At 34.1% G+C, this 57,671-nt stretch carries 47 protein-coding genes and 4 pseudogenes (1 of these 51 running past the window's edge); 16 read left to right on the forward strand and 35 right to left on the reverse strand.

The features are described from left to right. Positions 1–949 precede the first annotated feature (949 nt). Together D5R40_RS01795 and D5R40_RS01800 are read left to right on the forward strand one after the other, a co-directional pair. A complete protein-coding gene (locus D5R40_RS01795; protein ID WP_124144010.1) occupies positions 950–1,171 on the forward strand; it encodes a choice-of-anchor W domain-containing protein in 222 nt (73 codons plus the stop codon). A gap of 72 nt (positions 1,172–1,243) precedes the next feature. Beyond that, positions 1,244–1,627: pseudogene (locus D5R40_RS01800) on the forward strand (IS1 family transposase); the annotation flags it as partial. 719 nt (positions 1,628–2,346) lie between these two features. Here the strand turns inward: D5R40_RS01800 and glcD are convergent. The 3 genes from glcD to D5R40_RS34385 form a co-directional block, all read right to left on the reverse strand. Beyond that, positions 2,347–3,825, reverse strand: a complete 1,479-nt coding sequence (gene glcD / locus D5R40_RS01805; protein ID WP_124144009.1) for a glycolate oxidase subunit GlcD — start codon at positions 3,823–3,825, stop codon at positions 2,347–2,349. Positions 3,826–4,366: 541 nt separating this feature from the next. Then, complete coding sequence (locus tag D5R40_RS01810) at positions 4,367–4,807, reverse strand: adenylate/guanylate cyclase domain-containing protein (RefSeq protein WP_124144008.1); 441 nt, start codon at positions 4,805–4,807, stop codon at positions 4,367–4,369. Between the two features lie 136 nt (positions 4,808–4,943). Continuing rightward, positions 4,944–5,159: a hypothetical protein gene (locus D5R40_RS34385; protein ID WP_124144007.1), complete on the reverse strand. Its 216-nt coding sequence runs from the start codon at positions 5,157–5,159 to the stop codon at positions 4,944–4,946. 861 nt (positions 5,160–6,020) lie between these two features. On the opposite strand from D5R40_RS34385, the gene D5R40_RS36910 reads away from it, so the two are divergent. Continuing rightward, positions 6,021–6,467: a hypothetical protein gene (locus D5R40_RS36910; protein ID WP_205127587.1), complete on the forward strand. Its 447-nt coding sequence runs from the start codon at positions 6,021–6,023 to the stop codon at positions 6,465–6,467. 305 nt (positions 6,468–6,772) lie between these two features. Here D5R40_RS36910 and D5R40_RS01825 read toward each other — a convergent pair whose 3' ends face one another. The 3 genes from D5R40_RS01825 to D5R40_RS01835 form a co-directional block, all read right to left on the reverse strand. Beyond that, positions 6,773–7,135: a hypothetical protein gene (locus D5R40_RS01825; RefSeq protein WP_240038846.1), complete on the reverse strand. Its 363-nt coding sequence runs from the start codon at positions 7,133–7,135 to the stop codon at positions 6,773–6,775. A gap of 1,465 nt (positions 7,136–8,600) precedes the next feature. Next, complete coding sequence (locus tag D5R40_RS01830) at positions 8,601–9,323, reverse strand: lysophospholipid acyltransferase family protein (RefSeq protein WP_124144005.1); 723 nt, start codon at positions 9,321–9,323, stop codon at positions 8,601–8,603. Between the two features lie 1,008 nt (positions 9,324–10,331). Then, a complete protein-coding gene (locus tag D5R40_RS01835; protein ID WP_124144004.1) occupies positions 10,332–10,802 on the reverse strand; it encodes a nucleoside deaminase in 471 nt (156 codons plus the stop codon). 408 nt (positions 10,803–11,210) lie between these two features. Between D5R40_RS01835 and menB the strand changes: the two genes are divergently transcribed. After that, positions 11,211–12,044 (forward strand): 1,4-dihydroxy-2-naphthoyl-CoA synthase, encoded by an 834-nt coding sequence (gene menB / locus D5R40_RS01840; protein WP_124154173.1) that lies wholly within the window; start codon positions 11,211–11,213, stop codon positions 12,042–12,044. 333 nt (positions 12,045–12,377) lie between these two features. On the opposite strand, the gene D5R40_RS01845 is transcribed toward menB, so the two are convergent. Then, positions 12,378–12,593: a hypothetical protein gene (locus D5R40_RS01845; RefSeq protein ID WP_192901077.1), complete on the reverse strand. Its 216-nt coding sequence runs from the start codon at positions 12,591–12,593 to the stop codon at positions 12,378–12,380. 426 nt (positions 12,594–13,019) lie between these two features. Continuing rightward, positions 13,020–13,580 (reverse strand): DciA family protein, encoded by a 561-nt coding sequence (locus D5R40_RS01850; RefSeq protein ID WP_124144003.1) that lies wholly within the window; start codon positions 13,578–13,580, stop codon positions 13,020–13,022. Between the two features lie 72 nt (positions 13,581–13,652). On the opposite strand from D5R40_RS01850, the gene D5R40_RS01855 reads away from it, so the two are divergent. The 3 genes from D5R40_RS01855 (at position 13,653) to D5R40_RS01865 (ending at position 17,644) form a co-directional block, all read left to right on the forward strand. After that, positions 13,653–14,912 (forward strand): hypothetical protein, encoded by a 1,260-nt coding sequence (locus D5R40_RS01855; protein WP_124154171.1) that lies wholly within the window; start codon positions 13,653–13,655, stop codon positions 14,910–14,912. Between the two features lie 786 nt (positions 14,913–15,698). After that, positions 15,699–16,418 (forward strand): PspA/IM30 family protein, encoded by a 720-nt coding sequence (locus D5R40_RS01860; RefSeq protein WP_124144001.1) that lies wholly within the window; start codon positions 15,699–15,701, stop codon positions 16,416–16,418. 458 nt (positions 16,419–16,876) lie between these two features. Further along, a complete protein-coding gene (locus D5R40_RS01865; RefSeq protein WP_124144000.1) occupies positions 16,877–17,644 on the forward strand; it encodes a PspA/IM30 family protein in 768 nt (255 codons plus the stop codon). A 490-nt stretch (positions 17,645–18,134) separates the two neighbouring features. Here D5R40_RS01865 and D5R40_RS01870 read toward each other — a convergent pair whose 3' ends face one another. The 5 genes and pseudogenes from D5R40_RS01870 to D5R40_RS01885 all read right to left on the reverse strand — a co-directional run. Further along, positions 18,135–18,353, reverse strand: a complete 219-nt coding sequence (locus D5R40_RS01870) for an IS1 family transposase (RefSeq protein ID WP_124143999.1) — start codon at positions 18,351–18,353, stop codon at positions 18,135–18,137. Between the two features lie 180 nt (positions 18,354–18,533). Beyond that, complete coding sequence (locus tag D5R40_RS01875) at positions 18,534–18,752, reverse strand: hypothetical protein (protein ID WP_338043223.1); 219 nt, start codon at positions 18,750–18,752, stop codon at positions 18,534–18,536. A gap of 459 nt (positions 18,753–19,211) precedes the next feature. Further along, positions 19,212–19,421, reverse strand: coding sequence for a helix-turn-helix domain-containing protein (locus D5R40_RS01880; RefSeq protein ID WP_161564638.1), 210 nt, complete (start codon positions 19,419–19,421; stop codon positions 19,212–19,214). 19 nt (positions 19,422–19,440) lie between these two features. Then, entirely contained in the window at positions 19,441–19,599 is a 159-nt protein-coding gene (locus tag D5R40_RS34390; RefSeq protein WP_161564637.1) for a hypothetical protein, read from the reverse strand. A 64-nt stretch (positions 19,600–19,663) separates the two neighbouring features. Beyond that, positions 19,664–20,021: pseudogene (locus D5R40_RS01885) on the reverse strand (transposase); the annotation flags it as partial. 937 nt (positions 20,022–20,958) lie between these two features. Here D5R40_RS01885 and grxC point away from each other — a divergent pair. After that, positions 20,959–21,276, forward strand: a complete 318-nt coding sequence (grxC, locus tag D5R40_RS01895; protein ID WP_124143998.1) for a glutaredoxin 3 — start codon at positions 20,959–20,961, stop codon at positions 21,274–21,276. 277 nt (positions 21,277–21,553) lie between these two features. Here the strand turns inward: grxC and menD are convergent, their stop codons facing one another. The 8 genes and pseudogenes from menD to D5R40_RS01930 all read right to left on the reverse strand — a co-directional run bounded on the left by menD (position 21,554) and on the right by D5R40_RS01930 (position 30,318). Next, a complete protein-coding gene (menD, locus tag D5R40_RS01900) occupies positions 21,554–23,311 on the reverse strand; it encodes a 2-succinyl-5-enolpyruvyl-6-hydroxy-3-cyclohexene-1-carboxylic-acid synthase (protein ID WP_124143997.1) in 1,758 nt (585 codons plus the stop codon). A 275-nt stretch (positions 23,312–23,586) separates the two neighbouring features. Further along, a complete protein-coding gene (locus D5R40_RS01905; RefSeq protein WP_192901076.1) occupies positions 23,587–24,132 on the reverse strand; it encodes a DNA-binding protein in 546 nt (181 codons plus the stop codon). Positions 24,133–24,388: 256 nt separating this feature from the next. Next, positions 24,389–25,118: pseudogene (locus D5R40_RS01910) on the reverse strand (formylglycine-generating enzyme family protein); the annotation flags it as partial. Positions 25,119–25,176: 58 nt separating this feature from the next. Further along, entirely contained in the window at positions 25,177–25,476 is a 300-nt protein-coding gene (locus D5R40_RS36915; RefSeq protein ID WP_192901075.1) for a hypothetical protein, read from the reverse strand. Between the two features lie 748 nt (positions 25,477–26,224). Next, positions 26,225–26,920: a hypothetical protein gene (locus D5R40_RS01920; protein WP_124143996.1), complete on the reverse strand. Its 696-nt coding sequence runs from the start codon at positions 26,918–26,920 to the stop codon at positions 26,225–26,227. A 328-nt stretch (positions 26,921–27,248) separates the two neighbouring features. Continuing rightward, positions 27,249–28,742, reverse strand: coding sequence for an isochorismate synthase (locus tag D5R40_RS01925; RefSeq protein ID WP_124143995.1), 1,494 nt, complete (start codon positions 28,740–28,742; stop codon positions 27,249–27,251). A gap of 424 nt (positions 28,743–29,166) precedes the next feature. Beyond that, positions 29,167–29,304, reverse strand: a pseudogene (locus D5R40_RS38975) (zinc ribbon domain-containing protein); the annotation flags it as partial. 12 nt (positions 29,305–29,316) lie between these two features. Further along, complete coding sequence (locus D5R40_RS01930) at positions 29,317–30,318, reverse strand: RNA-guided endonuclease InsQ/TnpB family protein (RefSeq protein ID WP_240038845.1); 1,002 nt, start codon at positions 30,316–30,318, stop codon at positions 29,317–29,319. Positions 30,319–30,770: 452 nt separating this feature from the next. Between D5R40_RS01930 and menA the strand changes: the two genes are divergently transcribed. After that, positions 30,771–31,667: a 2-carboxy-1,4-naphthoquinone phytyltransferase gene (gene menA, locus D5R40_RS01935; RefSeq protein WP_124144017.1), complete on the forward strand. Its 897-nt coding sequence runs from the start codon at positions 30,771–30,773 to the stop codon at positions 31,665–31,667. Positions 31,668–32,003: 336 nt separating this feature from the next. Further along, the gene (msrB, locus tag D5R40_RS01940; RefSeq protein ID WP_124143994.1) at positions 32,004–32,402 is read left to right on the forward strand and encodes a peptide-methionine (R)-S-oxide reductase MsrB; all 399 of its coding nucleotides are present in this window, start codon (positions 32,004–32,006) and stop codon (positions 32,400–32,402) included. A 200-nt stretch (positions 32,403–32,602) separates the two neighbouring features. Here msrB and D5R40_RS01945 read toward each other — a convergent pair whose 3' ends face one another. Further along, a complete protein-coding gene (locus D5R40_RS01945; protein ID WP_511035093.1) occupies positions 32,603–33,307 on the reverse strand; it encodes an RNA-guided endonuclease InsQ/TnpB family protein in 705 nt (234 codons plus the stop codon). A 126-nt stretch (positions 33,308–33,433) separates the two neighbouring features. On the opposite strand from D5R40_RS01945, the gene D5R40_RS01950 reads away from it, so the two are divergent. Together D5R40_RS01950 and menH are read left to right on the forward strand one after the other, a co-directional pair. Continuing rightward, positions 33,434–33,610, forward strand: coding sequence for an anacyclamide/piricyclamide family prenylated cyclic peptide (locus tag D5R40_RS01950; RefSeq protein ID WP_124143993.1), 177 nt, complete (start codon positions 33,434–33,436; stop codon positions 33,608–33,610). Positions 33,611–33,790: 180 nt separating this feature from the next. After that, positions 33,791–34,621 carry a 2-succinyl-6-hydroxy-2,4-cyclohexadiene-1-carboxylate synthase gene (menH, locus tag D5R40_RS01955; RefSeq protein ID WP_240038844.1) on the forward strand — a complete coding sequence of 277 codons (831 nt, stop codon included), beginning with the start codon at positions 33,791–33,793 and terminating at the stop codon, positions 34,619–34,621. Between the two features lie 11 nt (positions 34,622–34,632). Here the strand turns inward: menH and D5R40_RS01960 are convergent, their stop codons facing one another. Next, a complete protein-coding gene (locus D5R40_RS01960; protein ID WP_124143992.1) occupies positions 34,633–35,193 on the reverse strand; it encodes an EF-hand domain-containing protein in 561 nt (186 codons plus the stop codon). A 716-nt stretch (positions 35,194–35,909) separates the two neighbouring features. Between D5R40_RS01960 and D5R40_RS01965 the strand changes: the two genes are divergently transcribed. The 3 genes from D5R40_RS01965 (at position 35,910) to D5R40_RS01975 (ending at position 41,339) form a co-directional block, all read left to right on the forward strand. Next, a complete protein-coding gene (locus tag D5R40_RS01965) occupies positions 35,910–36,872 on the forward strand; it encodes an o-succinylbenzoate synthase (RefSeq protein WP_124143991.1) in 963 nt (320 codons plus the stop codon). Between the two features lie 973 nt (positions 36,873–37,845). Further along, positions 37,846–39,327, forward strand: coding sequence for a 2-succinylbenzoate--CoA ligase (locus tag D5R40_RS01970; protein WP_240038843.1), 1,482 nt, complete (start codon positions 37,846–37,848; stop codon positions 39,325–39,327). An 857-nt stretch (positions 39,328–40,184) separates the two neighbouring features. Beyond that, complete coding sequence (locus D5R40_RS01975; protein ID WP_124143990.1) at positions 40,185–41,339, forward strand: alkene reductase; 1,155 nt, start codon at positions 40,185–40,187, stop codon at positions 41,337–41,339. A 432-nt stretch (positions 41,340–41,771) separates the two neighbouring features. On the opposite strand, the gene D5R40_RS01980 is transcribed toward D5R40_RS01975, so the two are convergent. Beyond that, on the reverse strand, positions 41,772–42,773 hold the full coding sequence (locus D5R40_RS01980; RefSeq protein WP_124143989.1) for a glycosyltransferase family 2 protein: 1,002 nt from the start codon (positions 42,771–42,773) through the stop codon (positions 41,772–41,774). A 391-nt stretch (positions 42,774–43,164) separates the two neighbouring features. Between D5R40_RS01980 and D5R40_RS42340 the strand changes: the two genes are divergently transcribed. Then, positions 43,165–43,464 (forward strand): hypothetical protein, encoded by a 300-nt coding sequence (locus tag D5R40_RS42340; RefSeq protein WP_192901262.1) that lies wholly within the window; start codon positions 43,165–43,167, stop codon positions 43,462–43,464. A gap of 353 nt (positions 43,465–43,817) precedes the next feature. Here D5R40_RS42340 and D5R40_RS01990 read toward each other — a convergent pair whose 3' ends face one another. From D5R40_RS01990 to D5R40_RS02040, 11 genes are all read right to left on the reverse strand, one after another. Beyond that, entirely contained in the window at positions 43,818–44,483 is a 666-nt protein-coding gene (locus D5R40_RS01990; RefSeq protein WP_205127287.1) for a TVP38/TMEM64 family protein, read from the reverse strand. Positions 44,484–44,598: 115 nt separating this feature from the next. Then, positions 44,599–45,567, reverse strand: a complete 969-nt coding sequence (locus D5R40_RS01995) for a glycosyltransferase family 2 protein (protein WP_124143988.1) — start codon at positions 45,565–45,567, stop codon at positions 44,599–44,601. Positions 45,568–45,871: 304 nt separating this feature from the next. Then, entirely contained in the window at positions 45,872–47,122 is a 1,251-nt protein-coding gene (locus tag D5R40_RS02000; protein ID WP_205127286.1) for a hypothetical protein, read from the reverse strand. A gap of 26 nt (positions 47,123–47,148) precedes the next feature. Next, positions 47,149–47,901: a hypothetical protein gene (locus D5R40_RS02005; RefSeq protein WP_124143987.1), complete on the reverse strand. Its 753-nt coding sequence runs from the start codon at positions 47,899–47,901 to the stop codon at positions 47,149–47,151. Between the two features lie 39 nt (positions 47,902–47,940). Next, positions 47,941–48,372: a hypothetical protein gene (locus D5R40_RS02010; protein ID WP_124143986.1), complete on the reverse strand. Its 432-nt coding sequence runs from the start codon at positions 48,370–48,372 to the stop codon at positions 47,941–47,943. A 364-nt stretch (positions 48,373–48,736) separates the two neighbouring features. Beyond that, positions 48,737–50,218 carry an MBOAT family O-acyltransferase gene (locus D5R40_RS02015; RefSeq protein ID WP_124143985.1) on the reverse strand — a complete coding sequence of 494 codons (1,482 nt, stop codon included), beginning with the start codon at positions 50,216–50,218 and terminating at the stop codon, positions 48,737–48,739. Positions 50,219–50,701: 483 nt separating this feature from the next. Next, positions 50,702–52,588 (reverse strand): DCC1-like thiol-disulfide oxidoreductase family protein, encoded by a 1,887-nt coding sequence (locus D5R40_RS02020; protein WP_205127285.1) that lies wholly within the window; start codon positions 52,586–52,588, stop codon positions 50,702–50,704. A 194-nt stretch (positions 52,589–52,782) separates the two neighbouring features. Continuing rightward, positions 52,783–54,027, reverse strand: coding sequence for an NAD(P)/FAD-dependent oxidoreductase (locus D5R40_RS02025; protein ID WP_124143984.1), 1,245 nt, complete (start codon positions 54,025–54,027; stop codon positions 52,783–52,785). A gap of 1,105 nt (positions 54,028–55,132) precedes the next feature. Then, positions 55,133–56,590: an MBOAT family O-acyltransferase gene (locus tag D5R40_RS02030; protein ID WP_124143983.1), complete on the reverse strand. Its 1,458-nt coding sequence runs from the start codon at positions 56,588–56,590 to the stop codon at positions 55,133–55,135. Positions 56,591–57,125: 535 nt separating this feature from the next. Then, complete coding sequence (locus D5R40_RS02035; RefSeq protein WP_124143982.1) at positions 57,126–57,533, reverse strand: acyl carrier protein; 408 nt, start codon at positions 57,531–57,533, stop codon at positions 57,126–57,128. Continuing rightward, positions 57,505–57,671: the final stretch of an acyl-CoA dehydrogenase family protein gene (locus tag D5R40_RS02040; protein ID WP_124143981.1), read on the reverse strand. It continues 1,636 nt past the right edge of the window; 167 of the gene's 1,803 nt are visible here — the last part of the coding sequence; its start codon lies beyond the right edge, outside the window; its stop codon occupies positions 57,505–57,507. The genes D5R40_RS02035 and D5R40_RS02040 overlap by 29 nt, the downstream gene beginning before the upstream one ends.

The raw sequence follows: 57,671 nt of genomic DNA on the forward strand, positions 1-57,671 counted from the left end.
CACCCCTAACCCCTCCCAACCCACCCCTAACCCCTCCCAGGAGGGGAGGGGAAGGACCGAGTCAGGAGGGAAGAAAGAAGAAGAAAAGGAGAAAGTTTTTTTGATCGCGCTCTTATCCGGACATTATATTACGCAGAGACTCTACTTATGGCAAGGGGGAATACCATTTGCGCTCCGCAAAGCTCCGAATTGCGCCTCTACAGATGGTGGTTTAAAAGTCAATTTGCGGAAGTCCTTTTATTAATTTATAATTGATAATTGATAATTACCTCGGGTTTTAACCGTTACGGAATTGAATATCAGGAAATATTATTTATTTTTTCCCCGATCAAGGGGAGGTTTTAAACTAGAATTATTTAATTATTAATTATTAATTATTCGGTAAATATCAAAAATATTCCATCTCTCCTACTCTCCTACTTTGTAGTATAGCAATGAGCGCTGGTATATTTACAAATTGCAGGAGAGGCCAAATAGCTAAAATCTTATATGATAGGCAATTTATTCCCCCTGTTGCCTGTTGCCTGTTGCCTGTTGCCTGCGCACAGCGCTATAACAGTCTCAATTCTTTGCCTAGATTGATTTACATAGGTTGTCGAACTATAAGAAATGAAGTATAATTGTAATACGAAAGGCACTCGTCTGAATTAGCTGTTTCATAGAGCGCCTGGATCGAAAATCAAATCACAAGAGGATTATATCATGGTTAGTTACGTTGGTATTCAATCCACTCATTTTTCCAATGAAATAATTTCAGAAATTCAGCCACTTGTTTAAATTGATTTAGCAGTTAAGGTATTAACCGATTTTAACTTTAGTTTTTCATCAAAATGCTCTCTGAAGCTATAGTTTAAAAATCAAAATTTATCTATATAAAAATTTTTTTTCCTTTTCGTCAATTATATCTGTTTTAAGAAGAGGTAATTGTTAATTATTAATTGTTGAAACTTTGTCAGATTTTGGGGGCGATCAAAGTAGATCAAATGAAAATGGCGGCCAAAAAGTTCCTACTCAGTACCGTTACTTTGATTGGGTAAGCGGACAAGGAGAAGATTTCACTCTGACATTCGACGACGGTATCCTCACCTACGAGATTGGTGGAAAAACTTTGGAATACAGTATTACAGATACTTTCAACGATCTATTTATCCGCACAACAGCTCGTAAATAAAATAATAGTGTTGTGGTAGATAAACTAATGCTAAATGGTGAGGCAATCGGGGAAAATTCTAGTTTTGCCTGCGACGAAATGTGGTCATTTGTTGGGAGTAAAAATCACAAACAGTAGCTCTGGCTGGCGATGGATATAGAAACCAGAGAAATAGTGGGTTTCTGTTTAGGAGAAAACAGCGCATTAGGGTTGTGGAATTCACTGCCTGGTGTCTACAGGCAATGTGCAATTTGTTATACAGATTTCTGGTCAGCTGATGATTTAGTTTTTCCTGATTATAGGCATAAATCAGCAGGTAAAGAAACTGGTTTAACTGCCTATATAGAAAGATTAAATAATACTTGATGTCAAAGAATTTCTCGGTTAGTCAGGAAAACTTTATACTTTTCTAAAAAATTAGAAAATCACTTGGGTGCTATTTGGTATTTTATTCACCATGATCATGAAGCGTTGGCGGAGGGAGCAAGTGCGGCAGCTATATCGCTTCACTGTAATTTGATCACTACATCTACAGGACTACCAGCATTTCTAGCTTCTGCTAAGGTACAGTTGTCTTTTTCTTTCTTATTGTCTGTTGCTTTCTGGAACTATTGCCTAAAACCTAGAATTTTTTTGTACCTCAATAGAAAAAAGTTTAATTTTTTAATTAATATCAATATCTGAAATATTTGTATTTGCTTCTGTTTATGTGTAATCTGACTGAAAAATCAAGAGGGAGTAGGAAGTGGAAAATTTATCACTAGATACTACTCCTCATCTATAAAGTAACTCTAATTCATTGCCATTTTCAAAAATATTTTATCAAAATAATTGGGTCTAAAACCCCGCCTTTTAAGACGAAATATTTTTGGAGAGTTGCTCACGCATCCCCCTCCTGGGAGGGGTTAGGGGTGGGTTAACTTCTGACTTTTGACTTTTGACTTGGTTAAAGTCTCTATCTTCATCTGTCATTTTTTGATCTAGTAACTAGATAAGAAAGTGAATGTACAAGCAAAGATTAAGACAGTATATTGGCTTAATATTCGGTATGTTCGGTGGGTTACGGCAGACAGTTAAGATTTTGGTTCGCGACTCATAATTATTGTTAATTATTGTCGCCTAACCCACCCTACGCCTGGATTTAATATTCCTTTTACAAACAGCCTCTAATATTTGATAAATAAGGTAAATAAAATTTAAAAAACCTCTGCTCCTTCAAACTGTTTAACTTGCTGAACATTAGCAGACTCTCCACAAGTTCGAGGTGTAGGAAAGATTTTTTCAGGATTAGCTAAACCCTTGGGATTAAAAACACTTCTTACCCATTGCATCGTTTCTAAATCTGTCTCATTAAACATTAAAGGCATATAACATTTTTTATCTGAACCAATGCCATGTTCTCCAGATAAACTACCACCAACTTCCACGCAAATCTTGAGAATTTCTCCACCTATTTCTTCCACAGTTTCAAAAGCACCTTCAACAGCATCATCATATAAAACTAACGGGTGAAGATTCCCATCTCCAGCATGAAATACATTAGCAATACGATAACCATATTTTTGACTAATTCCTTCAATTTCACCTAAAACATAAGCCATTTTTGTCCGAGGAATTACTCCATCTTGTACATAATAATTTTTACTAATATTCCCAGCAGCAGCAAAAGCAGCTTTTCGTCCTTTCCATAATTTCATCCTTTTTTCTGGTTCATGAGCAGTAGTAATTTCTATAGCTCCGTTTTTTTCGCATATTTCTTTGATGCGCTGTTTGTTTCGATCCACTTCTACTTCTAAACCGTCTAATTCTACTAATAAAACAGCAGCAGCATTTCGGGGATATAGATTGGTTTTGACGACATCTTCCACAGCATTAATACTGAAATTATCCATAATCTCCATCCCCCCAGGAATAATGCCAGAACTGATAATATCTGACACAGTTTGTCCGGTAGCTTCAATATTAGGAAATCCTGCTAAAAGCACGCAAACTGATTCGGGAGATTTGAGAATTCTGAGAGTAATTTCTGTAGCTATTCCCAGGGTACCTTCGGAACCTACAAATAAACCTGTTAAGTCATAACCAGGCATCTCTGGAATTTGTCCGCCAAGATCAACTATTGAGCCTTCGGGAGTAACTATTTTTAGTCCTAAAACATGATTGGTTGTTACACCGTATTTGAGACAATGAACCCCTCCAGAATTTTCGGCAATATTCCCACCAATAGAACAAATAATTTGACTGGAAGGGTCAGGAGCATAATAAAAACCAGCTCCACTAACTGCTTGTGTTACCCAATTATTTATAATTCCTGGTTGTACAACAACTTGTTGATTTTCTAAGTCTATTTTCAGGATTTTTTGCATTAATGAAGTGACAATTAAAACGCAGTTTTCTATTGGTAATGCCCCTCCAGAAAGACCCGTTCCTGCACCTCTAGGAAGCCAAGGAATATTTAAGCGATCGCATATTTTTACTGCTGCTGCGACTTGTTCAGTAGTGCGTGGTAATATTACTAATGCGGGACGTTGACGATAGCTAGCTAGACCATCACATTCATATACTAATAATTCTTCTTTGCGTTGAACTACGCCTTTTTTACCCACAACAGTTTCAAATTGTTTGGCTATTTGTTTCCAATTTTGTTTTGTTTGTTGTTGATTTTTGGTAAGCATTTTAGTTTTATTTATAATATTTGAACTTTAATTAGGATTTATACCAGCTTAAAAAAAGAATTCTACAAAAAGGTGCATCTCAATCAGAGATACTTAAAAAGAGATTCTCCAATTCATTTTAGATAGTTATATCTATTTATTTTTACCTTTTTTTTCTTCAATATTTTTTTGCTTCTTTTCTCTTCCTTCTGACCTACGGACGTTGCATACAACGTTCCTACCATTTGTCACAAACACTTATCAAACTGGTATTACACAACGTATGAATTATAAACACTATATATCTATAACGTTATAGTTTTTATTCACTATATATAGCGTTTTTGTGTGAATCGTATTAAATTAAGATTTTTCAATTATACCATCTAATTAAGGGTTTTTTTAGGGAATGGTTTACTCCCATTTCTCACTAATTAATTTTAGAAACTGATTTATGGCCTAAAAATAGGCGTTTAAGAAAAAACAGAAAAATTTAGATATTATATTGAGAAATAAATATAAGGTAATATTTCATTCATAAATTGCCCTATAATATAATCTACTATTTATCTATAATTACTATCTCTTTTTTCCATTCTTCTGGAATGCCGTAAATTTGAGATTTTTGACAACGTTTGAGATAAAGTTTTACAGCTTTGTCTTCCAGGTTGATGTGGAAAATATTTAAGAAAATTTCTTTTGCTGCTGAATATTTTTGTTGATAATAAAGAATAATAGCTTGTTCAAATTCAGTTTTGGTTTGAATTTTTAATTGCTTTTGTGCTTCAGCATCTCCATCCAAAATTTCAAATACTGCAACTGCTTCTTTTTTCCTTTTTACTTTAACTCTATCTAAAAAATGATAATTATATTTATCGAATTCTTCTAAATCAAATAAAGTATTTCCACTGATTAAAATATTAGATCCATATAACTTAGTTAAATTTTCTAAACGAGAGGCTAAATTAACAGCATCACCGATCACTGTAGTATCAATAGACATAGGCGTGAAAAAGATATAGACTTTTTGCACATAGCAGGCAACAGGCAACAGCTCCGGAAAGTAACAGGGAATAGATTTTTAGGAAAAAGGTACGAAAAATGATTTAGGGAACTGACTTTTACAACTCTAGCTTATGTTAAATAAAGGGTAAGTTTATTTTCACCAGATGTCTAATTCTTTTCCCACCTCCCACAGTTCCTAACATTAAATCATCGGTATTGATTCCAATTCCAATTCTAATGGATTGCTGTTGAATTTCTTGACGTTCTTGATTATATATAGCCAGACGCTTTAACATATTAATTCCGGGATTAATTGCATCATGTACAAGTTGCCGATAAAAAGAGCGCAAGGAGCAGTTATCTAATTGGTTAATTAAAACTAAATGGCAATCTCTTAAAGACTTTATTTACGCTATATCCACAAAATAATTTCAAGATTTTATTCACAAGTGGGAGATTAAAGACGAATCATTTACAAGTTATCCAGTAATTAGTCAAAATGAAATATTAACTAGTGAATATGAACCAATAAACCAAAATAAATTTCCTCACAAACAAATAAGAATCTCAAATAATTTGTTCATGGTAATATTTTTTTGTCGCAGCTATTATTGTTGGAATTGTTCTTTATTTCAGATAAATAACTTTAAACAAGTTCGGAGTTATATCATGTCCGGTTAAACAGTGATAAATAAATAACTACGGAGGAGTCAGTCCTCAGGAGTCAGGAATCAGGAGGAAAGAGGTAATAAAGAAGAACAACAGGAGAAGAAGGAGAAAGTTTTTTTATAACTAATTATCCGGACATGATATTAAATAAAATACAAGAATTTTTACTTTTTATATTTGCAGCAGGGTCTATTTGAGACTTTGCTACCAGTCTTTTAGGTATAATTGGTGTATTTGGAGTAACTGATTAACTGATTGGAGACAAGAACATATTCCTATTTATATCACTGCTCTTGCTGGTAGTGCTTTAATTTTAGGGTTGAGCATAAATGCAGAAGATATTTGGTCAAAATCTGGAAATAATAAATACAAAATTTTAATCCTATAGTCATACATAAAACCCCCTTACCAAAACAAGTCCGTTTCGCTTTAAAGTTAATTTTCAAGCTGATAAAAATACAAAGTAAGCAAGACTTATTAGTAGAACCAAAAAAATCAATACAGAAATTAGCGATCGCGTGAATAATGCCATTATTAAAGGAATGGAAATTCAACCTGAATACCGCCCTCAAACTGTACAGGAATGGTTGACATTACTTCAAGTTCAACCTCAGAGTATTATTTCTCAAATATCTAAGGTTTCTCGAACAATTATGTCTCAAATGGCTACCTTAAATATTCCAGGTATCAAACCTCTTTATCAAAATTCTGTCAAAACTTTTGATCGAGGAGAAACAAATATATTACTAACTGGAACAGGTATATTCATATTTATTGTTGCGACTTATATCTATTCTCCCAAACTTAATTTTCCTATAATTTCTCACCCTTCACCCCCTCAACCTATTCCTATTCCACAACAAAAATTTCATCCTACTATACAACCTCAAAAATCACCCCAACCTTTACCCGAAACTAATATTCCAGATATTTCCCAAACAACTATTAACTATGATGAATTAAGGTTTGCTGAAAAAATCTTTTGGTAAGGGTAGAACCCAGAACTAAGAACTCAGGAGAAATGGGAATTAATTAGGAGATGGTTGTAAGAATTGTCCCTTAATTTTTTTGCCCTTGTCTGCCCAAAATACTAACTTTTTGAGCTTTTAGACCGAAAATCTGGGATTTTTTTCCACCTAAAAAGACACTTGCATTTATCTGTCAATGCTTTGAGAGTTAATCAGCAAGTCCTAATTATTGAAGCTTTCACTCCGGATTAGTCGCTAAATAGAAAATACAAGAAAAATAACATCGATTAATTGCTAGATTTATTACTTCTCAAGTATTCCAAATATTAATCATGAATCAAGGGAAAAGCATCAGGATAAGCCTGCCAAACTTTCCTCACAAAATGTTGTAATTTTTGGTGTGAAATTTGCAGATTTTTCTCTTGACTATCTAGCAATTCTAATTCAGTCAAAAGTGGAATAAACTCTGTATCAATAGCTTCCCTGAATAAACATATTGGCCAAACCAAATCAGCACCATCTCGCACATCCCATAAACTTGATTTTTCTAAATTTTTTTGATGATTTTCACACCTAACCTCTGAAGTAGATAATTTCAACAACAAAGGACGAACCCAACACATTTTGCGTGTTTCTAATACTTGAATTACTTCTGCATATAAACAAGTATTTTCATACTCCAAACACACAATTTGGCTAGATTTAAAATTAGGGATTAAATTTGTCAATACTGGCTTCATATACGAAATATCCTCATATAGTAGTCTTAATTTTACAGAAGTTTTCGACTAAATTAAGTACAAATTTTGAGAATTTTTGGGAATAAGAAATAGCGATCAATCTTAAACTGTTCCTAACTATCGGTGCAAACTTTTATAAGTTGTGCAGAAATACAGAAAAGGTAAAAAAGATAGGAACTTCAAATTTTGGTAGTTCTGCAAATGTAGTGATATTGATAAGTAAATCCCTTTCACTTTTAGAAACAAAACTATAAAAATCACTACTTGTACATCACTACTCAAATATTTAATCTTATAATGTTATAGAAGTCAAAGGAAAGAGCGCGGATATATCAAAAACTTAAAACTCAGGCAACACCAGATTTTTCCTTGTTCCTTCTTCCTTCTGCCACATATCCACATATGAAATATGAAAAATAATGCTACGTAATACCTCCCTTAAAACTCTTTGACAAGAAAAAGGATACATAGCAAAAATTTTAGTATTTCATATTAGTTTTGGATTTTTTCCAAATTATTGATAATTATCATACTATACCATTTTGAAAAAAAATTATTACAAATAGTGTAGTTAAGGAATAAGGCTTGAGTTATCTAGAAACATAGTCATTTAATTCTAGATTTTGGCAATAAATTTATTGATTTTCAGACAGCGAAAGATCAATTTACTAAAGTTTGAAATAACGTAGTTTCGTCAATACATACAATATCACAGTTTAGAATGAAACAGCCCAGAACTAGATGTGAAATCAAACAAAAGAGGGAAGAAGTTAGAAAAAAGCAATAACAATAACAATAATATATTTTCTCACTCAATTAGCTCGATAATTTTTCACAAAAATAAACCAACTCCATACCAAAATCATCTATTATTTGTAATCAACATTTATCAAGCTAGTATTATATATATTTTTTTGACAGTATTCAGGTGTGCTGAAAATTGAGGATAATCAAGAATCTTTCAAAATCACTATAAATAAATCAAAGCCTTTTCTATATTCTTGGCTATAGAATATTGATGTTGTCATCAAATTCAAAAACTTTAGACTCACAATGAAAATTAATTATTCACCCTGATTGGTGAGAAAAAGTATATTTATAATCCTCCTTCTTTCTTCTCTGATTTACCAAATAATCAAGATTTATAGCCTCTGATTTAAAGAATAGATAAATCACAAAAATCTTATTCGCCAATTCTATCCGTTTTCAGGAGAAGTAATTATTAATTATTAATTATTAACTAGACAGTGCAAAGTTCTGGGAATAACTATTGCTAGTCAAGGGTTTCACGGACTCAAGGTTAAAAATTCTCCATTCACAGAGCGTAGGTGCTGTAAACCTTTCCCAGTAACACTTTCAACCTTGAGAGCCAACTGTTTTTTAGCAGAACTTTGTACTCTCCAGTTATTAATTATTAATTATTAATTGTTGAATGCCCATCTATATTTTTAAGTGCTGCTTCTAAATCCATAGTTAAGTTTTGTGCCTGCTTTTTCCCCGATCCATAAATATAATCATTTACAGATAAAGGAACACCAATACGAACCATAACATTACAACCACGGCGTGGAATAACTGGGTTGTAATTCAAAGATATAGGCACTATTTTAACACCAAGATTTTGTTGATAAGACTCAGCTTGTAATCCTATTCTAGCTAATCCTGTTTTGAGAGAATGAACTTGATTATCGCGATAAATTTTACCTTCAGGAAATATCACTAACATTTCCCTCTTTAACATTAATTCTACTCCATAGCGAAAACAAGAAACTGCCGGATTTTTTGGATTAAGAGGAAACCCGCCCAAATGTCTAATCAACCATCCTTGTAAACATTTCATTTCATCCATACTAACCATAAATCTTAGGTCTCGACCAGTCACTAATCTACCTGTAGTATAAGGTATGATTAACCCATCCCAACGAGAACGATGAGTGGGAGCTAAAATCACAGGTCCATCTTTCGGAATATTCTCTTTTCCAATAATATTTATTTTACGAAAATACAATGGCATTACTATATGATGACCTAAAAAATAAGATAAAGATGCTAACCAAGGAGAAATGCTAGAAGGTTTTGAGTTTACTGGAGAATGTAATTTCCTTAAAGAAGCTTGGATAAAGTCAAGATTTATCATAGTTTTTTTAGCTCAATCATCTAATTTAATTTCTTGACTCTAAGGTAAACTTTATTCCTGTTCTAGTGGCATCCTTAAATGACACTTCTTATACTGTCAGCTATAGAAATTAACACTTCAGTTATCATCTTTTTTATTTTTATCTGCCTATTTTATGTAAACATTCAGCTATTAGCAGTCAGCACTTCCCTGTGGGATGCTACGCAAACAGCAATCAGTAATCAATAATTACTTCTCAGGTTTGGCAAGGGAACACATGGCAGTAACTTTTTATTCAAAATCAATTTCAAAGGTTGCTTTTACCTTCCACAAAATTAGCTGAACTCCGCAGTTCCGACCTGATGCGGCTAGCTAATAGCTGGCTGCTGAATGCTGACTATTTTATAGTAGAAGGAAGAAGGCTTTAATTATCTAGAAGAGAAGAAAAAATTTTGTTTTATCTGAGTTTTAAACTTTTGATATCAAATCCGGTAGCATCTGTATAAAAGGGTGTATCTCATATTTGCAAAAATACTTTTTTCCTATATATTCCCTGTTCCCTATTCCCTGTTCCCTGTTCCCTAAAAGCGATAAATTTTTGGCTTTATTCAAAATTGAGATGCACCCGTATAAAATCTTTTGAAGTAGGAGTCAGGAATCAACCCACCCCTAACCCCTCCCAGGAGGGGAACTCAGGAGTCAAGAGGGAAAAAAATTTATAAAGATTTGGTAATGGTGAAGATGGAGAATGTTTTTATACCAAATTCAACGGATTTGATATGATATATCTTAATACCAAATCTCAAAAAGTTTGCTATATATCTTTGTAATGTGGAGATAGGGAGATGGGGAGTTAGGCAGTAGTTATATAGCAATCAAACATAGGATTACTATTCAGAAATGGTATAACCTTTCCTGAGACTGCTATATTTTCAAAGTTAATTTACTTTACTTAGATAAACACAAAAATTGCTCATTATCTGTCATTGTGGATAGCAGGTTTCACCACAAAATAATTCCCTTTCTTGTTTACCGAAGGTGAGCAAACCAAAACTGTAATTCTTGACGACAAACAGATTCCATTATTCCTCCCAATACAGCCAGACGATGATGAGAAAAAACACTATCTGGAAAATTAGCAACAGTTCGTATTGTGCCAGTTTTCGGATCGTCTGCTCCATAAACCAATAAACCTATTCTTGCCTGCAATATTGCCCCCGTACACATCGGGCAAGGTTCGAGATTAACGTAGAGAGTACATTTATTTAAGTGCCAATTCCGCAAAATTTGTCCCGCTTGTCGCAAAGCCAATATTTCTGCATGAGCAGTAGGGTCAAAATCTCGCTGCCGTCGGTTTTGAGCTTCTGCAATCAACTTGCCATCTGAGTTTACTATGACAGCTGCAACTGGTACTTCTCCAGCATTACCAGCAATTTTGGCCAATTCTAATACTCGACTCATCCACTTTTGATGGACTAGATAACTTGGATGGTCAATCATCTAAAATCTCCGATAAAACCTGACAGGATTTTAGCAATAGACTTGGGCTTAGACAATCTAGCAACTTGTTTATCTAACAATAGTGCAGGATAGCGGAAATAACTGACCAGACAAAATCCTAAAACAATTACAAATCAATACTTTTGACTTTTAACTTCCATGTAGTGGTACTAGGTCGTTGTTCACCTGGGACGGGAGAAAACTTAAATCCATCAACCATAGTACAACAAGAAAATACTAGTTCAATATAAGCAGGATGTTAAAGGATTGACTAAAAAACAGGTGGTATTACAGTAAATCGAAATAATAAGGTTTGAGATTAGTTAAATAAAGCTGTTAGATATCTAGTAACCTGGTGTACTGAAAACAAAATATCTATCAACTTCTAAAAATATGAGTAATCAGCCTTTGCAAATAAAATGGCAAATTGTTAAAGAGTATAGCGATATTCTTTACCACAAAACTGATGGAATTGCCAAAATAACTATTAATCGTCCCCACAAACGCAATGCTTTTCGTCCTAAAACTGTGTTTGAACTTTATGATGCTTTTGTTGATGCTCGTGAAGATCCAAATATTGGAGTAGTTTTATTTACAGGTGCTGGACCTCACACAGATGGTAAGTATGCTTTCTGTGCTGGTGGAGACCAAAGTGTAAGAGGTACAGCAGGTTATGTTGATGAGACTGGAGTACCACGACTGAATGTATTGGACTTACAACGCTTAATTCGTTCCATGCCCAAAGTTGTCATTGCTTTAGTTGCTGGATATGCTATTGGGGGGGGTCATGTTTTGCATATTATTTGTGACTTAACTATTGCTGCTGACAATGCAATTTTTGGTCAAACTGGACCTAAGGTAGGTAGTTTTGATGGTGGGTTTGGGGCAAGTTATTTAGCTAGAATAGTTGGTCAGAAAAAGGCACGAGAAATTTGGTTCCTCTGTCGGCAGTATACAGCTCAAGAAGCTTTGGAAATGGGCTTGGTTAACTGTGTTGTACCTATAGAGGAACTAGAAATAGAGGGCATTAACTGGGCTTCAGAAATTCTGGAAAAAAGCCCGATCGCTATTCGTTGTCTCAAAGCTGCTTTTAATGCTGACTGTGATGGGCAAGCTGGTCTACAAGAATTGGCTGGTAATGCTACTCTTCTTTACTACATGACAGAGGAAGGAGCTGAAGGTAAAAAAGCATTCCTAGAAAAACGACCTCCAGACTTTCGCAGATACCCTTGGTTACCTTAGAGATTGTTTGTCAAGAATTATAAAGTGTTTTTACTCCTCACCAATTCAGTATTTCAAAGCACAAAGTTTGGGATAAATAACCAAGTAGTTACAATTTAAAGAGCGTTCTTTTCCCTTACAAAACTTTACAAAAAGTCTCTTAGAGTCAGGATAAAAATGTAGCTTTTTTTTGACATGGATAAGTTACTGAGACCTTAACTTATATTTCTCATAATAACTAACCCCAATTTTGTTAGTTAGTTGAGCTAAAAAAAATTGGAGACAAACCTTGTTCTTATAGATAGAAGGGTATCAAGTACCCTCTTGAAAGAAACAAGGCTTTTAACTTTCATTTTAGGTAAAACTAACTACTTCCAAATTTTGATCGATTTGCTGATTCCAGATAGCTATACTCTCAAGATTTTCCCAGGATTTATTGAAGGGAGATGAAGCTAACGAACAGGCTTTCCAATTACTTTCAACTGGTGTAGTTAACTTTTGACAAACACCACCACGTCTTCCTTCTGGTAAATAGTATCGGCAATTACGACAAACTAAAGTGGGTTTCATAAAAAATTTTCCTAAATTTAATTGAGTCTATCTTAATTATTTTGAATCCAAGAGACTCGTGGTTTTAATCTATTAAATCCATTGTGACACCTAGATTATGAATATCCCTATCAATTAAATAAAATTTATATTATTTTTATAATTACTTTATAAACAGAAACATTTATGCGAAATCTAGTACGTAAAAATGTATTAATTCATACATTATTTCGGTAAACTTGATAGGGATCAAGTTAAAAGATAAGTCAGATCGAAGTAAAATAGATAATATTTAAACCAAGTAATGGAAAATATTTTTGGCTTAAAGCCCATAAAGATAGACTCAAAAAACTATCAAAAATTTCTAGTCACCCACTTAATATAAAAATTAATGTTTTTGTCTTTTCAATTACATTTGAGGAGTTAAAATTATGAAATAATTAAAAATTAACTTGATGACCACTGTTTAGTGGCACAAATTGCACATACTGACCAACGTTGAATTTCTCCCGGGGGTGTAGGACATTGGCATTGAGGACATAGAGGTAAACCTTGAAAGCGGGTATTGATAGTTTTAGCCCAATTTTTAAATGTGGTTTGAGGACTTTGATTTTTATGAGTCGAGTCTTTCAAGGTTGCTTTTTGAGATTTAGGAATCATGCTAGGATGCTGTAGCCAATCATTTTTGTCAGTTTGTCTCGATTGATGAGATTGAATTGTATGCCAGTGAGCAGCAGAAAACCGGATATTGTTTAGAGGTGTGGGTAAAAAATGATTGAGCTTATCTAAAAGTTGGGACACCCGAAAACTAAGTTCTTGAGATAAAGCAGCACTAGATGTTGCTACATATAAAACTTTTCCCTCTATATATAGAGGCTTAGTTTGGGTAGCCATAACTCCTAAAACTTGTTCCCAACATTCCATCAGTTTCAGAAACTGTTGTTGTTGAGGCGATCGCTCCATAATTTGGAGATAGCCTAAAATCTGATTGAGAGATTGAAAATCCATAGTCGTTTTACAATAGTTGGGACATTCTATCTCAAATATAAAATTTATTGAGTCGGTAACAGGAGTTCTCAAATGAGTCAAAGTTCTTTGGTTAAGTCCACTAAAAGCTCTACAGACCAATTGAATCCCACTTTGCAAGCTGTAATGGACAGTTTAGATGTACAACTAGAAGCAGAATTAACAAGATATCGCAAGTACCGCAGGCGAACAGAACAATCACAAGTTTCTCAGCAAAATAGTAATAAACAAATTTATAAAACACCCGAATTAATTTCTGTATCACCGGTAGATGACCAAACAGCATCCCCATTACCTTTATCAGAACCAAAATTATCACTAGAAGACTCTGAAATATCTAACACTTCCGCCAACAAAAATTCACCAGTAGCGATCGAACCTCCAACTCCATCAGAACTTACTATGGCCAACAGAGCTGATGCAGAAAATCAGGATGGTGAGAAACAGAAATCTCAACTAGGTACAGATAATTCCACAGCGCCAGATGACAACCTTGAATCTTCAGAACAACTTCTACAGAGTCTAGACAAATTAAAATCCCGTCGTCAGGAGCAACCTACTTACTTAGCAAGTTTGTTTACTCCTCTAGGAATAGTTTCCATGTTTCTATTTTTGATTTCTTGTACAACTTTGGGTTATGTTGTGATGAATCCATCAGGTCTGAAAAATCTTGGTTTAGACCGTTTGTTAAAAGATACTTCAGCTCAAAAAGATACAGATGATACTACTGGTGGTAATGGTCAAAATAGAGAGGACCAACCTTTACCAAAATCTCCTGACTTGGCATCTCAAGAATTTGTAGATTTAGATTTGAATACCCTAAGTAATGTTAATCCTAAATCTAGCCAGTTTCCATCTCCCACTGCAACATTGAAACCTGTGGTACCACCTCCAATATCCGGAAGTACTAATACTGTGGCACAACCTACTTATAAACCAAGGGCAGAACTTGATAATCTCAGCAGCACCTTATTGCCTCAGTCTACTCAATCTCCTAATCAACAATCTGTTGTAACTACTCCATCTTCTCCAGTACCATCTCCAACAGTAAAAAATTCTGACAGTTCTGAAATAACTACTCCTATACAGTCAGATAATGGTTGGTATTATGTTGTTGTAGATTATGTGAATGAAGAGTCTTTGTACAATGCACAGCAAATAGTCTCAGATGCTTATATTCGTGAAACGACTAATGGTATGAAGATACAAATGGGGGCTTTTTGGGACCCAGAAAAAGCAAAGAAATTTCTCCAAGAATTACGGCAGGAAAGAGTTGATGCGAAATACTATAAGTTACCACCTGAGAATTATTAAAATGACTTGGGCAAATAATTTTAGCTACCAGTCAGAATTGAAAAGTTAACTCTGTTGAAGTAATAGGTAATATGATGTAGTTGATATGGATTGAAATATCACTACTAACTACTGAAAAAAGAATCAACTGGATACAGAGCTAAGAAACTTAACCCGTAGAAATGGAAAAATGCTTTGAGTCTGGCAAGCCTTCATCCATCAATAGACATCTCCTCCAAAAGAGGGAATAGGCAATAGATAATAGGTAATAGGGGAAATAATTGATAATTTATGGATAATAATTGATTTTATTTTTGATTCTTACCAGAGGTCTAATAGGCTTTTAATGCATCAGTTTTGACTTCTGCGAAGCAGTTAGCTTATTGACTACTAAATTATAGTGAGGTATTTCACCAGATTTATATGACTCCTAAAGCTTATTTTCGGCGTTGCATATTTGGGGGATAAATTGTAGGTTCACATGAAAGAGTAAGTAGGCTTTACCTATTCCTAAAAAATTCATCTCTGAATTCAGCAGCCCTATTTTATTACTCAATTAACTTAAGCTATAGACAGGTAGATTAGGACAGAGACTAATGATGCTCCAAATCAGGGGGGTAGTTGTGTATAGTAATGCTAAAGGAAGCACCGGGAGTGTGGGGAACACCGGGAGTGTGGGAGAAATTAAAAAATATATATCCTCACAATTACCATGCAGGACTACCATCAGAGTAAATGTTTTTCTCGCTGTTCCCTGCTATAGATAAATCAAAATATAATAAATAATAATGAAGAGGGATAGTCTTTATGGGACTTTTAGACCGTGTTTGGCGGGTAATTCGTGCTAATATTAATACTTTAATTTCTGGTGCGGAAGATCCAGAGAAGGTTCTGGAACAGACAGTGACAGATATGCAAAATGACCTGGTGAAACTACGCCAGGCAGTGGCACAGGCGATCGCTACTCAAAAACGTACAGAACGACAATGTTCTCAAGCTCAGTCTACTGCAGATGAATGGTATAGGAGAGCGCAGTTAGCTCTGCAAAAAGGCCAGGAAAATTTGGCACGGGAAGCTCTAACTAGACGCAAATCTTACCAAGAAACTGCTAAATCAATGAAAATTCAGGTGGAACAGCAAAAACAGGTAATGGAAAAGCTGAAGCAAAATATGAGACAGCTGGAACAAAAAATTAGTGAGGCTAAACTAAAAAAGAATATGTATATTGCCAGGGCACGTTCTGCTAAGGCCTCGGAAAAGCTAAATGAAATTTTGGGCACTGTGAATACTGGTAATGCTTTGAGTGCTTTTGAGAAGATGGAAGAGAAGGTAATGCAGCTTGAGGCTAAGTCTGAGGCGATCGCTGAGTTGGGAACTGATAGTTTAGAAAAACAATTTGCTTCTTTGGAAGAAGGTAATGATATTGAGACTGAGTTGGAGGCGATGAAGGCGGAAATGTTGCCTGGGGGAAGTAATTCTCAGTTACCAATTCAAGATAGTTCTAATCTCAGAAAAACAGAATCATAATTTGAAGATATATGGAATCAATTTACATGAATTATAGAGGTTTTCTTATTTGGGTTTAAACTATGAAGAAGAATCTGTCTTTTTACTTGAAGTATTCTAGCTACTCAAGATAACTAAGGTTCTGGGGATTCTTATTATACTGTTTTGCTTTAAACAAACTAATCTTGCTAAAGGACAAAGCAACAGACTTTTTCTCATCCAGCTAAACCCATCTTCAATATTTCAGTCTTAATATTTATGTCCGATGTTTTTCGTTGATACTTAATCTAAAAATCATTACCACTCAGCAAAGTCCTGATTTTTATGGGTAGTTCGCGGAGAAAGAAAGACTTAAAATGAATGTATAGCTATGGGGAGAGTATCCTTATCTATTACTAATGAAAAATTTGGCTTATAGTAGTTAGTATTGGCCAGTAAGAGCTAGAAGCTAAATTAAACATCAAAGGAAAAATAAAATTATGGGATTATTTGATAGAATTGGTCGCCTTGTCAGAGCTAATGTTAATGAAATGGTAAGTAAAGCTGAAGACCCTGAGAAGGTTCTAGAGCAGTCTATTATTGATATGCAAGAAGATTTGGTACAGTTGCGTCAGGCTGTTGCTAGTGCTATTGCTACTCAGAAACGTAGCCAACAACAATATAATCAAGCTCAATCTCAAGCTAATCAATGGTACTCCAGGGCACAGTTAGCTCTACAAAAAGGAGATGAAAATTTGGCCAAGGAAGCTCTACAGCGTAAGAAGACTTATTCTGAGACAGCAGACACTGTAAAAGTATCTTTGGACAGTCAAACAAGTCAGGTAGAAGTTTTAAAGCGGAATTTAACTGCTTTGGAAGGTAAGATTTCTGAAGCTAAGGCGAAGAAGGATATGCTGAAAGCGCGAATGACTGCTGCTAAAACTCAGGAGCAACTCAATAATACCATGGGTTCTCTGAATACTAGCGGGGCAATGGCAGCTTTTGACAGGATGGAAGAAAAAGTTTTACAAATGGAGGCCCGTTCCCAAGCTACAGCAGAGTTAGCTGGTGGCAGTGGTTTGGAAGAGGATTTCCGAAAGTTGGAAGCTAGTAGTGATGTTGATGATGAGTTAGCGGTGATGAAGGCACAACTCTCTGGAGGTTCTGTAAGTCAGAATCAACTACCTGCGTCAAATCAGGGTTCAGCAGAAAAATCGGAGGTTGATGCTGAACTGGAAGATTTGCGTAAACAACTTGACAAAATGTAATTTTTGTTTATTTTCTAAATGTGCTGATATTTCGGCAATACTTTGAGCCTTGATGGATATTATAGCGATTTTCAAATATATAGACTACAGTGGCCTCCTAATCGATACTCCCTAATCCAAGAGAATTTTGTAGTCTACTTAAATGAAAAGTGTTATAAGTATAATCTGTCAAGGCATTTTTCTGTTAAATTACACAATTTTGGGCAAAAATACTGAGGTTTTACTATTGGCATAGTTATCAGATTGGGCTATGTACTATATGGGGTAGTGCAGAGCGCAAAGTGTGGGAATGGTAATTAGATCATTCCAGTTCCAAGGGGCGATATAGCTGCCGCTAGGCTCCGCCAACGCCAGCCCCGATCTTTGGGCTGCAGTATTGTCCTTGCGACTATGAACCCAAATCCAATTAAAGTAGGCGATACGCCTGACGCCACGCTCCGCGAACGCTAACCTCACTGTTACTTCCGTTTGCTGCCAGACCTTACCAAACTTATTCTGGGGTGCGATGCCACCGACCTATCTGCTGTCGGACAATTCTATTAGTTCGTTCTAATTGCTGAGTCTGGTCTTTACCGATGATATGTTCTACTTCTGGTGGTAAAACTCGTTCATACCCACCCCAATCATCTGTATAATAATGTTTACAGCTAGTTTTTCCTTCTGTATTGGCGATTAATTCTGTATCGGAACTCGTGACTTTGTTTGCCAACTCTAGTAGCCAAAATTAATCCACGTTCTGGATCCTTGAGTCATGCCAATCCCACAATCCCCTTCTGTTAATTCATTTGCCTGAGAATGTTTTTGTGTCTTGAGTGCGTCTTACATTCTGGGGAGACCTCACCAATTAGCACTCGCTTTTTTTAGACGAATGACCAAAACTCATAAGTAGCTAGGCAGAATTAAATAGAAAACGTTCTGTGGTATGTTGGTCTTGTTGAGCGCGAGCTTCTACACCCTCTATAACAGCCATCGCCAAATCATATTCATCTTCAAAAATCCGACCAGCTAGTTCATGTGTTTTAAGTTGATGCCACTGTGCTTCAATCAGATTCATTTGTGAGGAATATTTGGGCAGTTGGAAGAAAAATAATCCTTGGGGCATGGCAATAACTCCAACGTTCTCTGATTTTTTTGCTCAGGTGTATAGAATGGTTATCTTGAACTATTACTGTGATTTGTCCCGTCTGCTCAAAACCTTGAGAGGCTTGTTGAGCTTGCCAGTCCATTAGCTTAAGGTAAGATTCTCCTTTAAAAGAACCTAACTTTAGTCCATCATCAAAACTAACTCCGATGGCATAAAGACCTAGAATATTTAACCTTTCCCCCCGTTTTTTTGTCTGTTTGAGGAGTTTTTGCTGTCCACAACGAGCATAACTGTAACTGACGGGACTCCAAATACAAAAACCGGATTCCTTTACGGAATTTTAGGCAAATCTCTCCTGCACTGTGAGACCACAATAACCATTCGTGCGTCAGCTTTTTTGGCTTGTTTTTGTTGAGCATCTGGGGGGGGAAGGTTGTTGATATCTTGTCCTTTTCCAACGCCACCCCTTTTTTTGAGGACTTTTCAGTAGCGATCGCTACTGAGAGTCACTCCTCGCTCTTGAGATAGTTTTCGGGATAATTGAGCCGCATTATAGGTTCGTTCATCTTTTTCCAAACAAATCTCTATATGTTTTATATCTTCTTCAACCCACTTGGCTTTTCTTCCTCTACCTATCTTTTCCCACAGTCCCTCAAAACCTTGGCTTGACCAACGGTGAAGACTGTTTCTCACGGTGTGAGGTGACTTATTTTTATATAGCAGCGATCGCTGCTACAGACCATCCATGATGATTGAGTCGAACTATTTCCGCTGTTTCTCTCACTCTTGAGGGGATTCCCTCAATTTTCTGGAATTCCAGCAGTTCTTTGTCTTCAGCTTCACTCAAATGTACTCTTAAAGGGGCTGGCACACTATAAATTTTCCTCCATCTACTCGACTAGGCTATTTTACAACTTTTTTTGCCTGCCTACTTAACTGCTGATTTGTGAGGTTTCAATATCTTGGACATAAGCATGATGAATCATCTGTCCTTTTTGAGAGGTAGCTCTCACCAAACTGACTACCGTATTATCGGCCAGATTCACGCTCTCGACTAATTCCTCTTAAACTACTACCCTCAACGTGATCCTGTAGAACCATGGGCATTTTCTCTGGTTCAACTTTTCGCCGATAGTAGAGAGTGTCAAAAGTATCGGTGTTTGCCCAGCATTCCGCAGGAAAAGTTTGTAGGCATTCAGGACAATAATATCGTTGACTTCCTTTGCTAGTCTTTCCATGTTTATGAGTTTTCTGATGGCCACACAGAGGACATTCCATGATGATTGAGAGTATTTAGGGACAATACTCATCTGATCATTCCCACACTTTCGCACAGGCACTACCCTATATGGCAATAGACAGATAGGTTAGGACATAGAGTAATAATGATCTTTAGACAGGGAAATATTTTTCCTACTGTTTCCTGTTCCCTGGTATAAATAACTTAGATTTGCCTCTCCTCAATAAATCAGCTAAAAGTGATTATAGGACTATTAAATTTAAGCTCATTTATGTATTATTCAATAATAAGTAAAATTTATGCCTTCTACTTTCATTAAATATTTATTAACTTAATTATGTCTAAATTACGCTGGCTAATTCTCAGTTCTTCTGCTTCTGGATTTGGTCTTTGTTCAGTTTTATTCGCCATCTTTACAGTGTTTAATGAATTAAGTATTTTAAACGTTTTGGTGCTGATTTTGGTCTTAGTTTTTTTGATGCTTAATTTAGTATTTACAGCTCATTATTTTTCTCAAATTTCCCGAGAACTATACATTAGAGATAAAATGCAAACACAAATGAAGATGAGGGCTAAACCTACAAGGTATCGATATTAAATTTTGAGTCAATCATTACTGTAATATAGTTGTCGGGAATATGGAACAGACTATTTATAGTAAATACTTACTAAATTAGTACAATATCATGTCTGTTTAATTAGCGATAAAAAAAATATATTCTCACTTCAACGGCAAATCTTCCTCATTCTTCCTGCTCCCCACTCCCTGCTCCCTTATTCTTATTTATCAGTATTCAAACAGATATGATCTAATACAACAATCTTGGGCAAAATATTGATAGGTATATTTATAAAAAAAAGACACTTTTTATCAAGTCATAAAATTGCTAAATAAGGCAGAAGGTTAGTTTAAGTTGTTGCAATTTTCAGGAAAAATACGTTAAAAAGTATCTACACTTGCTAATTTATTACTAGGGCTAATTACTAAAAATGTTTGACTTTATTAATCCTATTCTTGGTCGTCATCCAGAACAAATCAAGGCTAACGTTGAAATTTATACTTGGCAAACTTGTCCCTATTGTATAAGGGCAAAACTTTTGCTGTGGTGGAAAGGTGTCAACTATACAGAATACAAAATAGATGGCAATGCAGCTGCCAGAAATACTATGGCTGAACGTGCGAATGGATATCGTACTGTGCCACAGATTTTTATCAATGACCAACATATTGGTGGCTGTGATGATATTTATACTCTAGATGGAAAGGGTGAGTTAGATCCTTTATTGAGTAAGCCTGCTGCTGCATAAATTTGGGATTATTTGAGAGTAAGAAAAAATTAAATTATTATAGCGCTACGTGCTAGGGAATAGGGAACAGGGAACAGGGAATAGAGAACTGTAAAATGGTTTTTCCTGTGGAAACGCTCTGCGAATAAGATTGAAAAATGTCTTAACCAATTTTTGTAGTGGTATACACTTTAATTTATAGTAGTCGAAGCAAATGGCGCGGACAGATCAAAAGCTTAAAACTCAGACAACATAATATTTTTCCTTCTTCTTTCTTCCTTCTTCCTTCTTTCTTCTGCTATAGCAATAGATTTGCTGCAAATTTATCTAAATTATTTAACCGCCATTTAGCATCTAGTCGGCGGTTTGTTTGTAATTCTAAAACTCTTATTCCACTACTAGGTAGAGTATTTAAAAGTTGTTGTAATTGCTGCCAAGAAGATATTTTCTGATGTTCTACACCATAAGTATTACATAGCTGGGCAAAATTAATATCTTGGGGAGTAGCAAAAAATTCTGTAAAAGGTGGTTCAAATTTAGCTATTGGTAACATTTCAAAAATTCCACCTCCCTGATTATTAATCAAAATAATAGTTAAATGACCGACTAATTTATTTCTCAGTAAAAAACCATTAGTATCATGTAAAAGTGCTAAATCTCCTGTTAATAAAACACTGCTTTGTTGACGATGAGCAATACCTAAAGCAGTTGATAAAGTACCGTCTATTCCATTTGCACCTCGATTGAAAAATGGCTTGATTTGGGAATTATTAGGAACCCAGAAAAATTCTACATCTCTGACTGGCATACTATTAGCAATAAATATTGGTGTACCTTGGGGTAATATTTGAGAAATTAACCAAGGTATTTTAGGTTCAAATATTTGATTAATTACTGCCATTTTTTTGTTGATCGCCTCTCTAACTTTTACTTCAGCATTGCACCACAAATTTAAGTAATTGCCATCGGAATTACTATGGAAAAGTTTAGGAGTAAAAATTTTAGCTAGTTGTTCTACTGAAAGTTGTAAATGATTTGTCTTCCCATGCAGCGGGTCAAAATTATCCTCACTTTCATCGATGATTAATCTGTGAGGGTTAGTTGTTTCTAGCCAGGTTCTTAATTGTTTACTTGTTGGTAATTCGCCGATTTGTAAAACTATTTTAGGAATAAGTTTTTGTGCTATTTCCTGATTCCTTAAAATTAAATCATAAGTACTAATCAAATAGGGATTTAACCGAGAATAGTTTCTTAAAGGAGATAAACCTTCAGCTAAAACTGGGAACTTGATAATTTGAGAAATTTGAGCGATCGCTTGACAATATTTTTGAGGATTTTTGGGTTGTGCTAAACCTGCAATAATTATGCCTTCGCCAGATTGAAGTTGATTTTTTAAATCTAATGTTAAGTCAAAATTTGGCAAAAATTCTGTTGTGAAAATTGGTTGTACTGTAGCAAAAAAGTTTTGGGGGAATTGTGCTTCTAAGGAAATAACTTCTGGTTGGGGTATAGGAGGTAAAGGGTCTCGAAAAGGAATATTAAAATGCACAGGTCCCGGTGTCGGTAAAGTTGTTTTTCTCCAACCATGAATAATTGTTTGTCTTAAATATTCAAGTATTTTTAGTTCTATAGAAGGCAAACTTAGTTCAACTTGCCAGTTGGGATAACTGCCATATAATTTAACTTGATCTATTGTTTGACCTGCATGACAATTTCGTAATTCTGGAGGTCTGTCTGCCGTTAAAACTAATAGTGGGATACGACTTTCTTTTGCCTCTATTATGGCAGGATAAAAATTGGCAGCAGCAGTACCAGATGTACAAACTATTACCACAGGTTGATAATTTTTCCTTGCTATTCCTAGAGCAAAAAATGATGCGGAACGTTCATCAAGAATAGGAATTGTTTCGATTTTTGGGTGAGTGGCAAAGGCAAATGTTAGAGGCGTGGAACGGGAACCAGGGCTAATAATTGCTGTAGTTAATCCTAGATATTGTAATGTTTCTACTAAAATTGATGCCCAGACTGTGTTTATATTTCTAAAATCAATTGGCATTTTTGAGTTTTGAATAGTAATAGGGTACTCATCACAAAAACTAATACCAAATTGATAAGAAGTTGCATAGAAAAATATTTTAATCGGGGTTGACTGTAGATCGAGATAGACAAGTTAATAAATTTCATAATTCTGTGCCACCTCACATAAAATTGGTATAACACCTACTACCTACCACCTAATTCTTGCAGCCTCACATAAAATTGGTATCAGGGTTATAAAAGTACCTGAAACAATAGAATATCAATTAACTGAACCTTTGCCTCTCTCTATATCTAACTACTTCTGTTATTTACTTTAGTTTCCGACTTTTTCTTTTTAGCTTTAGACTTTTTTGGAGTCTCTTCTGGAGGCGGACCATAATCTCCATCTGGAAAATATTTTCGCTCAACTATATATTCTGGTTCCACTTCAATCCACAGCCGGGCACCCCCAGCTTGACTTTTATTAGGTTGATGAGGTTGATAAACGATTTGGCAAGGTCCGTTAATTTTCAGGGCGTGGCAATATTTTTTTTTATCCCCCACTTTCACAGCAATTGCTGGATGAGAAGTTCCATTGTCTCGGTTGTAATCAATATTCTTCCGTATAACATGAACAATAGTTTTGGCTTTGCGTTGAAGTTTGTTCCAAGTAGGTTGTGGACCACGACTACCTGGTGTAATCTCTGGCATTCCCCGATGGTTAAGGGGAATCATCCAAAGTCTTTTAAATTTATAAGCTCCTTGAACCCGGCCTTGATTAAGTAAAGTTCGCAATCTACCTGTTGAGATATTTAGCAGAAAAGCTGCTTGTGTTGTGGTTGTTGTTGAGATAGTCATAACTATAACGTCTTAGTTTTGAAATTTGAGCGTATGATTTTTGATTGAATAAATTAATTTTAAATTTTGAAATACAATTTCATAAGTAGGGAGATAGAGAGAATCATATGTGAAGTTCTCTCCCGTTAAATCGGAGATTATAACGGGAGCTTCTAAAACAAGGATAACTATACCCAAATTAATGTTGAAGTCACGCCTGGCACTCCGGCAATCCCAAGAATTGTAGTACCAGCTACCGCCACGGAGCAATCTTCTATTACCTAAATAACATGGGAGCATGAAAGCCATCGTCTTTTAAGCGATGGATGAAAGGTGACTCGTCGGATTTTAATCCGAAGTATTTTATTTTACTATTTCCTCCAGTTTCCCAAGCACTTCCGTTAGTAGGCGCTCCATTATAATTATCGTGCCAAACATCTAGACACCATTCCCAGACATTCCTGTGCATATCGTATAAACCAAAGGCATTGGGAGGAAAACTTCCTACATCTGTTGTTTGTCCTCTTTTCCCCTCATAGTTAACTAACTCAGACGTTATAGTTTTTCCAAAATAGAAAGGAGTAGTCGTCCCGGCGCGACAGACATATTCCCACTGACTCTCGCTGGGCAGGGTATAAATTTTCCCAGTTTTCTCAGATAGCTTTTAACAAAACTCTATGGCGTTGTGCCAATTCACATTTTCCTACTGGGCGACTTTCTCTTTTAAAGTGAGAAGGATTATTTCCCATAATGGCTTGGTACTGGTTTTGAGTAATAGGATATTTACTCATATAAAAAGCTTGCAGAGTAACTTGATGTTGCGGACTTTCATTACTATCTCTTCCCGCCTCATTTTCCGGCGAACCCATGAGAAAACTTTCTCTAGGAATATAAACCATTTCTAATTTAATCCCATTACCCAAGTATGCGATTTTTTGCCTGGCAGTTCCCTGGGTGCGGTTAATAATTTTGCCAGAGTTGTTGACAGTAACTACTTCAAAAGTAAAGACTTCCCCTTTCGTCTCCCACTGCCTTTTTTCCTCTGCATCTCTTTCTTGTTTTTACCTAGTCTTCGCTATTGGTTTTGTAACCTCTTTTAATTTCTATTCCCACTCCTTGAAGTTCTTCATTTTCCCTGTAATTACTCAAATTCGATAAATTATCCCCACCAAACTTTTGATTTATCTCTTGTTCGGTTTTCCCTTTTGCCAAGAGTTTCTGTTTAACATTCGTTTCCCAATGTAAGGCACGTTGAATAGCAAATTCATAGAGAATTGTCGGATAATGTAGATTGCGAATTATAGTTTTGTAGAAAGGATAAATTTCTTGTCCGCCACTCCAATAGGCAACTTGAATATTAATCAAATCTCCATCTACTTCTGATTCTATTAATAGTATAGGTTCAGATTTTAAGCGACTAAATATAGCTTTAACTGCACTACCTCTAGCAAAACGGTTACTATCCCAAGCGTGGTCTATTAATTCTGTGGGTCGTTGTTTGTTTTCTAGAGGATAGTATTTTTCGAGGAAATTTCGTAAGTTTTGGGAAAGACGTTTTTCTACTTTAGGAAATCCAGAAGTAGAAGTTTTATTTAGGTGTTCAAACGGTCATAGTCTATTTCTGGGGGTGCGAGTATTATTTGTATGGGCACAAGATTTCGTCCTTGATGATATTCAAGTATTTGCCAGGGGTAAATTTTGAGTAGCCAGTTATCTAATTCTTTAATTTCTAGGGCAGCTTCTCGTTGATATATTGCGTTGAGAAATTGAGTTTCTCGGTTATATTGAGCAAGTTCGATTTGTAGTTGTTTTTGTTGTTGAAATAGCCATGCTTGAAATTATTGATTGCTTTTAGCTATTTGCATATCCACTGCTTGAATAAATTCTTGGAGTGTCCGATTTTCTTGCCATTGGTACTAGACTATTTTGCCTTGAAATTCTTGACGATAAGTTTCTAGGTCAAATTGTGCAGAGATTTGTTTTTCTTGTAGTTCTTTTTGATGAGCAAAGCGTTGACTTTCCAAGTCTCTTTGAAATACTTGATTATTTTGTTGTAATTTTGCTTGAGCATCAAGATGTTGATATTCTATTTCTGCCTGAAATTCTTGGTTATTTAGTTACCATCTGTACCTGCATATCCTAAATAATGATAACTAGAATTATAAACTTTACGATCTTTTAAATAACCTACATAATGACCATAGCGATCGCTACTTGTATGTAGGTCAATATGACCTGCATTATCTATTGTTGTGTAAGGATATTTATCGTCATAATTATATGCAGCAGTGGTGGATGAATTAAATTCTAAATGATGACTATATAGACTCATATTTTGACTCTCAAAAGTATGAGAACTTAAACTTAAATTATTTTGCTCTTGCTGAAAGTGAGAAATTTCTGGTGGTAGAGCATGAGAGTTTACCCCAGAAATTTCTGTACCAAAATTTTGATGTTCAAATTGCTGCTGCTGATGGAAATTATCGGTAAAATTTTGATTTATATCATGCGACGTTGAGGAAAAATCATCATTGTTAAGTAAACCATAATTGTCACTAATACCACTATCTTGATTTGCAAAATTATCGAACGAAAAATTATTTTGCTCCAAGTCTATATTTGCCCCTAAACCCATACTTGAATGTTGATAGTCGAATTGCTGTTGCTGATGGAAACCATCGGTCAAATTCTGGTGTAAATCTTGATTTATGTCATCCAGTGTTGAGGATAAGTCATCGTTATTAAGTAAACCAGAATTATCACTAATACTGCTATCTTGATTTGACAAATTATCAAATAAATTGTTCATATTAATTCTACCCTTAAACTATATTTGCATTATATCTTTATGGCAGTTGAAAACTAGCAGATAGTTGTGATAGATAAATTCTATTATTATATGTAGAGCTTACTGAATAAATAGAATGGTTGGCAAGCATTCAGTGGTCAGCTATCAGCTATCAGCTATCAGCTATGAGTTATTAACTCATTATTGTGGCAGAAAGAATTAGTCTCGAAGAAGAATGAAAAGTTATTAATAAAATTGGTCATAAGCGAACCTTAGTCGTTGCTTGAATATGTTCAAAAGCTGAATGTTGAATGCTAATAGCTGAATGCTTACAAATGGTTGTATTTACTTAAACTAAAGCTTTTAATAAAGTCTGAAGTTTTAGTTGAACTTCTGCTAATTCTTTCTCTGGTTTTGAACCAGTAACTATGCCTGCACCTGCAAAAAGTCTGGTACGGTCTCCGTCTATTAATGCTGACCTAATACCTACAACAAATTCTCCATTTCCTTGATAGTCTATCCAACCTATAGGTGCTGCATAAAGTGAACGCTCGAAAGTTTCAAAATTATGTATTTGTTGTTGAGCAGTATCTCTAGGAACTCCTGCTACTGCTGGCGTGGGATGTAACTCTGCTAGGATTTCTAATAGATGAATATTTTGGGAAATTTCTGCTGTAATTGGTGTCCATAAATGCTGAATATTTGACAATTGTAATAAATGGGGTTGAGGTGGGTAATGAGGATTTAATCCTAAATCTTGGAGATGTTTAATAATAAAATCTATGACAAATTGATGTTCTCGTAAATCTTTTTCACTGCATAATAAACTCTTGGCTAATTTGACATCTTGGGTGGAAGTTTTACCTCTGGGCGCTGAACCTGCTAAAGCATCTGTAATTAATTGATTATTATTAATACTAATTAATCTTTCCGGACTTGCGCCTATGAAGTTTTGACCTTTGCCATTACTGGTAGAAAATACATAGCAGTCTGGATAAATGAATCGTAAGTTATTTAAAGACTGAATTAAGTTAACAGGGGTTTGAGAATATATGTCTATGGCGTGTGCTAAAACTATTTTTTTTAAGGAATTTGAGTTAATCAAATCTAGAGCGGAAGCTACTGATTTTTTAAAGTCCTGTAAATGATTGGGATTAATTTTCCGAAGATTTCCGCGAGGCTTGATTAAACTTGATAAAGAAGTATTATTTATTTGAGTAATTTGCTGGTATTTCTGCCAAATTATCTGGGAAATATTTTTAATATTTATAGATGTAGTAATAACTGTATTAATCACAAGTATACAGCGATTATTTTTCTGAGTTATTTGCCACTGTGGCAAAAATATAGTTGCAGAAGGAAAGTGAGAGTTTATAGATGGTTTCTCCTGATAATTACCATTTTGAGAAATATGTAGATTGATTTGGGAATCTTGTTCAAAGAAAGTAAAACTACAAAAAAAGTGAGGACCTGAAAATGGTAAATGTGTTGCACCTAAAACAATTGTATTATTAAGACATGACTGAATAAAAGATCGAGCTTGTGAGAAACGGTTCCCACCCATAACAGTCAAGTGGGTAGCAGCATCTGCAGCAGCGATCGCTAAGGTATTTTTTTCAGTATTTGTTTTTCCAATAATTTGTTTTTCGAGATAAAAATGTAGTTGATGAGGTTCACAAATTTCCTGCAATACTGCTAGGGGATCTACTGGTAATATTTCCACAGAAATACTAATGACTTTTTTCTGTACCTGTTCCGTTAATGTCTGTTGACAATTTAACAGAAACTGATGCAGGTCCTGGCAGCTTTGAAATAGATTAACAGAAGTGGGTATTGCAGGCATGAAAAAAAGAATCGGAAATTTTCACTGAATATTAAGAGAAAGTGATTGGTAGGGCTGTTCAATTACTAAATATGGCCCAATTTATCCCCTAGTTTTAATTAAAATTATCACCTTTATTTATATTAGACCCCATAGTTATGGTCAAAATTAAATCTTTTTCCCTCCTTTTTTTGCATTTCTCTTTTCTGTTTTCTTTTTGAGACTTTGACATATAGTTAGCGCCAGGCTATTGCCAAGAGCTTTAAGTTTGGTTTTTTGACACTCCCACCGTTAAATCAAAGATTATAACGGGGGATTCTTGATTTAATGACTCTTAACTAGGTAACAAATCAAATAAGCTGAATTGTACCCCCGTCAGACCGTCTCCACAAGCTCTCTTGCTCCGTCTTGACGCTGAGGGAACCTCAGCGCAGGCGGTGCGCTTTTATTTAACGGTGTGCCCCACCGCTCTTAATCCTCTATTTCTGATTACTTTTGCAGCAGCTACATCACGATTAACCTGACAACCACAGTTGCTACAATTATGTTTTCTCTCAGCAAGTTTTTTCTTGTTTAAATAACCACAATTTGGACATTATTGAGATGTATAATTCTTATCAACCTTGGCATAATATTTACCTCTTTTCCAACAAACATAAGGTAATATTTCATTAATAAACTTACCTATTCCAGAGTCTAGAGATTGCTTTCTAACAATACCTTTAGACCAGGAAGTAAAGTTAATATCTTCAACAAAAGTATTATCTGCTAAATCACAAAGTTGATGAGCTAATTTAAAATGCCAGTCACGTCTAGTATTAGCTATTATTTCATGTAAGCTAGCTATTTTATTCTGAAGCTTTAACCAATTATTTGACCCTTTAGTTTTATTTTTAAGTCTACGTTGCAGCAATTTAAGCTCGCGTAGTTGACCTAACAAAAACTTAGGTGATGTAAACAATTTACCTGTAGAAGTTGCTACAAAATTTTCTATTCCTGCATCTATCCCTAAAGACTTTTTTCCTACTGGATTATCTGGAACTAACTCTGATGATTGGAAACTAACCATCAAATAATAACCACTAGCTTTTTTAACTATCCTAGCTTGTTTAGCTACCATATTTTCTGGATATGGTCTGCTTTGCCTTAATTTAATCCAACCTAACTGAGGTAGTTTAAATCTGTTATTACCCAAGCAATTCTTTAACATTGCTGGAAAGACAAAACTCCTCATCCTCTTCTTGAATCTAGGAAAACCTCTTCCTAAACTTTTCATATCAACAAATGCTCTATCTAAAGTTTTTAAAGTTTGTTGTAATACTTGAGCATTAACTGACTTTAACCTAGGATTAGTTTTCTTAGCTACTGTTAAACTTTTAGCTTGACAATTATAATTAGGGTAGGGAGCATCAGCAGGAATAATATATTCAGAAATAATTGAACAACTATTAATCAGTGATTTTCTTGAACTTAGCCAGTCTTTCCGCTCTCTCAAAGCATAATTGTATACAGTTTTGCAAACATCAAGAATCTGATTAATTTCTGCTTCTTGTTGTTTTGTAGTTTTGAGTTTATACTGGTAAGTTAAAGTAATCACGTTGACGGTTTTTTTTGTTTCCTAACCTATTAATAATATCACACAATATTATTAATTACAAACCTTATTAAATATCTCAAAAACCTAGATCAAAGGATTCGCTACCGCTCAATTAATTTGCGTTTTTGTAATTCATCTCACCGCTATAATCTTTGATTTAGCGGGAGTCCTCTTTCAACATTCTCTGATAGAGGATTATTCAGAACAACTAGAAAGGCCAAATTGAATCAAATGTAAAGGAAAAATAAATTACATAATTTTTTGTTAAGTTTTCTGCATAACTCGGAAATTAAAGTCTTAAGAGATGAACAATTGTTGTGAGCGAAAAATATTTCTGAAGTATGTTTATCATTATCTATACTTAGGGTTGAGAAGTTTGTCACAACTGATTAAACTATGACAATCAACGAGCATAACTATTGCCACAATCAAAGATTAATTATCAAATTAAGATGACATTTCAAACAATAAATCAATCTCAAAAAAAATTATGGCTAGCTGCCATCAAACCACCTATGTATAGTGTAGCTATTATGCCTATATGGGTGGGAACTGCAATAGCTTTCTGGGAAAAAAATTCGATTAATTGGTCGATTTTTTCAACATTTCTTACATCAGCAATTTTAATTTTGGCCTGGGAAAATATTAGTAATGATGTATTTGATTCAGAAACAGGTATCGATAAAAATAAACACCATTCTTTAGTAAATTTGACAGGAAATAAATCTTTGATGTTCGTCCTGAGTAATTTATTTTTACTGTTGGGAATTTTAGGAATTTCAGGAATTAGTTGGTGGCAAAAAGATTTAACGGTGATTGGATTAATATTGTTGTGCTGTTTTTTGGGATATATTTATCAAGGTCCTCCTTTTAGATTAGGATATCAAGGCTTAGGAGAAATTCTCTGTTTTTTTGCTTTCGGTCCTTTGGCAATTTCTGCTGCTTATTATAGTCAAACTAAAAGTTGCTCAATGATAAGTTTGACCGCATCAATAATTATTGGAATTACTACTACTATTATTCTCTTTTGTTCTCACTTTCACCAAGTAAAAGATGACTTAGCAGCAGGGAAGCTATCGCCTATTGTGAGAATGGGAACTAAAGCAGGTTCTCAATTATTAAGTTGGTCTTGTGGTATTGTTTTTGTACTCATTTCTATCTGTGTAGGTTTAGGAATTTTCCCTGTTTGGACTCTGTTAAGTTTTGGTGGTTTACCATTTGCTATTCAGTTATGTCGCCATGTTGGTAATTATCACGACCAACCAGAAAAAGTTAGTAACTGTAAATTTATTGCTGTTTATCTACATTTTTTTAGTGGATTATTATTTGGTTTGGGATTTATTATTTAAACATGATATATGGGAAATATGAGGAGCAGGAAACAGGGAACAGAAAACAGTGGGAAAAATATTTCCCTGTCTAAGATTGATTGTCACTCTTAATAGACATCTCCAATAATAAAAAATAAAATCAATTATCGTAGATAAATCATCAATTATTTCCATCTACTCTGTAGGGACGTTGGATTCAACGTCCATATTTTCTATATAATTTTCTGCCCAAGGAAAAAAACAATCCTCAGAATGCTTAACAATATGTTACAATTAGTCAAGCATGACAATATATAGCACTTAAAAATTAGGTGTTGTGCTCAAAAATAATCTGTGAATAGGAATATTAAAAGTATGGTTAGTAAAGTTCAAAAAAGCGAAAAAGAGTGGAAAGAACAACTCACACCAGAACAGTTCAATGTAACTAGAAAAAAGGGAACTGAAAGACCATTTACAGGGGAATATCACAACAATAAAGAAAAAGGAATATACAAATGTGTTTGTTGTGGTGTTGACTTATTCAGTTCCGAAGAGAAATATGATTCTGGCACAGGTTGGCCGAGTTATTGGGCACCGATTAATCAGGATAATATCAAAGAAGAAGCTGACTGGAGTTTATTTATGCGAAGAACAGAAATTCTCTGTAGTAATTGTGATGCTCATCTCGGTCATGTTTTCCCTGATGGTCCTCCACCAACTGGATTGCGTTATTGTTTGAATTCTGCTGCGCTGAAGTTTGTTAAGTCTGATTGACGTTCTCCTCTGCCTAAAGGCAAGAGGATTCTAAATATCACTATGCTCGACTTTCTCTTTCGTCGAGTCGGCTTATCTGTTTGGGTTTCCCCATCCAGACAGAGGCCAGTCTCTCCAGAGATGTTACTTTCCCCGCGCCCCGGGGTAGTTGATAGTTGCTTGAGAGCAGATTGGAGAATGTTGATTGCAGCATTTGCCTCCTAGGTCGGAGCTACGCTAACGTCTCTATCTGCTTCATAACCACAGTGGGGACATTTATGGGTTCTAGTGCTTAAAGTTTTGCTTACTTTTTTACCGCAGTTCGAGCAGTTTTGAGATGTATTGAATGGCTCAACTGCGATAACTGGAACTCCATAAATGCTGCCAAAATACTCTAACCATTCCCTAAATTTGTACCAAGCAGCATCATTAATGGACTTGGCTAAATGATGATTTTTAACCATGTTACGCACTTTTAGGTTTTCTATCGCTACCAAGTCGTTAGACCGGATGACGTGCTGTGCTGCTTTGCCAGCCCAATCGTTACGTCTGCGTGATACCTTGAGATGCGTTCTACCCAACCGATTTCTTGCTTTTATCCTGTTTTTGCTACCTTTTTTAGTACCAGATAAACGCTTCTGTAGCTTTTTGATTTGGCGCTCATCCTTTCTGAAAAACCGAGGATTATCGACTTGATTACCTTCAGAATCGGTGTAGAAATGATTTAAACCTACATCTAATCCCGTTTGTTTTCCTGTTAATTCTTTTTTTTTCTCCCTGGTGTGGTCAATCAAAAACTGAGCATAATAACCGTCATACCTTCTAATTATTCTGACTCGTTTAATTTGTTTGAGTTGATAATAATGAAGGTTGCGACTTCCCCATAGTTTAAAAGTACCAACTTCAAATTTATCCGTTAAAGTCAAATAACGTCTATCTTCTGAAAGTTTTCAACCAGAGGTTTTATATTCAACCGAGGCTCTGACCTGGTATTTTTTAAACTTAGGATAGCCCTTCTTTGATGAGCTAACTTGATAATAGGAGAAAGCACAATGAAAAAAGAAAAGAAAAATCTTCTACCTCAAATATCTGCACCAGTCCAGCGACAAATCACAGGTCAAGAAGTAACAGCTCAAAGCTCAAATAATGCCATAGCTTCATCTATCTTTGGTATTGAGGAGCGTGGTAGCGGAGTTTACTTAACTTTTGCAGGAGATGATGCAGAGTAAAGCTCTCAAATAATTGCATATCTCAGAATACTTCAAAATTTTTTCTCTAAGTTCATCAGTTTTCATTGATTTTAAATGATGTCAAAGTAAATGAGGCTAGAGGCAAATAACAAAGGTAGTAAAAAATTAAATATCTGTGAATAATCTACCGCCTATTCTTACCCTATCTAGGGTTTTTTTTTGACAAAATTGACAGAAATATCTCGTTATTATCAACTCAACTATTATTTAACAGGTAACACTAATAACCCTGTTATTCTATTACTACATGGATTTATGGGAAGTAGTAATGATTTTGTCGATTTCATTCCCCAATTATGTGAATATTTTTGTTGTCTAACAGTTGATTTACCTGGACATGGAAAAACTATAGTTACTGGCAGTGATGAGTATTACGATATGGAAAATACTGCCATAGCATTGATTCATTTATTGGATGAGTTGAAAATTGATAATTGTTATTTATTTGGTTATTCAATGGGTGGCAGATTAGCTTTATATATGACCATTAGTTTTCCCACTAGATTTAATAAATTAATATTAGAATCAGCGTCGCCAGGATTAAAGACTGAAGTTGAGCGATCGCTCCGTCGTCAATCAGATTTAAAGTTAGCTGATAAATTAGAAAACAGTAATTTTCAAGAATTTTTATCTAATTGGTATAGTCAAGGATTATTTAAATCTTTGAGGCAAAATAATAGTTTTGAGAAAGTCATAGAAAGACGGTTAGAAAATAAACCATTAGAATTAGCAAAGTCTCTCCGAAATTTGGGAATAGGCAATCAACCTTCTCTCTGGGATAAATTATCAAATCATCAGATTCCTACTTTATTAATGGTGGGAGAATCTGATGATAAATTTAAAGCTATTAATTTAAAAATAGCAGAATTATGTCAAGTTGCTAATATGAAAATAATTCCTGAATCTGGTCATAATATTCACTGGGAAAATCCTAGAGAATGGATTGAAAATGTAATAAATTTTTTGGCAGAAGGAAGGAAGAAGAAGTAATTCAAGAAAAGCTAAATTTCATAGGAACCATAAAGCCAGTTGCCTAAAGCATCAGGATCGTTACTGACATGAAAATCTTGACTTCGTTGAAGATATTCTTCTCGTGAAATATACCCTTTTCCATCCCCATCTAATTTGATAAATGCAGATTTAGCAGTTGCTTCATCTAAACCAATAGCTCGGCAAAATTGTATGTATTCAGATTGAGAAATAGTTCCATCATTATCCGCATCAAGGATACTGAAAATAGTATTAGCTTTAGCAGTATGAGATTCCTGCATTTCTCGTGAATTAGGAAAATTATCAACAGATACCTCGACAACTTTTAAGTATTCCTGAAGACTCACTTTTCCATCATCATTAATATCAGCAGGTTGCCAAAAATTCGTCCAGATATCCTTAAACTTAGCAAGAATATTTTCAAATTCTAATGTTCCAGGTTGCCAATCTCGCAATTGAGCAAGATTTTTTGCCCACCTTTGTAAGTCTGCTTCTTCTACATAGCCACTACCATCAACGTCATATACATAAAAATTCTTAGTGTGTTTTTTCGTCAACAACTCAGTAAGCATTTTTTTCCCTTGAGAAAGAACAAGATAGGTATGTCACGACTATAATTGATTGCCGAGTAATTTTCAAGAGTCAGATTTAAAATTAGCTGATAAATTGAAAATATAAGGATGATTGGGGTGCATATCATATTTGCAAAAATACTTTTTTCCTATATATTCTCAGATGAGCTGTTGCCTTTCGGAGCTGTTGCCTAAAAGCAATAAATTTTTAGCTTTATTCAAAATTGAGATGCACCCGATGATTGTGATTTTCAGCTAAATAAATCAGACAGCAAAAATACAACTTTTATAGATGTGGTCTAATCTAATTAAAACTGCTATAAATTTTATCCTTACCTTGCAATAAAAAGGCAAAGAGGTTAAATTTTTCCAAAAAAATCTTCCCCCAAAAATTATGTACTATCAACTTTTATAGATGTAGACTAATTTAATAAACACTACTATAAATTTTATAGCAGTCACCAAGGAGCTTAGGACATAAAAGACAAACATAGCTATCGTCTCTATGAGATGGTCTAATAATTTGATATTTTTCTCTGCCCTAACCGCTGTAGCAGTTGCTATATAGTCATTCCAATTAAGATTGAGACACTTAACCTTGATATAATCCTTAAAAATAAGGGATTTATCCGTCTCATTTTTATTTGAAACTACTATACCTTGTAAAAAATAGACTAGGAGGTTGAATTTTTCAAAGAAAACCTTCCACAAAAATTATGCACTATCAACTAAAATTTTTCCTCTACAAAAGGAACTTCAAACAACCTCTCAAAACCAGCCATGGTATCTGGAATATTAGAGAAGGAATTATTTTACAACTAACCAGCAAAACTGGAAAAATAGGTTTAGGTGAAATTGCTCCTTTGAGTTGGTTTTGCTCTGAAACTTTGTCGGAAGCTTTAGATTTTTGTCACCACTTACCAACAGAAATTACAGTAGAAACAATTTTATCTATTCCTGAAAATTTACCTGCTTGTAAGTTTGGTTTTGAGTCGGCTTGGGAAAATCTTAGAGAAAGAGAAATAGATAAGAAAGAAGAATTGAAAAACTCTAATTTTTACAGTGCTTTATTACCAGAAGGAGAGCCAGCTATAGAAATTTGGAAGCCACTATGGCAAGAAGGATATCGTACTTTTAAATGGAAGATAGGAGTTAATAAAATTCAAACAGAAATCCAAATTTTTCAGCAGTTAGTTAAAGCACTTCCTACAGAAGCAAATCTCAGATTAGATGCTAATGCTGGATTAACTTTTGAGGAGGCAAAACAATGGTTAGAAATATGTGAAAATCTCAATTTAATTGAATTTATAGAGCAACCTTTATCTGTCGATAAATTTGAGGAAATGTTGAAATTAAGTCATCAACACTTGACTCCTATTGCTTTAGATGAATCTGTTGCTAACTTCAGTAAAATGCAACAATATTATCAACAGGGTTGGCGAGGAATATTTTCGATAAAACCTGCTATTTTTGGTTCGCCTTCCCAACTCCGTAATTTTTGCCAAAATCATATTATTGATGTAGTTTTTTCTTCAGTATTTGAAACAAAAATTGGTAGAAAATCAGCACTACAACTCGCGACAGAATTACAACCAAATATACTTAAAAGTCGTGCTTTTGGTTTTGGAATTACTCATTGGTTTGATGAACAAGAAGAAATATGGCAAGACAATTTATAAGTCAAATTTTTAACTATCTGAGTACAAGTAGTGATTTACTGAAAAACTGATAAGTAATAACTGATAACTGATAACTGAAATTACTCATTGGTTTGATGAACAGGAATAAATATGACAAAAAAATTTATGAACCAAATTTTTAACTATCTGAGTACAAGTAGTAATTTACCGAAAAACTGATAACTGAAATTACCCATTGGTTTGATGAACAGGAAGAAATATGACAAGACAATTTATAAGTCAAATTTTTAACTATCTAAGTAAAAGTAGTGATTTACTGAGAAACTGATAAGTAATAACTGAAATTACTCATTAGTTTGATGAACAAGAAGAAATATGACAAGACAATTTATAAGTCAAATTTTTAACTATCTAAGTATAAGTAGGGTTTGCTGAAAAAGTCTTTTTGTTGAGATAGGGAGTAGGGAGTAGGGAGTAGTGAAGAGTCAAGAGTTGGAAAGAGTCGTAGAGGAACTACTTGGAAAAATTATCCCCAAATTGTTCTGCCTCTATCTTGCCCCAATACTCACTTTTTGAGCAATGTGCAGGCAAAAACCTGCTACTTTTTTACTACCTAAAAAGGCAAAAACCTTTATATATCAAGACTTTTATCTTTAATCAGCAAGCCCTAAGTAGTGATTTACTGAGAAACTGATAAGTAATAACTGAAATTACTCATTAGTTTGATGAATAAGAATAAATATGACAAGAAAATTTATGAACCAAATTTTTAACTATCTAAGTAAAAGTAGAGATTTACTAATTGGTAATAAGTAGGTGCGGGTTTAACTAAAAGCCTTGAGATAAGAGAATCTAGTTCTCAAAACCTGCCCTCTTTATTCTATTGAGTGTTTGAAACAAAAGTTATTAGAAAAACTGCACTATGACTTGGAACATAATTACAACAAAATCTACTCAAAAATTGTGCTTTTGGTTTTGTAATTCCCCATTGATTTAATGAACAAGAGAAAATATGACAAGACAATTTATGAACCAAATTTTTAACTATCTGAGTGCAAATAGTGATTTACTAATTAGTAATGAAAGTAGTTATATCTACTCTATTAGTCAAAAAAAGTTTGATTACTTGAACGAAAATTTTCACCCAGAATCTGCACCAAAGATATTTATATCAGAATCAAAACCAACAGAATTTATTACCAGTTTTGTTGCTGCTGTTGCTACTGGTTTTCAAGTCTTTCTATGTAATCCAAATTGGGGGAAACAAGAATGGGAACAAGTATTAGAATTAGTACAACCAGATATAATTTTTGGAAATACTCCCGACGAAAATTTTCTAGGAGCAGATATATACAAAAATGATGTATCTCCTCAAAATAGCATCTCTCTAAAACCAATACATACTAATAATAATACCAAGGAATTTTTTCCAAAAAATTTGATTATGATTCCTACTGGTGGCTCATCTGGAAAAGTTAAATTTACCATTCATACATGGGAAACATTAATAGCATCTGTGGAAGGCTTCCAAAAATATTTCCAAGTACAAAAAATTAACTCATTTTGTGTTTTACCCTTATATCACGTCAGTGGTTTAATGCAATTCATGCGCTCCTTTATTACTGGAGGAAATTTAGTAATTTTGCCATCATATAAAGAAATTTTCGACAAAAAGGAATGGAATATTAATCCCAATAAATTTTTTATTTCCCTAGTACCAACTCAATTACAAAAGCTGATACAAAATTCAGAAACAGCAAAATGGTTATCTAATTTTCAGACAGTGCTTTTAGGTGGCGCACCTGCTTGGCAGGAATTATTTGATGTAGCTAGAAAATATCAGATTAGATTAGCACCTACTTACGGAATGACTGAAACTGCTGCTCAAATTGCTACTCTTAAACCCAAAGATTTTTTGAAAGGAAATAATAGCAACGGTCAAATTTTACCCCACGCAGAAATTATGATTAAAAGTGAAAATGGGGAGATTTTAGGCAAAAATAAAATTGGAATTATTAACATCAAAGCTCATTCTTTAGCATTAGGATATTATCCCAACTTATTTAATTCTTCTGAAAGTTTTGTGACGGATGATTTAGGATTTTTGGATAATCAAAATTACTTAAATATAGTAGGTCGTCGTAGTCAAAAAATTATTACTGGTGGGGAAAATGTTTTTCCGGCAGAAGTAGAAGCAGCTATTTTAGCAACTGGATTAGTTACTGATGTTTGTGTAATAGGTTTACCCGATAAATATTGGGGTGAAATTGTGACTGCTGTTTATGTTTCTGATGACTTAGAAGTTTCTGTAGAAAAGTTTATGGCTACTATTAATGAAAAATTGAGTAAGTTTAAACAACCTAAATCTTGGGTTAAAGTTAAAAATTTACCTCGTAATTATCAGGGTAAAATTAATCGTGAATTGTTAAAAGAAATAGCAATTCAGAAAGAAGAAGTAAGAAGTAAGAAGGAAGAAGGAAGAAGGAGGCTTTAGTTATTTAGGATAGAAGAAAATATTACATTGCCTGAATTTTAAATTTTTGATATTTCGACATCTTTCTTTTCAGAAGGAAGAAGGAAGAAGGAGGCTTTAGTTATCTAGGAGACAAGAAAATATTACATTGTCTAAATTTTAAATTTTTGATATTTCGGCATCTTTCTTTTCAGAAGGAAGAAGGAGGCTTTAGTTATCTAGGAGACAAGAAAATATTACATTGTCTAAATTTTAAATTTTTGATATTTCGGCATCTTTTCTTTCAGAAGGAAGAAGGAAGAAGGAAGAAGAAAGAAGAAGACTTTATACCAATTATCATGCATTAGTGCTATGGTTGCGTAATACTTCAGTTATTAACTAATTCGTAGAATCCGAATTACTTTTCAGAAGGAAGAAGAAAGAAGGAGGCTTTAGTTATCTAGGAGAGAAGAAAAGAGTGCATCTCATAGCAAGCAAAAATACTTTGTTTCTATATATTCCCTGTTGCCAGATGAGCTGTTGCCTGTTGCCTAAAAGCAATAATTTTTTAGCTTTATTCACTCATTGAGATACACCCGAAGAAAATATTACATTGTCTAAATTTTAAACTTTTGATATTTCGGAACCTTTCCTTTTTGACTTTTTAACTCATACTAATTCAAGCTCTAATCAAACTTACACCTGACTGCTGAATGCTGAATGCTTACATAATCTTGCTCTTGATTAAGCAAAATTATTTAATACTAAATCTATAGCTATAGATAGTTAAATATCACTCAAAATTATAATTTTTTGATAACTTCAATCTATGTTTAATTCCAGGTAAAATAAACCAATGAATATGAAATTATCATCCTAGAAACTGAGCAATAAAAAAAATGACTACTCAAACAAATTCACAAACCCTACTAACTCCCTTAATGATGGGAGATTTAACCCTAAAAAATCGAGTTGTCATGGCTCCAATGACCCGATCGCGAGCAGGCACAGAGCGAATGCCCAATGCGATGATGGCCGAATATTATGCTCAAAGAGCTGGGGCAGGTTTAATCATTTCAGAAGCAACTGTCATTTCCAAACAAGCTAATGGTTGGCTAAATACACCAGGCATTTACTCAGACGAACAGACAGAAGCTTGGAAACAAGTTGTAGATGCTGTCCATAGCAAAGGAACTCCTATGTTCCTTCAACTTTGGCACTGTGGACGAGCTTCTCATAGCAGCTTTCAGGAAAATGGTCAATTGCCAGTAGCGCCCTCTGCTATTAAGTTGAATCAAGAATACATTCATACTCCCATTGGCAAACAACCATTAGAAACTCCTCGCGCTCTAGAAACAGAAGAGATTCCGGGAATTGTAGAAGATTATCGTTTAGCTGCCGAACGTGCAAAGTCTGCTGGTTTTGATGGAGTAGAGATTCACGGAGCAAATGGCTATTTGATTGACGAATTTCTACAGTCAAAAACTAATCATCGGAGCGATCGCTATGGTGGCCGTCTGGAAAACAGATTTCAGTTTCTCAAAGAAATTGTAGAGTCTATTTTAACTGTTTGGCCTGCTAATAGAGTTGGGGTAAGAATTTCTCCTAATGGTAATTTTAACGATATGGGTTCGCCAGATTTTCGGGAAACTTTTATTTATGTTGCGCAACAGTTAAATAATTATGGGTTAACTTATCTTCACGTTATGGATGGTTTAGCTTTTGGTTATCACGAATTAGGTGAACCGATGACTTTGGCTGAATTTAGAGAGGTATTCACCAGCACTCTTATCGGAAATTGTGGATATACTCAAGAAACTGCTGAAACAGCAATTCAAGCTGGAAATGCCGATCTAATTGCTTTTGGACGACCCTTTATGAGTAATCCAGATTTAGTAGAACGTTTTACTAATGGCTATCCTCTTAATCCACCTGCTGATGTAAAAATTTGGTATTCATTTGACAAAGAAGGATATATTGATTTTCCCACTTATCAACAATCCCCAGTAATTAGATCAGGAGTCAGGAGTCAGGAGTTAGGAGTCAGGAGTTAGGAGTCAGTAGTTAGAAAAGAGTTTTTCAGTGACTTTAGAGTCAGAAATAGGTATAGTCCAATAGGGTTCAGTTAAGGTTTTTTTTGGCAGTTCTGTCATCTGAAAACCTCATGTACATCTAATAGTTCCATACCTTATGAGTTTTGGTCTTATCTGATTGCGCAGCATGACCTAGGAAACTGTATTGAGGTATAATCCCCACTGTTGTTTTGGGCAAAAATTTACCACTAATATCAGTTTTATATGAGGTTGCATAGAATGATGAAATTCATTAAATCTATCTATCTTTATCTAAGCTTACCTGCGGTCAATTATGCTTGAAATATTATTCTATGCAGCTTCATTTCAATTTGGTATAATTGAATTTCATACATTTATTCAGCAAGACCTAAACGCCTTTTCCTTCTTCCTTCTTCCTTCTCCCTTCTTCTATTAATTTTTACCAACAATTTCTCTAACTCGATAAATAGGTCGTTCTTGAGATTCGTGATAAGTTCGCATCAGTAATTCTGCCAATAAACCAAAACTAAATAATTGTAAACCTGCAAGTAATAACACAACAATTAAAATTAGTAGAGGGCGATCGCCAATCTGTTCATTCAAGCCAAATTTGAGGATAGTTAAATAAATCCCCAAAAATAGACCAACTCCCCCAGAAATAAAACCCAACATTCCAAAAACGTGCATCGGTCTAGTGAGGAATTTTTTCATAAAAAATACTGTTAATAAATCCATCACAACTCGGAAAGTTCGCCCTAAACCATACTTACTTTTACCATAGCGACGAGCATAGTGGTTAACAGGTATTTCTGTAATTCTTGCTCCTTCAATAAAAGCTAAAGCTGGTAAAAATCTATGTAATTCACCATAAAGGTTCATATCAGCAACCAATTCCAAACGATAAGCTTTTAAAGAACAACCATAATCATGTAAATTTACCCCTGTAACTTTACCAATTATCCAATTAGCAATTTTAGAAGGAAGTAGTCGTGTAACAGCATCATCCTGCCTATTTTTTCGCCACCCACTAACTAAGTCATAACCTTCATTGAGCTTAGATAATAATAGTGGAATATCAGCCGGATCATTTTGTAAATCTCCATCTAAAGTGACAACTACTTTGGCCGTAGCATACTTAAACCCTGCTGCCATAGCTGCAGTTTGTCCATAATTTCGGCGGAGAATTACTGCTTTTAAATCTGTACGTTTTTGAGCTAATTCTGTTAGTAGTTTTGTCGAACCATCCCGAGATCCATCATCTACACAAATAATTTCGTAGGTAAGCTGATTTTCCCTTAAACTAGTAGAAATTGTTTCCAGTAGTTGAGGAATACTATCAACTTCATTGTAAATAGGTGTCACAATAGATATATCTAATAGAGTAGGAGAACTTTTATTTACTCCTATCTCTTGAGTGGATAAATAGTTACTCATTTTGATTAGCTACTATGGATAAATCTTTATTTTATTTAGTTTATCATAACAACTTGAATTTTTGACTGAGTATTCGTAGCAGCAAAATTAGTAATAATTTTAACCAAGACTACTCTAGGGGTAAATACAGAAAGCGAAAACTTGTCTAAGAGACTGTTTGTAAAGTTTTGTAATATACAATGATTGACCTTTAAACTGTACAAATTGGTTATTTATCCCAGATTTATAGGCTGAAATACCCAATTTGCGAGGGGTAAAAACACTTCATAATTCTTTACAAACAACCTCTAAAGTCTCTCAAAATTACTCATAATTATAGCTATAAAACTAAAATGAGTAAGTTTGTTCAGTTGTATATCCATGATAATCGTGAGATTGGCGTTCGCGGAGCGTGGCGTCAGGCATATCGCCTATTTCAATTGGATTTGGGTTCATAGTCGCATTTGAAAATACATCAGCACAAAGGGCAGGTTTAGTGATCGCTCCTTGGAACTGGAATGACTTAATTACTTATCCCACACTTTGCGCTCTGCACTACCCAATTTACAAAAAAGCATTAAAAAAAGGAATTTTTCATCTGCCGATGAGTGAAATAAAAATTCCCACTTCACAGACAGAAATAATAGAGGCAAGAATTATCCCCAAAATTAGCTTTTATATAATAGAAATAGTCTATGAAAAATCGGAGTAAACAACAAATAATCAACAAATAGCAGGAGTATATTTAGGAGTAAATAATTTAATAGCTGTAACGACAAATAAAACAGTAATTTTACCTCTTTTGATTAAAGGCAGACCATTAAAAGCCATTAATAAATTTTATAATAAACGACGCTCTTGTTTACCGAAAAATTGTGGTTTAAAGCCTCCACTTTTAAGGTGATAATAAATCAAAATTTTCATGATTAGTCAATAGAGCATTAATTCTTAAGATATAGGTGACATAACATAATAGTTGAAACTAATTTGATGAATCAACTCTTAATTTAAACTTGCTTTTCATTTTTGTTATTTGGTTATTTTTGGATATTAACCAAAAGAGATTTAATTATCAAAAAAATCTGATGAAGATGAATCTTTCATTTCTTCTATAACTTTCTTTGGCAGACTGCGACGACGACGATACCAAGTTGCACCTCCTACTAACATAGCGATGAGACTTAACGCTCCAACTAAAGGCAAAATGTCACCTGTTTTTAATGCTGTTAAACCAGAACTTCCTAACATTACAAAAGGCAAAACACCAGGTAAAGTTCCCAAGATAGTGCCTAATAGATAATCTTTAAAACTAACAGATGTTAAACCAGCAGCAAAATTTACTAAACCATAAGGAATGATTGGCAATAAACGAATGGCAAACATATAAAATAATCCTCCCTGACGCATTTCAGCATCCATTGCTTGCCATCTTCCAGCCAACTTTTGAGAAATCCATTCTCGACCTACAGTACGAGAATAATAAAATGCGATAATTGCAGCAATAATTGCTGCTAAACTTGTCCATAATGTACCGATCCAGGGTCCAAAAATTGCGCCTCCAGCCAGATTAAGTGCTGTAGAAGGTAAAACTAAAATAGTTGCTATTGTATAAATAACTATATAGATTATTGGTGCCCAAATACCTGCTCGTTCTAGCCAACTTTGAACTTGTTCCGGAGGTAAACCACCTAATAAATAAGCTGCATAAATAAGCTGCTGTTCCAGTGGCAATTATACAAATAATTGTCAGGAGAAAAATACCAGTTTTAAGATTGAACATTAAATCTCTACTCCGACCCAAAATTACTGCTTTAGTATTCTTGATTTAATGACAAAAACTTTGAGATTATTCACTCCTAGTCATCTGATTTTCAAATCCATAACTTTCTCTGACTAAATAAAGAGGTCTTCTCTTGACTTCTTCATGAACGCGACCTAAATATTCACCTAAAATTCCTAGAGATAATAACTGCATTCCACCTAAAAATAATATCGCTACTATTAATGAAGCGTAACCAGGAACATCAATTCCAAATATCAAAGTCCGAATCACTAAAAAGCTAGCATAAATAAATGAAATTAAAGAAATTGATATCCCAATATAGCTCCAAATTTTGAGAGGTATTGAACTAAAAGCAGTGATACCTTCAATTGCTAAATTCCAGAGTTGCCAATAATTCCATTTTGTTTCACCTTTGAAACGAAGACCTCGGTCATATAATATTGAAGTTTGTTGATAACCTACCCAGGAAAATAAACCCTTCATAAAACGGTTAGTTTCTGGTAACTTTTTGAGAGCTTCTACAACTTTTCGGTCCATTAACCTGAAGTCGCCAGTATCGGGCGGAATTTCTACAGGGGTCAAACGTTGAATTGTACGATAGAATCTTTGGGCTGTGAATTTTTTGATCCAACTTTCTCCTTGGCGCGATCGCCTAGTTGCGTAGACCACATCATATCCTTCTCGCCACTTGGCTATCATTTCCACAATTAATTCTGGTGGGTCTTGTAGATCGGCATCTATGGGTATAACTGCATCGCCTACGGTATAGTCAATACCTGCTGTTATAGCAATTTCTTTACCAAAGTTACGGGAAAAGTTTACTACTTTAATTAAGGAATTGCGTTGATGATATTCTACTAATAACTTTAGAGTATTATCTTTACTACCATCATTAATACATATTATTTCATAAGTCATTTCTAGAGGCTTTAGCACTGATATTAGCCGTTCAAACAAATAATCAATATTTGGCTCCTCGTTATAAAAAGGAATGACTATGGAAAGTTGTACTTTCTTTTCTTCTGAAAGCATATTAAAAGCAAATATAAAGTCGTGACCATCCAGATTATACCAACAACAAATTTATGCTATTCCCCCTGATATCGAATATTAATTAATTTTTATCAGGTACTTATATAATTTAGTATTTCTATTATTTGGCTTTTACTTCCATCAGAAAATATAGTAAAAATATGTCTATAGTCAAAAACTTTTCTAATTTTTGGGTAGATTAAGCTTGAGAGTAAGTAGAACTAAGTTGATTATTAATGCTCATAATTTGCCTCCTAGTCAAAGTAGATTTTAGTCAATTTAATATGTCAGATATAATTTTTATCTAGTTTAGTGCCCCATCATACTTTTGTTTAATTTCTTCTACCAACTTCACTTCATTAGAATTATTGTTTGCCCAAACTTCTCGGTCTTGACGAATTTTTTCTAGATGGGATTCAATATTTTCTTGATTAATTAAAATCCCAAAATCCTCTGGAACTTCTTCTTCTTTGTAAGATAAAATTCGATTCAAAACTAAATCCCCAACTTTCTTAGTGTAATGAAAATTATCTCTATAGTTTTCCATACCACTATGGATTGGTTCAATTGTGATACTATTGTATCCAGAAAAATCAAATACTGGAGTAATTTTTACAACTTCACGTTTCCATTCTTCAAAAGTTGACCACTCACCTGTTGCTCTAATTGCTTCCCACTGAGTTGCATGAGAGGGAGAAATAAATACAATTAACTTAACTTGATTTTTCTGACATAAATCTACTATTTTTTTTAATTCAATTAATGGAGTAGATAATTTATACTTAGCATGATCATTAAAATAATTATTGATACCATATTGAAACTTATCTTTAGTTTTGTCTGGGTCAGGATTTAGAACTGGCATAAATCCATTTGCTTCATAAGGAATATCATCTAGGGAAGTTTTATTACTATCAATTATAGTCTTTTTACTAGCTAAAACTCCATTCATAGACAAGGCTACATGAATTATATCTTTCGGGGAAATATACTGTTTTTTTAACCTGTATTCAGCAAAGGTTCCTCGACGCTTAGTAAATGAATTAAACATCAAAAAATCTAAGCCAATAATAGCCAAACTTAATTCTTGTTGGTTAGCAATACTATGTTCTAAATAACGTCGTAATTCATAAGCAGTTATAGCATTTAGTCCTAAATTATAAGCAGGTTGTTCATTCTTTAAAGCTGGATAATTAGTATCTAAACCTTGTTTAGTTTTAGATGAACCCATTAAAACAGTAATAGGTTTAATCCTAATAACATCAGTTGCCTTGAAGAGGCGATCGTTATTATCTTTCCGAGGTTTTGAATGATTTATTCCTAAGAAATTGGGAGTATTAAAAACATCATAAGGATCGACAACAATGTTAAATATTCCTACAGTAACTATAGGGAGAAATACTGACAAGAAAAACATCCAATTATATCGGCGATATTTTTTTCTATTTGCCACATATTTTTCTGATTTTTGAGGATATGAAGAATTAGAAGCAGTAGAACTAAGTTGATTATTGATACTCATATGTAGCTCCAAGTCAAAGTAGATTTTAGTCAATTTAATATGTCAGATATAATTTTTATCTAGTTTAGTGCCCCATCATACTTTTGTTTAATTTCTTCTACCAACTTCACTTCATCAGGATTATTTTTAGCCCAAACTTCTCGGTGTTGACGAATTTTTTCTAGATGGGATTCAATATTTTCTGAATTAATTAAAACTCCAAAATCCTTTGGAACTTCTTCTTCTTTGTAAGACAGGATTCTGTTCAAAATTAAATTCCCTACTTTAGGAGTGTAATGAGAATTCTCTGTATAATTTTCCATATTATTATGAATAGCTTCAGTTGTGACACTGTTATATCCAGAAAAGTCAAAGACATCACTAATTTCTACAACTTTACGTTTCCATTCTTCAAAAGTTGACCACTGACCAGAACTTTTAATAATTTCCCATTGAGTTGCATGAGCAGGAGAAATATATGATATTAATTTAATTTGATTTTCTTTACATAAATCGACTACTTTTTTGAATTCATCTAGTAATTGAGGAGATACTTGAAATATTGTAGAGTAACCTACATAATAATTATTCATAATTCTTTCAAATCTAGACTTAGTTTTTTTCGGGTCAACATTTAGATAAGGTATAAATCCATTTTCTCCATCAAAAATATTATTTGGCAGATTTTTATTACTATCAATTAATGTTTCTTGACTTGCCAAAAAGGCATCTAAAGAGAAAGTAATATTAAGCAAGTCTTCCAAGAGAATATATTTTTTTTCTAGTCTCTGCTCAGAAAAATTTTGCCTGGTTCCTATCAACGAATTAAACATAAAAAAATCTAAGCCTATAACAACTAAGTCTAATTCCTTCTAATTAGCGATCGCGTGTTCTAAATAGCGTCGTAACTCATAGAAATTTCCCTTAGTAAGTGCTAAATTATCAGCCAGCTTATAATTTTTTAAAGCTAGATAGTTAGGATCTATAGCGCGTTTTGTTCTCGATGAACCCATAAAAACTGTTACAGGTTTAATGCGGATAACATCAGTTGCTTTAAAGAGGCTATCACTATTATCTTTCCGAGGTTTTGAATGATTTATTCCTAAGAAATTGGGAGTATTAAATACATCATAAGGATCGACAATAATATTAAATACTCCCACAGTAACTACAGGGAGAAATACTGATACTAAAAATAGCCAATTATATCGACGATATTTTTTTCTATTTACCATATATTTTTCTAATTTTTTAGCAGTTAAAGGTTGATATAAACTATAACTAAGTTGATTATTTGAACTCATATTTTATATCCAAATCAAAGTAGATTTTAGTTAATTTAATATCTTAAACATAATTTTTATCTAGTTTAGTGAGACATCATATTTTTGTTTAATTTCTTTTACTAACTTCACTTCATCAGGATTATTTTTCGCCCAATTTTCTCGGTCTTGAGGAATTTTTGCTAAATGTGATTCAATATTTTCTCGATTAATTAAAACTCCAAAATCCTCTAAAAATTATTCTTCTTTATCAGAAATAAGCCTGTTCAAAATTAAATTCCTTACTTTAGGAGTGTAATAAGAATTATCTGTTTTTTTGGGAGGATAAGCTTGGGAGTATGTAGAACTAAGTTGATTATTTATGCTCATAATTTATCCAAACAATTTAAAATTGGAAATAAAGAAATTCAGACACACGATTCAGCGATAATAAAGCTAAACTTGTCAAAATACCAATCCAAACTGCCCACCACCAAGTAGGTTTTAACTTTGCCAAAATTTCCTGAGTATTTGGTAGGAAACTTACAGAAAAGGTTAAACCTATTAAACCCAAAATTGAGAAAATTTTACTCCCCAAAAATTCCGGCAAATAATTCATATCCGACCAAGATTTGAGCTGAAAACCAAAATTAGTTAACACAGATAATTTATCTTTAGCTTCCCCTGGTATAACAACCCCATTTAGACCTGCCATTGTCTGTAAAATATCTAGACCATCTTGAATATTTTGCGATCGAAATAACACCCAACCAACAATAACAGCAACAAAAGTAATTACCCACGCCAATACTTTCGGCATCGGAATATTTAACTTTCGCCAACCATGATTTATACATAAATATGTACCGTGTAAACCTCCCCAAATTACATAAGTCCAACCTGCACCATGCCATAATCCACCTAACAGCATTGTTGTCAAAAGATTACTATAACTACGTACTTCTCCACGACGACTTCCACCCAGGGGAATATATAAATAATCTCTCAGAAAATTGGATAAAGTAATATGCCATCTTTGCCAAAAATCACTAATAGAAGTAGCCTTGTAGGGAGAGTTAAAATTAATCGGTAATTTAATATTAAACATCAACCCCAAACCGATCGCCATATCGGAGTAACCAGAAAAATCAAAATATAGCTGAAAAGTGTAACTTAAAGCTCCTACCCAAGCTTCAATAAAACTCAACTCAGAAGCATTATTAAAAGCTAGTGCTACCCAATGCGATATAGTGTCAGCTATCAAAACTTTTTTACATAATCCCAGACTAAAAATACTTAAACCCAAAGCCATATTTTTCTGGGAAAAAATATAACTACGCAATTGACGAAACTGGGGAATAAGTTCATCGTGGCGTAAAATAGGTCCGGCGATTAATTGGGGAAAGAAAACCACAAAGAAACTATAAGTAAGTAAATCATAATTAGTCTCTCTTGTTTCCCCACGATAAGCATCTACTAAATAAGCTATCTGAGTAAAAGTATAAAAAGAAATTGCCAAAGGCAAAATAATTTGCCCAGCATTCAAATTTGTAGAAACTACTGAATTAACAGTATCCAAGAAAAAGTTCGCATATTTATAATAGGAAATTATTGCTAAATTAAGAGCTATACCTACCCAAAGTAAAATATTTGCTCGCTTACTTTCCGGTTTAGCTTCAGCAATAAATTTACCCATTTGATAATTCCACAAAATAGAAATTATCAGCAGAGGCAAATAAGCAACATTCCAATAACCGTAAAAAGCAAAAGAGCTAGCAGTCAACCAAACCTTAGCAGCTTTAATTAAACCAAACTTGGTTAAGGCAAAGAATACAATCAGAGTTAAAGGTAAAAAACCAAAGATAAAAATATAAGAGTTAAATAACATACCAGGGCAAACACATCTTATTTTTGAAGTTTTTGTAGGGCAAGGATGTAATGGTTCTAAGTATTTATACTCATTACTCTTCTAAAGCTTAACGGTAGAAGGTTCCAGAATTTAGATGCGTTTTCCCTGAATTAAGATACCTAATCACTTTCTCCGATACGATTTTGCTAACAAATGTTAACAATGCACAGCAAGATAGCCTGCTGAGGGGGTATCTCCCAAAGTCTACAAGAAAACCTGTAGACGCTTTTTAAACACTTACATCGTCTTGGTTATCGACGTTCGCAGAAGTTTTAATTACTTGACCATGCTAGGGGTAACTTATCAGGATAGCGGTTACATAGTGGCCTGGTGCGTGCACCACAAACTACTCTGTCTGCACATGATTATAGCACAATCTATGCAACTATATCGGTATAACTATATCAACGTATATGAATTTATGTGAATAAATATTAGCAAATCAACAATAGTTAATCAACCCTAATTATTTTCTTGGTCATCTGAACAAGATTTTTGCATGACACTTTTCTTTTCCACAGTTTGTGTTTCCCCTGGTGGTACAGTTCTCTCATCCATAAAGAAAATATCGAAACTTTCTAATTTTTCCGAACCTTCATTCTTTTTATTCCATTCACGACACACATACTCTGCATAATAAGGATAAAGTTTTTTACCTATAGCTCGATTGAAATTTAGGAAATAAGTCCGCCACTGCATATTAGAATACAATTTATTAAATTCTCTTAGAGTTGGTTTATCCCAACTTAAAGGCTCTCCTTTTTTATACAAAACATCAACTTCTTTACCATTTTTCAACTTACCAGGAATAACATGCCAACCATCATCTCTAGGTGGAGCAGGAGCAAAGATACTCCAAGATTTATCTAATTTTGTCACCTTACCAAAAACATCTAACCTTTGTACAATCCGACGTTGAAATAATTTGTGAGTCTTAGTAATTAAATCTTGCTTTTGTACTTTTCTTCTTTGATAGGTTTGTTTGACAAAACTTTTAACGTTCCAAATAAAAGTATAAATAATTAGTAAAAATATAATGATATTTAATCCGCGATAAGGACGTATATTTAAAGGACGAAATTGAAGAGGTTTAGTAAAGTTGCCAGCAAATTTTCTATTATTGGCAATAGTTTCATAAAATTTAGTTCCAATTGGCATGATTGATGGTAATCCCATCACAAAAGCCAAAGGTTTAAATATAGGAGACAAACTAAATACATAAACTAAAGCTTCCCATTTAAAAAGTCGATTTTCTTGCCAGTCTACCACTACCCAAGAATTTTTATCCTGCATATCAGCATAGATAGATTCATCAGTTTGACAAGTCGTTAATGGCGTTCCCGGTAAAATCAAAAAAGTGCGTAGCAGATAAACAACTTTCTTACAAAATCCACAGTCTTTATCATAATAAATCTTTAATCCTTGCCGTTCATTTGTCTTAATTTTTTCCTGCCAATTATCCCATACTGGTGTAGGAATCAAAGCCAACCAACTAACAATACTTAAAAAAGGAAATATTCCTATAGTAAAACACAAACCAAAAGTAATATGTAAAAGAATAAATGAAACAACAGCAAAGGAACGGAAAAACGTAATTCCAAAAGGAATAAAAATCATCCAAGGTCCTAACCATTCAAACCAAAGAGCTGCCCAGGTTAGTAACTTTAATATAGGCTGAGGAAAACTTAGTAAAAATTGCCCGAATGTTGTAGCATACCCATCAAAACTCAAAGAATAATAGACAGCATCTCCATCAGGCCACCATAATTCACTTTTTGTTTTATATGCTGCTGAACCTGCGTAAATAAGCACCATTTGTGCCATTAATGCAAAAGTAGCAGCAGAACAAATACGTTTCGGTAATTTTTCTGTTGATGAATTCAATGCACTATCAATTGAATAGTTTGCTCCCAATGGTAAGAACATTGACCAAAAAAGTAGCACCCTTAATACATCATCTCCAGCAAAAATCAGGGTAGGATTTCTATTATGAATAGAAATAATAAACGCCCACATAGCAATAGTTGCTAATCTAGTTCGATATCCTACTAACAAAGCTATAGCTATTAATCCTGCAAATAAGAAAATTAACCCCTGTACAAAAGCTGCACCACTAATTGAATTTATTGACCAATACAAAGGACTTGAAATTTCCTTGAGTAATGTTCGAGGCAATACTCCAGCATCACTATAATGAGCTGTTAAATCTCCAGCACGGATAATTAAATCTGTGATAATTATTAACGCTAACCCTATTCTAAATAGGGCAAGCGATCGCAAATCTAAACCAAACAATTTTTCCAGTGTGGCACCTAAATTATTTTTTTCCTTTTCCATACTTACTGTCATTTTAATTATTTATAGTAATTTCATTTGAGTTGCGTAAAAAACATGGTTGCTTTTAGGCAACAGGCAACAGGCAACAGGCAACAGGTAAGAAGGTTTGCCGAACTTTTTACTGTTAGCAAATAACTAATTCTTGTTTGACATATCATTTGAAAATGCTATAGTTATTGACTGTATTAAAATTATAAATTATCTATTTATCTCAATTTTTTGTGACTAGCTGATTTGCCAAATAAATGTTGCCACCAAACTTGTAATCTATGGCGAATAACTTTAAATTTGTGAGATAAAGTAGGTAATCTTTGAATATAAACTCCTAACCTAACCAAAGCAGCAAAAGAGCCAGATAAACTAATACCAAAACTAGAAATAGCTGCCGTATTCATCCCCAAAGTAATCATCTCTCCCAAATGTAAATAATGAAACGGTCTTGGGCGTTTATTATTTAAAGTTTTCCACAGATTTTTTGCTGCTTGACTTGCTTGTTGATAAGCAACTTGAGCTGTTGCTGGAAGTTGTTGATTATTGGGATATGAAATCTCCGCAACATCTCCTAATGCAAATACTTCTGGATAGTCCACTAACTGTAAAGTTGGCTCACAAATAAGTTGACCTCTAGAATTATGAGAACAATCCAAATTTTTCACCAACTCTCTCATTTGAGTTCCCGCAGTCCATAATATTAAATCGGTGGGGATAACAGCAGTTTCTCCAGCTTGCAAAATAGTGATTTTGTCAGTTTCAATAGCATTCACACCTGTCTGTAAACTGATTAAAACATTTCTTTTATCTAAAGCTCGTTGAGCATTTTTCCGAGTAGCAGGAGTAAAACTTTTCAGAATTTCCTTTCCTCTTTCTATCAGACGTATTTCTCCCCTTTTCCCTAATCTATCTGCTATTTTTCCTGCTAACTCTACCCCACTCGGACCCCCACCTACAATACTTACCAGAATTTTTTCTTGGCTAGAATTTTCCAAACTTTGTAACTTTTGTTCGAGGCGTTGAGTATCAGCTAAAGTTCTGAATGTCAAAACATTTTCTGCACCATTTGGTATTTTTCCATTAGTGACACCCACAGCAATAACTAAATAATCATAAGGCAAATTTCCTCCCTCTAAAAGTTTAACTTGACTAGTTTTTAAATCAATATCTTCAACCGTGTCTTGGCAAAACTGAATGTCTTTATTTTTGAGTAATTTATCAAAAGATGGAGCTATTTCCCAAGTTTTAAGTTCATCTGTAATCACCTCATAAAGTAAGGGAGTAAACACAATATGATCCTGTGAATCTATTAAAATTATTTGACAGTTTTTATGTTTAAATCCCCGAAAGCTTTGTAAATACAATGCTGTATAAAGACCGCCGAAGCCACCGCCTAAAATACAAATTTTTGTAGCTACATTACTTCCTTCGACTGTTTCAGATATTTTTCCAGTTTCCACAGCTTTTAATATTGATAATTATTGATTTTTGGCGTTGGTGAAAAGAGGTATGATATCTTGTCCGGATAAGAGCGCGAACAAAAAACTTTCCCCTTCTATTCCTTATTTCTTTTTCTTTATTCCCTCCTGACTCCTGACTCCTGACTCCTGACTCCTAAATAATTAAGATTAATATCATACCCTAATTTACCAGCGCCGATTTTTTACCTATTCTATAAAAATTACTCCTGACAAATCCCGATATGAAAATTTTCAGGAAGCAGCCTTCAACAATTAATTATTAATAATTAATTATTAATTATTAATTATTAATTATTAACTCTCCTTGAAAAAAAGAGAATTAACTCAAAATAATTTTTTTTCTTTTTTCTCCTTTAAAGGAGAGGCTTTAAATCTTAATTATTCGGTAATTTTTTTTAAATTAACTTCAAAATTTTTACAGGTATAGCAATTTACTCTGGCATATTTACGCATTATTTTTTGTACATCTTTTCTAGATTGCACTTAATAACTCTAAGTTGTAAGTACCTGAAAGCGCATTGCTATAATTATATTTTTGAATCAAGTCATATAAAACTTTTTGTCAGAGCAAAATGTATTAGTACCTAACCAATTTTACTATTCAGAATTCTCCTTGCCACTATTGTTTTCATACCCTAACACCTAACCCAAAGTTTTAATATGATAGTAGAGCTTGTTTTAACCTCCATCGACCGCATGTTTGGTTTTACTGAAATATTTCTTCAACCGATATACATCAACACTCCAAATTAAAATCAATATGATCGCATTTAATCTGTTAACCATTGTATTTCACGCCCCAAAAATTTTTGTAAATCCAAAATATTCTTCCGGAACAAATGTTTTAAATCTAATCATTAGACATCTTGCAGAAGTCAGGGAATAGGGTATTGGAAATAGGGAGATGAAATTATTGATTTGATATCTTAAATTGATTTAATTAACACTTTTACCGAAAATTTGTGGTTCAAACCCTTCTCTTTTAAGGGGATAAAAATAAAAATTTTCCTTTGAGTCAATCCTATCCGTTTTAAAGGAGAGGTAATTATTAATTATTAATTATTAATTGTTGAAAAGAGTTCTATTAAAACTCAAAGTAAATAAATTCAGAAGGAATAGTTGCCCCCAGTAAAATAGTTAAACCTAGCAGACCCCTAGATATCCAAGGAGATAGCAATAACTCATACTCATCTCGCTGCTGCCAAACTGCCAAATGTTCTAAAAATAATGCCCCGATCGCCACAGCTAAAGTAAAAACTAAAGCCCAAGCCTCATTTATGCTATAAGAGCTAAAAGCATCGATCACCCCTGAAAGTGAATAAGCTCCAGGTGTAACTAAAGTTACTAACTTAGTACCCAACCTACTAATATTAGTTTCCATAAAAAATAAACAGCCTAGAGTCACGGACATAAACGTCAAGGCCCAGGAAACTAAATCAGTTCTAGAAGTCCATCTACCCACAAACCTCTGAAAAGGTCTCCCGGCATATCTGATTGCCAATAGTAATGCTCCGTGGTAAGCTCCCCATAAAATAAAATTCCAGGCTGCCCCGTGCCAAAAGCCTGAAAGAGTAAATGTTATAAATAAATAAAATGGTGCCCATTGTTTATTTGCACCCATCAAAGGAATAAAAACATAGTCCCTAAACCAGTTACTCAGAGTAATGTGCCAACGTCGCCAAAATTCTTGGATACTGACAGAAGTGTAGGGTGCCAGAAAGTTTAATTCTAGTTTAACTCCCACAAATCTAGCGATACCAACAGCCATAAAGCTGTAACCACCAAAGTCAAAATATATTCTTAAAGTAAACAAAAAGGCATGAAACCAAACTAACAAAGCATTTGTTGCTTGCTCTAGGTCTATATATGGAGTAATGTTATCTGCTAGAACAAATTTCATAAATAAACCTAGAGATAACCATCGCAAACCTAATTCAAAGTTTTCTACAGTAAATTTGAATTTAAAAGATTCTAACTGGGGTAATAATTGTTTGCGTCTTTCGATTGGACCTGCTACAATTTGGGGAAAAAATGCGATAAAGTTGACGTAATCTATGAAATTAATTGGCTTTTTCTTTTTCGCTGTAAAAGAATCTACAACAAATGCCACCATCTGAAAAGTATAAAAAGAAATCCCTGGTGGAATAGTCTTATATACAGGTAAAGGAAAACTTTGTTGCCAATTATTCGGAATTCCTACCACTAAACCTACTACATCTTCTACAAAAAATGTGAGATATTTAAAGTATGCTAATACTGCTACATCAAATACTATTAAAAATGTAGCGATCGCCCTTGACTCCCAACCACGCCTTTGCAACATTAGTCGCACCATTATGTAGTTGAAAATCACCTCAAATATAAATACGGCAAAACTTTTTAAACTAGCATTTAAAAATAATGTTAGTGATAATACCATCAAGCCAATGGTATCAAAATAATCTTGCCAGAAGTTTAACCTTTTTCCTAGAGCGCGGATGGTGAAGAAAGGCACACTAAAAATCAGCAGCACCCACCAGAAGGAAAAATCCGAAAAATTCAATTAACTATTTCCTCCTCTATACTTGATAGCAACCTATCCCAATAAATTATGGTATGAGGTATTTGTCAATCTCTGAAATATTGAAATATTTTTTAGTTACCAAAAGCAATTTTATTATTGGTAACTAAGATTTTTAATTTTATGAAGATCAAGTCTTAATATATACTAAAAATCATTAGTATAACTAAGTAAAAATTCAGCCGTGAGCCATCAGCTATCTGCTATCTGCTATTACTTTTGGTAAACATTCAAAGCTGTATTAATTCAGCCCGGATTAAATCTTACTACAAAAGTCGTTAAGTCTATTTAAATTTAAACCCTATCCTCAAAAGCAGGGTCTTATAGCACTTGAAGCAAAGGTTAGAACAGCTCAAGAGTCTAAAACTTAGACCAGGTGTAAGATTTTTCCTTTTGCCTTCTGCCTTCTGCCCTCTGCTATATTGCTGTTTGCGTAGCATCCCGCAGGGAACTGCTGACTGCTCATAGCTAAATCCTCACATAACTAAGAATTTTCTCCGGGGGTTCTTCAGTTATTTTATGAACCACTTACTCCCTTCCAAAAACCACCCCAACCTTTACCAGATTTTTCAGCAGTTTCTTCCGCTTCTTCTGTTTTTTCTTCAGAGCTTGCCAAATTTTCTAATGCCTCAGAAATATCAAATTCAGAAACTAAATATTGAGCAGATTTTTCTATAGTTGGATAATCCCAAAATAAAGTAGAAGGTAACTCTAATTCTAGTTCATCTTCCAGCTCACCAACTAGAGTTACTGCATCAATTGAGTCCAAACCATAACGAGTTAAAGGTTCGGTAAATTCGATAGTACTTTTGTCAACAGACAATTGTTCTGCTAACTTTTCAGCAATCCACTTTTGTAAGATTTCTAAGGGGGAATTTTCTGTTTTTGCTTCAGTATTAAGCGTGCTGGAGTTCTGAACTTGCATTTATTTTATTCTCCTGTTTTTTAGTTTGTGCTAGTTGAAAAGGAACAATAGAAAAGATTTTATTTTCGTTATCAAGTTTGAGCATTTCTTGAGTAACTTTTTCCCAATATAATTGGTCTACTTTTCGTGAATGCCCAA

It is taken from the genome of Okeania hirsuta (assembly GCF_003838195.1).
GTDB lineage: Bacteria > Cyanobacteriota > Cyanobacteriia > Cyanobacteriales > Microcoleaceae > Okeania > Okeania hirsuta.

Coding starts and splice junctions, on each gene's coding strand:
- D5R40_RS02035 (WP_124143982.1), bottom strand. CDS start 57,533: ATGCAAGTTCAGAACTCCAGCACGCTTAATACTGAAGCAAAAACAGAA.
- glcD (WP_124144009.1), bottom strand. CDS start 3,825: ATGCTTACCAAAAATCAACAACAAACAAAACAAAATTGGAAACAAATA.
- D5R40_RS01925 (WP_124143995.1), bottom strand. CDS start 28,742: ATGCCTGCAATACCCACTTCTGTTAATCTATTTCAAAGCTGCCAGGAC.
- menA (WP_124144017.1), top strand. CDS start 30,771: ATGACATTTCAAACAATAAATCAATCTCAAAAAAAATTATGGCTAGCT.
- D5R40_RS01950 (WP_124143993.1), top strand. CDS start 33,434: ATGAAAAAAGAAAAGAAAAATCTTCTACCTCAAATATCTGCACCAGTC.
- D5R40_RS01830 (WP_124144005.1), bottom strand. CDS start 9,323: ATGATAAATCTTGACTTTATCCAAGCTTCTTTAAGGAAATTACATTCT.
- D5R40_RS01995 (WP_124143988.1), bottom strand. CDS start 45,567: ATGCTTTCAGAAGAAAAGAAAGTACAACTTTCCATAGTCATTCCTTTT.
- D5R40_RS01855 (WP_124154171.1), top strand. CDS start 13,653: ATGAGTCAAAGTTCTTTGGTTAAGTCCACTAAAAGCTCTACAGACCAA.
- D5R40_RS02010 (WP_124143986.1), bottom strand. CDS start 48,372: ATGAGTTCAAATAATCAACTTAGTTATAGTTTATATCAACCTTTAACT.
- D5R40_RS01810 (WP_124144008.1), bottom strand. CDS start 4,807: ATGTCTATTGATACTACAGTGATCGGTGATGCTGTTAATTTAGCCTCT.
- D5R40_RS01845 (WP_192901077.1), bottom strand. CDS start 12,593: ATGAAACCCACTTTAGTTTGTCGTAATTGCCGATACTATTTACCAGAA.
- D5R40_RS01980 (WP_124143989.1), bottom strand. CDS start 42,773: ATGAGTAACTATTTATCCACTCAAGAGATAGGAGTAAATAAAAGTTCT.
- D5R40_RS01865 (WP_124144000.1), top strand. CDS start 16,877: ATGGGATTATTTGATAGAATTGGTCGCCTTGTCAGAGCTAATGTTAAT.
- D5R40_RS01960 (WP_124143992.1), bottom strand. CDS start 35,193: ATGCTTACTGAGTTGTTGACGAAAAAACACACTAAGAATTTTTATGTA.
- D5R40_RS01860 (WP_124144001.1), top strand. CDS start 15,699: ATGGGACTTTTAGACCGTGTTTGGCGGGTAATTCGTGCTAATATTAAT.
- D5R40_RS01965 (WP_124143991.1), top strand. CDS start 35,910: ATGCACTATCAACTAAAATTTTTCCTCTACAAAAGGAACTTCAAACAA.
- D5R40_RS02005 (WP_124143987.1), bottom strand. CDS start 47,901: ATGTTTAATTCGTTGATAGGAACCAGGCAAAATTTTTCTGAGCAGAGA.
- D5R40_RS02015 (WP_124143985.1), bottom strand. CDS start 50,218: ATGTTATTTAACTCTTATATTTTTATCTTTGGTTTTTTACCTTTAACT.
- D5R40_RS01975 (WP_124143990.1), top strand. CDS start 40,185: ATGACTACTCAAACAAATTCACAAACCCTACTAACTCCCTTAATGATG.
- D5R40_RS02020 (WP_205127285.1), bottom strand. CDS start 52,588: ATGACAGTAAGTATGGAAAAGGAAAAAAATAATTTAGGTGCCACACTG.
- grxC (WP_124143998.1), top strand. CDS start 20,959: ATGTTTGACTTTATTAATCCTATTCTTGGTCGTCATCCAGAACAAATC.
- msrB (WP_124143994.1), top strand. CDS start 32,004: ATGGTTAGTAAAGTTCAAAAAAGCGAAAAAGAGTGGAAAGAACAACTC.
- D5R40_RS36910 (WP_205127587.1), top strand. CDS start 6,021: ATGGAAATTCAACCTGAATACCGCCCTCAAACTGTACAGGAATGGTTG.
- D5R40_RS01970 (WP_240038843.1), top strand. CDS start 37,846: ATGACAAGACAATTTATGAACCAAATTTTTAACTATCTGAGTGCAAAT.
- D5R40_RS01835 (WP_124144004.1), bottom strand. CDS start 10,802: ATGATTGACCATCCAAGTTATCTAGTCCATCAAAAGTGGATGAGTCGA.
- menD (WP_124143997.1), bottom strand. CDS start 23,311: ATGCCAATTGATTTTAGAAATATAAACACAGTCTGGGCATCAATTTTA.
- D5R40_RS01905 (WP_192901076.1), bottom strand. CDS start 24,132: ATGACTATCTCAACAACAACCACAACACAAGCAGCTTTTCTGCTAAAT.
- D5R40_RS01920 (WP_124143996.1), bottom strand. CDS start 26,920: ATGAACAATTTATTTGATAATTTGTCAAATCAAGATAGCAGTATTAGT.
- D5R40_RS01850 (WP_124144003.1), bottom strand. CDS start 13,580: ATGGATTTTCAATCTCTCAATCAGATTTTAGGCTATCTCCAAATTATG.